The sequence below is a fragment of the Desulfomonilaceae bacterium genome, assembly GCA_041662605.1.
GTDB lineage: Bacteria > Desulfobacterota > Desulfomonilia > Desulfomonilales > Desulfomonilaceae > CAJBEZ01.
The window spans coordinates 1-43,524 of sequence record JBAZSD010000031.1; the positions used below are offsets into that span (position 1 = coordinate 1).

Consider the following 43,524-nt stretch of genomic DNA (forward strand, 5'->3'; position numbering starts at 1 on the left):
GACCCGTTATCCGGGTCGAGGACACTGTCTGGTGGGTAGTTTGACTGGGGCGGTCGCCTCCTAAAGAGTAACGGAGGCGCGCGAAGGTTCCCTCAGGCTGATTGGAAACCAGCCGACGAGTGCAAAGGCATAAGGGAGCTTGACTGCGAGAGAGACATCTCAAGCAGGTGGGAAACCAGGTCTTAGTGATCCGGTGGTTCCGTGTGGAAGGGCCATCGCTCAACGGATAAAAGGTACCCCGGGGATAACAGGCTGATCTCCCCCAAGAGTTCACATCGACGGGGAGGTTTGGCACCTCGATGTCGGCCCATCGCATCCTGGGGCTGTAGTCGGTCCCAAGGGTTTGGCTGTTCGCCAATTAAAGCGGTACGCGAGCTGGGTTTAGAACGTCGTGAGACAGTTCGGTCCCTATCTTCCACGGGCGTAGGATATTTGAGAGGTTCTGTCCCTAGTACGAGAGGACCGGGATGGACGAACCCCTGGTGTTCCGGTTGTCGCGCCAGCGGCATAGCCGGGTAGCTACGTTCGGATCGGATAACCGCTGAAAGCATCTAAGCGGGAAGTCGACCTCAAGATTAAATATCCCGGGCTTCGGCCCCTAAAGACCCCTCGAAGATTACGAGGTTGATAGGCTGGGTGTGGAAGTGTGGTAACACATGGAGCTTACCAGTACTAATAGGTCGTGAGGCTTGATGCCTCAAAAAAATATGATGTATCCTCGATCACCTATTTGGTTGATATATACGCCGGCATTTTATGCCGGCGACGCTATCATTCTATGTATAGTTAAACCTTCCCGGTGACTTTGGCGGAGGGGCCACACCTGTTCCCATTTCGAACACAGAAGTTAAGCCCTCCAGCGCTGATGGTACTGCGTTGGGCGACCACGTGGGAGAGTAAGTCGTTGCCGGGATTACCATAACCCCCGTTCAGATAACCCCCTGAATGGGGGTTTTATAATTTGGGTCTCAAAATTCTTCCAGGGAGGTTTTTGTTATGTCCTTGGTCCCAGTTGGTCCTGGCGATGACATCGACGCCTGGTGCGGCAAGTGTACAATGTTGATGAATCATAGGGTTATTGCCGTAGTGAGCGGCCGAGTAAAAAAAGTTGAATGTCTCACCTGCCACGCTATTCATGCTTACAAGGCGTCGCCGACCGAAAAAGTTTCGGGAAAGACGCTGAAAAAAGCTGCTTCCGTTGGCGCTAAAACCGCCAGAGGTCCTGCGGCGAAGGCCGCTAAAGCTGAAAATGAGTGGAAAGTTTTTCTCACTGAATTGCCTGCTGATAGTTCACCTAGGCCTTACCAATCTACTGACTCCTACGCTGCTAATGAATACATTGACCACCTCTCTTTCGGGATTGGAAGAGTTCTCGAGATTACGGGAGCCGAAAGGATGCTGGTTATCTTTAAGGACGGTCGAAAAACACTCCTATGCAATCGCTCGAGTTCTCCATCGTGATTCCCGCTTCAGGCTTCAACCGGTTCAGGTCCCCTTAGAGGTGGTTATTCTGCATCATTCGCGCTCGGATCCGCAATAGGCTCTCAGATCTGGCCCCTGTATCGATTGAAGTCGCTTTCCTACCCCTCTATTGACGCAATACATCACTTCCCTTGTGGCTGTAAATGTTTTGACTTTGAATTGATCGACGGATATGTTTTTTTGAACGTAGCGTATTTTGCTGACGCGGCGACTGATGAGCCGCGGAATTTTAGGCGCTTGCTTAGGGGTATCGGCTGGTGATGTATTATCTCCGCTTATTGCTATTGGGTGCGATCATCTTGGCCGTCGGGGTTATCGTCGGGTCGTGTTCCGAGAAGTTGAAGAAGCCTCCGGTGTTGCCTCTGAATGTAGGCGTGAGAACGGTTGAAAAAGGCGATATCGTTAAACGTCTCTATGTTTCAGGGTCTCTTGTCTATGATGTGAATACTATCGTCTCGGCCGAGGTTTCCGCACAGGTCAAGGCGATACTGGTTAAAGACGGGGGGGCGGTGAAGAAAGATGAGATTCTGCTGACTTTCGATGACGTTAAAATCAAGACCCTAGCGGATCAGGCGCAGGCCAATCTCCAGCGTGATGAGGCTACTCTTGAATTTAATAGAACAGAGTGGGGGAAGAACCTGGAGCTATTAAAATCGGCTGCTGTAAGCCAAATGACTTACGATCAAAAGTTTTCGATTTATCGTCATTCTTTACAGCAAGTCGACGCCGACAAAGCATTGGTCACCAGGACACTCGAAGACTTGAAGCGAACGAAGGTACGTGCTCCCATCCGGGGATTGTTGACAGAGCGTTTTGTTGAGGAAGGGGATTGGGTTGGAGAAGGCGGAAAGCTTTTCAGAATAAGCGATTATCGGAAAATAAGACTTGAGCCCTTTCTGACAGATCTTGAGGTTGGAAAACTTGACATGAAGAAGGTCGAAACTGAGGGAATTAGGGCTGAAATTACCGTAGACGCATATCCCGGGAAAGTTTTCCAGGGCAAGCTCACATATATTCAAGGTGTCGCAGGGCCTAACCGTTTGTTTCAGTCACGATTCTATCTTGATAATCCCGACATGCTGTTGTTGCAAGGGATGTACGCGAGAGGCTCTACTGTGCTGGAAACAGTTCCTGATGTTTTGAAGGTACCAATCCTGGGATTGCTCGATGAGACTAGAGAAAATGAAGCCAACTCGTGTTTCACTGTCGATGCGGAGCATAAAGCGCGACTCACGAGGGTTAAAGTAGGCTCAATGGATTCGGAATTTGCGGAGATTACTGAAGGTCTTAAGATCGGAGACATAGTTGTGGTTGAAGGTAAGGAGGTAATCGTAGATGGTCAGCCACTCCATACAATGGGCGCTTCTGAATGGAACGAAAAGCGAGGCGAGATCCAAAGGAAACTTGATTGAACATATTTTGAATTGATTTTCTACGAATTACGAGATAAAATGCGACTTATTGGGAGTTTTGTCGTGAAGCGATTAATAATTCTATACTCCGTAGTCCTAGTTTTAAGCTTGAGTGTGGCTGTCTACGCTGAAAATATTCCAGTCGGGGGATCCAATACTCCCCAGACAGCGGTTTCGCAGCAGGTCGGCTCTCAACAACAATTTTACGGATATGTTCCGCCCCCTCCAATTAGACACACGTGGCCTGGTGGTTACAAAGTCATATTCCATGAGATGATGAATACTCTCATGGAACATATCATTGGTCATTACTAGAGCGTGATGCGCATTCAGAAAGACTGTCCTTCTCAAGTCGTGTTTAAGTCGATTTGAGTGTGGGACACCGTTTACTCCGGAATGCCGGTGAGCGTTCCCTCAGTATCTTTCAAGAGATCACACCATTAAATCCCACGGTTGATAAAAAAATGAGCTTCAATTCGAGATGTTTGCAGCCTTAATGATCATGAATCATTTTCCAGTGTTCAGTATCTAAAATAGTAAACATCACAGGAGGTGTTCATCATGATATCAACTGTTTCAGACACAACATCCAATTGCGGATGCGGCCCTGCTCCTAGTTATCCTGGTGAAGAATGTTGTGACTGTCGTCCTAAGGTGGCGTTAACACCAGAAGAAGAGGCAATTCTTAAGAAACTTAGATCTCTAAAAACGGAGGCAAGGTACCTGATATCAAGATTGAAGGATATTGAGAACCACCGTTTTGATAAAATGGATAGCGCCTCTGTTTCTATGGAAGGTGAATGGTTGAGGATTTCAAATGAGATCGATAGCCTCCGGACTATGTGGAGAGAATGGGAAAAGAGACTGGATGACGCAAAAGAGCAGAAATGGATAATGTTAGGGCATAGGGAACCAAAAATCTGAGGAGTTCCGAAGTCGGGCAGCAGATATTCGACATTGACAATGTCTTAATTGGAAAGAGCATGTATCAATGGCCGAAAATATTCTAGCGGTACTGAATGTAAACGCTGATTGTCGACTGCTCGCGGCGGTTGAAAGCTTCGTAGCTGGTATAGCGGAGTCACAGGGGCTTTCATCGTCTGAGTCCTCCGAGTTAGGCAAACTGGCAAAAGATGCTCTGGACTATGTGATTGGAATAAACCTTGTCCAATCGGAGACGAGCACGGTAGCCATAACATTGAGTACCAGAATGGACCAGTTCGTCGTTGCGGTCGAACATCAAGGGCTACCCATCGATTTAGGAAGCGATATCCCCCTGAGATCATCGCCATTTTCTCTGTCGATAAAGTCCCCCGTGGTTGATGAGGTAAGCCTCGTCAATCTCGGCAAGATCGGACAAAGATTCGAGTTCGTAAAATATGTCGATTATCCAAGCCCTTACGAGCCCGGTACGTGCTCTACGGTTCTTGCAAAAGACAGCGAGATTTCCGTAATTACGGATCATGACCACATTGAGGTTCGGGAGGTCCTCCCTGATGAGGGGCTGAAGGTCGCAAGATGTTTCCACAGGGTTTACGGATATACTTATGGTCCGAGCTATGTCTATTTTCCGGATCGCCTAAAAGCAATGATTGAGGCTGGAAATCTTGTTTCTATAGGAGCCTTTGATCTTTCCGGGGAGTTGGTCGCTCACGGAGCGATGCGACTTGACCCACCGGATGCCACCGTTGGTGAGTTGATATCTTTGGCCGTTGATCCACGGTACCGAGGAGTTGGGTTGGCGTCAAGAATTCACTTGAGCCTTATGGACTTTGCTCGTAAGAAAAAAATGAAGTGTTTGATAGGGGAAGCAGTAACTCTGCACCCCTACTCGCAAAAACTTTGCCTGGCTGTTGGGGGAAGAGAGTCGGCTATTATGGTAGGATATATTCCTCCATCTGATTACAAACTAATTTCGGCCGGAGACGTTAAACGACGTCAATTGGCTGTAGTATACTTCTTTGGGCTCTCTGATTCCTCCGAGTCGTATAAAATATTTGCGCCTCAGAACTATCGAGACATAATTGAAAAGATATATGCTCATCTGGGATTAAAAAGAGAGTTACTCTCAGAATCGGCTGTTCCGTGGGGTACACAGTGTGGTGAAACGGCTTTCAACGTAAGGGTCTATAACGAAGTTAGAATGGCGTCTATTTCAATAGAAATCTATTGTCCCGACACATCGGAAATTGTCGGTGTCAAGCTGAGGGAACTTCTGGAACAGGGGATCGAATACATTTACCTTGATCTGCCTCTATCTGATCCGCTTACACCTCATTTTGCGCAGGAGTTTGAGTCGTCAGGTTTCTTTTTCTGCGGAGTTGTTCCCTATCTTCTACAGTCTGACGCGTTACGGTTGCAGTTTATCAACACCAGAGAAGTCAATTTTGGAGAGGCTGTAATAGTCTCTGAGTTTGGTAAAGAACTGGCGAGGTATGTCATGTCGAAAAAGCAGTCAATCCCTTTTATGCAGTAAAAGGCTCCTCTTGAATAGTATTAGCGGCAGTTCGCCGTGGCCTGAAGCATTGTTCCAAGAAGGACGATCACATGAATGATCATACGATACATGTGCTGCTGGTAGAAGGTGATCGGGCATATGTCGAATATATAAAAGATCTTATTACCGAAGTCATCCGCGAGATAAAAATATTAGTTGATCACGCTCCGTCTCTTGCCGAGGCTATAGACCTGCTTGATAAGAAAGATTTTGACGTTGTTCTAATGGATCTGACGCTGCCGGACAGTATGGGACTCGAAACTTTTCAGCAATTCAATCAACGCGCCCCGAATATGCCGGTGGTTTTATTGTCGAGCTTGGATGATTCGCAAGTTGCGACTCAGGCGGTTTCGGAGGGCGCTCAAGATTATTTACCCAAGAGGGGATTGAGTTCAAGGCTACTCCTGCGATCCATCAGATATGCTATAGAGCGCCACAAACTTGTGTTGAACCTGCAACAGGCGCTGAACGAAGTCAGGACACTGCGTGGATTTCTGCCGATCTGCTCGAATTGTAAGAAAATCAGAAATGACAAGGGCTATTGGCAGGCCGTTGAAGTCTATGTCCAGGAGCATTCGGACGCGCAATTCAGTCACGGAATTTGCCCGGAATGTCTCAAAAAACTTTATCCTGAGTTTGCCACTGAAATTGTTTAGGAACACACTCCACAACTAACTAAATTTTGCTGTCTGTGTCATAATTGTTTGCGATAGGCTCTATTGCTCTGTTAAGAATAGAGTAATAATACCCGGACTATTGAAAATTGTTGATTTAATGATGCTGACTATTTGAGTTGGGTCTAAGGTTATGGAACGGTCTTTGCCATTTAACCTGGAAAGGGGACCGGATTTGCCTAGAATATTAGTTGTAGACGATGAACCTCCCATTAGGGGGTTATTGCGTCAGGCTTTTGAGATGAATGGTTATGATGTTCTTGAGGCTTCCAACGGCGTAGAGGCTGTGAAAATGTTCCGTGAGAACGACATTGATCTGGTTGTTACCGATATCATAATGCCTGACAAAGAAGGTCTTGAATCCATCATGGACTTGAAAGAGATCGACCCGGACGTAAAGATCATAGCGATGTCTGGCGGAGGACGGCTGGAACCGCATTCGTATCTTCAGATGGCGTCTAAATTTGGGGCCAAGAGGGTCTTTCAAAAACCTCTTTCAATAGCTCTTCTCGTTTCCGCTGTAAAGGAACTCATTGGACCTGAAAGCTAGAGCCGGCCAGGGGAAAGTTATGTCAGCTTACGTGCTCTCGAGAAGAAAACAATTGTGTGACATATCCGTCGAAAAAACCTATCCCCATACTCTTAAATTCTGGATTCAGAATGTTTTTCCTGTGCCCCGGGCTGTTCATCCACGCGCTCACAATCTTGTGAGCGTATTCATCGCGACCTGACAAAGTTGCTGGAAAGCCCCGACTCGTCCAAAATATATTCTCACCGAATATTACCGGTTTTTGAAACTTCAACGTTTTCATTCGTTCGTCAAAAGTTTGCCGGCCCTTTGGAAATTTATCCGAATTGTGAGCCATCAGACGCTCTCTCGCTTGGTCCTGAGAATGGGTTTGCGCAAGCCTCCCCAGAGCGATGTTTGTCCTTAACGTCGGCAACTTACGGTGGGTACGTTCCTGGTTTGTCCATTTCAGGATGAACCTCTCCAATTCTACACGTGATTGATCCGAACCGCCATTAGGATCTTTCGCGTCAACAGATATCCCAGACGATATAACATAAAGACCGGCGCAGAAAAAAAATACCAAGACGTATACTTTGGTATTAAACATATCGTGACTCAAACGGTTCTTCACTCAGCCCTCCCCGTACGCTGCAAGGAAATGTCGCATAATGAAATTAACCGTTTCCTGATTGACATGGAAATTTTCCCTACCGTTGGCAAAAACAGAATCTCCTTTCATGGGTCTGAAGATCGTCGCCATCTCGTAAGCCGGGAAATACGACACATTCGGGCATTGAGACACCAGCTCGTCTGCAACGGCGCGTAGGGTTGATTTTGAATTACAACTCGCGCTCATGACATCACAATCTTTTCTAAATGTGGCCCATAGGTGAACGGGGGAAACGGTTAATATTATGTGACATCCGGGATTATAGCGCCTTATTATGTCGTGTATTCGTCGTAAATTATTCATATTTTCATCGTAACGACTCACCCGGAATTCATAGCGGCTCATATCCCCGCCTTCATTTACAAAAGGACCGGCAGGAAGACATATCACCGATTGATCTATCTTGTCCTGCCAGATCTCTGTTAATCCAAGAGTCAATATCAGTATTTCCGCTGACTCAAGAACCTGACGGGACATTTGCACGTGGTGTTCAAAGTCGACTTGTGCTTGTTCCATTGAATCGTAAAGAATGATTCGACGGTACGGGTCCTGGACAGTCCGCGTCTCGGGAGATATCCACCAGCGGATATCCGGATCAAATTTCTCAAAAGTGTACTCAAATATCTGGCGCATGGAGAAAGTGTTATAGAGTCTCTCCCACGCAGCCGACGCATGTTTTGAAGCGGGGTGTTCCGTCTCTGTTGTTATGTAAGAGTACCCCTTACACAAAAGAACCGATTTGATCTCTCTGGCAAAACAGGATCCCATCGAGGCGATTCTGGTAGATCTGGTAATTGTTGGTCCTTTGTGAGGCGCAAGAACAAAATGCTCAGAAATGGGAGGGTTATCGTATGAACCCGGCCAAACCTGCCATGAATCAAAAACATGCGATGGGTGAACATCAGATCTAGGCATCCGACTCCTTATTTATGATTGGCCTAACGACAGTTCCTGTTTCGATGAACTCCACTTTTTCCGGAGGAACAGGTCTATTGCCCTTCACACAACCTTGCGTGGTGTCTGGGCTAAAAAGATAGGAAGTGATCAAGCGCCATATTTGACTTGTCTTTGAGCGTGAGCCGTAATCAACTTCATGAGATGCGACGCGTTGAACTGACCTAAAGTCCCTTTGAGACATTGAGACTCGCCAAAACTAGCGACGTCAGGGTTGGCCCTGGTCATTCCAGGGGCCCACAGTATGAGCGGAACTGGATGCCAACTGTGTGATTTCAAGACGGCTGGGGTTGAGTGATCTCCCGTGATCACCAGCACATCAGGGTTAAAATCCAGTATCCTGGGAATTACCGCGTCAACCTTTTCTATCTCCCTGACTTTACCATCGAAGTCCCCGTCTTCACCTCTACTGTCTGTGTATTTGTGATGAACAAAAAAGAAATCGTATGCATCCCAATTCTGTCTCAAAGACTCTAGCTGGTCGTCAAGATTCTTGAGACCGTCGATCTTGGCCATTCCCACCAGGCTCGCTAATCCTTTGTACATGGGGTAAACAGCCATGGCCGCCGCTCTCATCTTGAATACATCTTCAAATTTGGGTAACCCCGGCTCACTGGACCAACCCCTTAAAGTAACCATATTTGCCGGCCTTTGGTTCTTGATGCGCTCTGAAACTTCAACTATCCACTGGTTTACAAGATCTGCAGTGTTGCGGGCTTCCAGCGATCCATCAAGCGGTCTCAACTTCAAAGGCTTTAATCCGACTTTTTGCGGGTCTGTTTCGTTCAAAGACGAAGACAAACGAGGTCCCCTGAGAATTAAGACGAAACGATAATCCTGAACAGGTCGCACAATGACTTCTACACCTGGGAGAGTAATATCCTGAATCAGCCCAACCATTCGCGAGCATTCTTCAGTCGGAATTCTCCCGGCTCGACGATCAGTAATCAGTCCATTTTGATCGACAGTGCAGAAATTCCCACGGGCCGCGACATCTTGTTCGGTAAGGGTAAGACCAATTCCAACCGCCTCCAAAACCCCTCGTCCAATAAGATGTTTGAGCGGATCATATCCAAATAGCCCAAAATGGCCAGGGCCACTTCCAGGGGTTATCCCGATGTCCACGGTGTTAATAAGGCCCACTGAACCTTCGCGGGCAAGTTTGTCCATGTTCGGTGTGAACGCGGCTTCGAGTTCCGTGGGTCCACCTACTTCTCTGGGGAGACCGCCGAGCCCGTCCATAACAAGCAAAATAGCCTTGGTAGACGCTTGCTGGGTCAATGATTTCATAAGATCAATCGAGGCCATTAAACTCCTCCGCTCAAAATATTTTTCAAAGCGCCACTCTACATAATGTTCTAGAGATCAAATTAAGTCATCCAACCTTATCTACACAAACAAATTTATGACATTGGACTAAATCGGCCAATACTTCTGAATATATCAACGTTTACTATTAATTCCTATTGTGGTAGTAGCTCTTGAACCCGAATAAATCTCGATAACGGGTTTAAGTATAGAACAGATCAAGAAAGATTATATAAACTAAATGAATTCAATAGGTTCATTAGTAAAGTTAATGCGGCCTGGCCAGTGGGTCAAAAATGGTTTCGTGCTTATGCCGCTTGTTTTTAGTGGTCGACTCTTCTTTCCATACGAGTCGATCAAGACTTTTGGAGTATTCATATGTTTTTGTCTAGCAGCCTCAGCTACCTATATCATTAATGATTATATGGACATGGATCAAGACAGGATCCATCCGCTAAAACGAAATCGTCCTTTGGCTTCCGGCGCAGTATCTCCCATGATTGCGTTGACTTTTGCCTGCAGCCTTATCTTGCTGATGTTTCTAACCTCAGTTTTTTTTCATCTCCCCGTTTTCACAATGGGGGTTCTTGTCAGTTACGTGATTTTACATTGTCTATATTCGTGGAAACTAAAAAATCTTGTTATTATAGACGTTCTGGTAATTTCCACAGGATTCCTTTTACGCGTATTGGCCGGAAGCTCGGCCTTGAGTGTAGGGGTTTCGAGTTGGCTGGTGCTATGCACTTTTTCAGTGGCTATATTCCTGGCCCTTGGAAAAAGAAGACACGAAGTGATGTTCCTCAATGGGGAGGCTGTAAGTCACAGACCGGTGCTGGAGAGTTACAGCGTGGGTTTCCTGGATCAGTTGCTACAGGTAGTCACCACATCAACCTTCATTTTCTATTGTCTCTATTCGGTAAAAGCCAGCCCAGGAACTGACATCCAGTCTGAGAAGATGATGTTGACTATCCCTTTTGTCACGTACGGGATCTTCAGATACCTTTACCTCATATATCACAAGGAAAACGGTGGTTCACCGACCGCGTTATTGTTGACGGATCCTCCACTGCTAACATGTGTCACGCTATGGTTAGCTGCGTGCATATATGTGATATACTGGGCGCCTTAGACACCATTGATAGGGTAGAAATCTTTGCCGACATTTGAAAACTTCGAACAGGGAAACGTAGATGCGTCGCACACTTATTCTTATCTTTTATTTCGTCATTCTGGCTGGGATCGGAATTCTTCTGGGCTGCTTCATACACGCTCAGAGGGTTAATCAGACAACGGTAATGAGCGGTGTAGCGCTAGTTAGGGAACTGCCGTACGGTGAATGGTTGGTAGGAAACATAGAAACAACCGTATTCTCGTATCAAGAGAAAAAGGACCTGCAGGAATTCAAGGAAAAGTATAAAGGTCAGATTCACTTGGATCCTGAAGTGTTGAAGCGACACAAGGATTTGTATGGGGATAAATCCAGAAATGAACAGTAAAATATATCTAATAATTAGAAGATTTTGTAAACAAAGCTAAACCAATACTTGACAATACTAAAAGGGCGTGTTACGCCCATTCTCGACACCGGCGTGCCCGGTCCTGTCAGTCAGCCCACTAGACCCTTTATCAAAAAATACCGATGGAGCAGCCATGAGAGTGGACAAATCCGCCCAGGATATGGACCTGTCTTCTATTCCTGCAGAATTTCGTGAAAACTATAAATTCCTGAGTGAACTAATAGAATGTAAAGAAAAGAACAATCGCGCCGTAAAACGATTGGAATCAATGGTTGAGGAGAAATTAAGTGTCCTGAGAGGCAAACTCAACCGCAGGCAGTTGAAAATACTTACTAGTTATCTCAGTCAAATCGAGGAGGACGATGACGGTTTACTCAATCCTCCAGTGCCTGCAGAACTTGAAGCGTCCATAAAGATTCGGCACAGAACCGGCTGGTTACCATGGGAATCTGAAGCGATACGCAAGATTGAGAGGTGGAGGGCCGATGTTGACCGTATATCAAGCGTTTGGAGTTTGTACCACGATGAACCCACCCCTCTCTTAAATAGTACTGGTTCCATGATCAAGCTCAGTTTTGAAAACCGAGCTAAGCCTCATATTTAACGTATCTCCCTGAATCTTCCAAAAGTTTTCTGCATTTTGCGGTCATACTCAGAGCCTCTGAATGGCTCTTTAGTTCTTCGACCGTAAACTTCGTCTTGGTGACCCAATTCGGTCGTTCGATCGTTGTCCCTGGCAGATTTTGCTGCCGGACATCTGCGAACAGATCTTCCAGGCTAATTATCGCCAGACGACAGGGAGTCCTAAGAATGAAGCTGATAACTGCTGTATGGAGTTCGTCGGTAGGAACTACAGACTCCCACGCCCGATGCGCGACTTCGGGAGGCAGAACGCCATCCGAGACTAGTCGTTCGATTATCTTGGCTTTCTGAGCTGTTCGTTCAGCACGAGCGACTATCGCTTGATCAGGTTTGATTCTACCGATGGCGAGCCTCTCGTCTATGTCAAGTCCTTGCCAGAAACCTGAAAAAGTTGGAAGGTCGTGATTGGAAAGGGAAACCAACGCCCTGTCAGGATAGTTAAAATAAGGAGTCTGGTTAAAGTCCTCGTCTTGCTCGAAATAGAAAATCCTGTATGAGTAAATCCCTCTATCAATAAGGCGTTCACGAAAATTAAAAGGCAACGTTCCCAAATCTTCACCAACGACCATGGTTTGGTTCATTACACTTTCCATCGCCAGGACATTTAACAGGTCTTCTTCAAAGTCCTTGACGTAGACACCGTCGCTAGCGGACTGCCCTCTAGGTATCCAGAACAATTGATGAATTTGCATCACATGATCGATCCGCAGCGCGCCTCCATATTTGCAACCAACTCGGAGGCTACTTCTGAAGGGAGAGAAACCGGACATCCGGGCCTGATGGGAATTCGGAGGTTGAAATCCCCAATCCTGTCCCTCAGGAGCAAAAGCGTCGGGTGGAGCCCCTACACTGAAGTCCCGAACAAAATATTTCTGTGTCGACCAGCTATCGGCTCCATCCGGGTCAACAGCGAGGGCCAAATCATGATACAACCCTACCAGCATCCCCTTTTGCAAAGCGTATCGCTGGGCGCCGGCCAATTGTAATTCACATATCCACTGTATGAACTCATGAAAAAGGATTTCCACTGTGTTTCTCTCTCGGAATTTCTGAACTTCCTCAGAACGAGGATGTTGAAAGCCTTCGGGCCAGGTCATCCAACTTCTCAGATCAGGTGACTTTGCTAAGAAGAAATCTCTTAGAACGCAAAAGGTTGCGAATCTATTCAAACTTTCTCCTCCCAGCTCTATATATCGTTCAAATTCTGAGTAAACGGCTTTGACTTCGGGAGAACTCGAGAACTCCCTGAAATGATCAAAAAGTGCCCGGAGAGCCCTTAGTTTCAACGAAGAAACCCCGTCATAATCAACCAACTCAGATTCTCTGAGTTTTTTCGACGTCTCCTGGATCGCAGGATCACTCAAGATCTCGTGAGCCACCTTTTCAGAAATGTGGTGGGCGGCTTTAGCTACATCAATGTAGATAAAGTTACAAAACATGCGGCTCGAGGGCATATAAGGACTGCAATTAAAGGGACTCGCGTTGAAAAGGGCATGAAGAGGGTTTAGCCCGATAAAATGAGCCCCCAGATCATCAAAAGCCCAATCAATGATCCGTTCCAGATCCGTAAAATCGCCGACCCCCCAATTAGTTTCTGATCGAACTCCATAGAGGGAAACAGCAATTCCGGCAATTTTTTGACCGTCTTCTATCAGGCGAGGGGTATATGCTTTGGGAGGTCCGACAATAATTACTAACTTAACAGAATATTTTGATGTCCCACTCTGGACCGTTACCAGAAAATTGTGATCACCAATTGCCAGATTTTCCGGAAACGGAACCAGGACAACAGCTAAGCCTGTCTCTTTATCAAAATCCTCAAGCAAGCTTGAATTATTGATCGGCTGAGATACGAGGGCCATTCCGGATTCCGGTTCGGTCACCGTAATGACTCCATCTTCCCTCAATAGGTCGAGGAGAAATCGCGTCAGGTCCATACGTATGGGGACTTCACGCGGGATTGAACCTGCGATTAGAGTCACGACTTGATGGGCCGTCGAAAGCAGGCTGGGGTCTAGCCGGACACCCTTGGTTTCAAGAATGTTTCTTATGACGGATGGGGGTGTTTTGAAAACACGTCCCCAGTTGTCCGTGTATTCCGGTTCGATACCGAAAACCCCGGCTAGAGCCTGGATTGCTTCATATGGTGAATTCATTGAAATCTTCCTAAATGTCGGCCAATCTGATTTTCATTGACTCGGCCGTGTTACAGTAGGTAATAATTAGAAAAATCTTTAGTCCATTCCATTCAAGACTTATAAAATCTCGATCATGCCGTCTACCGCCTCGGATATCCAATAGAGGCGCCGTAACAAAGTGTTAACGCGGAGGCCAAAACAGGTCGTCTAAAGATATCTTCAGATTGCAAAAATCACAATCCGGTTATTCATGTGAGGCGCACTTAACCCACACAATTCTTTTGGGAGATTTCTCATGGATTTTAAGCTCAACGACGAACAGCGGCTCATACGCAAAGCCGCCAGGGATTTTTCCGCCAAGGAGTTGGCCCCAAACGCTAGAGAATGGGAAGAGACACACACTTTTTCCAGGGCGGCTTTCGACAAGATGGGCCAACTTGACTTTACTGGCTTGTATGTTCCAGAGGAGTACGGAGGAACCGGTGTAGGCAGATTAACAGCCGCTCTCATTTTTGAAGAGCTCGCAAAGGGTTGTTTCGCTACCGCGGTTTATATGAGCGTTCATAACATGGTGGTAAATTTAATTTACCAGTATGGAAACGAAGATCAGCGTGAACGTTTCGTAAAGCCTTTGGCTCTGGGCGAAAAGATGGGCGCCTATTCATTGACCGAGGCGGACGCTGGATCAGACGCCGCAAACCTTAACTGCGCAGCGGCAAAAGTTGATGGCGGTTACTTGATTAACGGCACGAAACTTTACGTCACTAATGGAGGTGTGGCAGACCTTTACGCTGTTATGGTCAGAACCGATGAAAGCCAAAAACAGAGAGGAATCAGCGCAATAGTAGTGGAGAAGGGAAGGCCCGGTTTTTCGTTTGGGCCTTACGAGCCTAAGATGGGCCTGAACGCATCACCAACTACGGAGCTTCACTTCCAGGACTGCTTCATTCCGGACAGTAATAGAGTTGGAGAAGAAGGTAAAGGATTCAACATGGCCCTTGGCGCATTAAACGGAGGACGTGTAGGTATAGGCGCCTGCGCTGTGGGTCTTGCTCAACAGGCGTTCGATTATGCCCTCAATTACGCGCAAAAGCGAGTTCAGTTTGGTCGTCCAATTGTGTCATTCCAAGGGCTACAGTTCCTCGTGGCTGATCTCGCGGCCGAGATAGAAGCGGCTCGATTAATGATTTATAGAGCGGCGTCACTGATGGATCTTGGAGAACAATGCGCTCTGGAAGCGGCCATGGGCAAAAGATTCGCCACGGATATGGCCATGCGGGTAACCACAGAAGCCGTCCAAATTCTTGGTGGCTATGGATACATGAGGTCCTATCCGGTTGAGATGTACATGAGATCCGCAAAAATAGCTCAAATTTTTGAAGGAACCAATCAGGTGCAGCGGATTGTAATCGCCAGGGAACTGACCAAGGTCAAAGGAGGCAAGAGACCTGACCTTTATTGATTCGCTCACGTTTAACTATACTTGAGTTCACAATTTTACTTTCAAGGGAGATCGCTCATGGCAAAGAAGCCTGTCAAATCCATCACTGTAGGCGACAAGATTCGACAGATGCGTGAAAAGCTGAAACTGGATTTTGGACAACTATCCCAAAAAACAGGATTCGAAATTGAATATCTAAAAGATTTGGAAGACGGGAAGATTGCCCCCCCAGTAGGGACATTAATCCAGATCTCGCGGGCGCTCGCAGTCGATTCCGCATCATTGCTTTCCGAAGACCGCAAAGTAGAACGTAGGAAGAGCTACCTGAAAAGGACTAAGGCGTATTCATACAAGAGTCTGACACCCGACGCGCAAGACAAGCATCTGTGGGCTTATTTAGTGACACTGGATCCAAAGAAAGAGCATGAGATGGTTGCTTACAAGCATGAAGGTGAAGAATTCATGTATGTAATAGAAGGTCGGGTTGAGGTCAAAGTCGGAGATGATATCAGTGAACTGAGGAAAGGGGCCACCCTGCATTTTGACTCGGGGGCGGCTCACCACTTACGGAACCTCAGTCAAAAGGCGTCAAAACTCATTGTGGTAGTTTATACCCCATGATCGATTTGGTGATAGCTGGAACTTGGGCGCAACTTTTTTAGGGCTAAAATAAAACTTTGGAACTTTTGTTGCATGCCAATGTCTGTTAATGCAAGGGTTATTGAGAAGCGACACCTTGCCGTCAAAAAGAAGTCCGCATATTATACAGCCCGTGCGGAGATGAGCTGGGACGCAAAACGACACGATAACCCATATCCATACCTCCTTTCACGCCCTGAGCACGTCTCAGGGCTTTTTTTTTGGTCTCCTCTCTGTTAAATGTTTCAATAGATCAACAGTCTTAAATCATGTCGCATACTTTCCAGGAGGTAGTATGAAACTTGCGGGCAGAGCGGCGGTTGTCACAGGCAGCAGCAGAGGCGTTGGAAGAAATGTGGCTTTGGCTTTCGCCAAAGAAGGGGCGGATGTTCTGATAAATTACACATCCAGTGAGGGACCAGCGACTGAACTGGTTGAAGAAATTAAAAGGCTGGGACGTAGGTCTGTCGCCGTAAAGGCGGATGTGGCGACTAAAACTGAAGTGGAAAATATGATGAGTGTAGCCAAACAGGAGTTCGGCCGATTGGATATATTGGTAAATAATGCAGGATTTACGAGACCGGCTATGCTGACAAAGATGACCGAAGAGCAATGGGACGCCGTCGTGGACGCGCATTTGAAAGGTCCGTTCCTGTGTGTTCAAGCGGCTTCTAAGTATTTTCAGGAACAGCAATACGGCAAGGTGATAAATGTCAGTTCAGTCGCCGGATTAGTCGGAACGGTAGGGCAAGTGAATTACTCGGCTGCCAAGGGAGGAATTTTAAGCCTTACAAAGAGTGTCGCGAGGGAGTTGGCGCGTTACAACGTTTGCGCTAACGTCATTTCATTAGGCATAGTTGAAACCGACATGACTGAAAAGATTCGGAACGACGAAAAGCTTAGAGAGATTTACATGAACCGGATATTGATGAAACGCTTTGGGACGGCGGAGAACATTAGTCCGGCGTTTGTATTTCTAGCCTCTACCGACTCCGATTACATAACAGGGCAGGTATTGTGTGTAGACGGCGGTTATGGGATGATTTAGGCTCGAAATCAGTGATAGAGGTAAAAATCAAAATAAACCTTGACTTAGTTCACAAGCTCTGATAAAAATCGTTAGCGTCAATAAACTATATTTGTTTAACAAGTTTTTCAAGAGGGCGACCGGATGTTGAGTTATCATTCGGGCGTCAGCCGGTAAAGGTTCATGGTTTGAGGACTTATGAAGTATGTAACCGGCATGCAGTCTAGAGAGGCGTCAGGCAAAAAATAGCTTGACATTTGCTGTGCGATTTGATACCAAAAATACATTCCGGAATATATCGGATATTTATCCGGGAATGTTTTTTACGGGTCTCCCGAGCGGTTTTTTGGGAGGAACTGTTGAAAGGAGGATTGAGGGTATGGTTAAACGTTTGTTTCTTTTGAGCCTACTGGTTCTTGCGCTGTGCGGCGCTAGCACGATGTCCTTTGCCGGCGGCCCCGGTGGAGGGAGCGCTTATATGCCGCCACCCCCGGGACTACCCCCAGTGTGTGGTCCTGCGGCTACTAATTATTCCCAGATAACGGAAGTAATTACCCCTGTTCCAGCTCAGCTGAGAAAAGTTCGGGTAGTCGCTCCTTATCTAGCAGGCGTTGCGTGGCCGCGCACCCCGCTTGCATTCTATGGCAACCCCCAGACATATCCGAATCCTGTCGCTCCTGGTCGTTATGAGTGGCTGGTGCCGGTTACAGACATCAAGGTCGAACACTTTGACAGAGAGTATGATTGGCCGAGGGGCACGGATCGGTGCTGTTTTGAAAAGAAGGTTCCGCGTTGCGTATACGTGAAGGCTAACTACATCAAAATGAAACCGGTTTGTGGTGTTCCGATGGCGCCTCCGCCTCCGATGCCCTGCAAGGTGAAGAAGTAGGCCTTAACTGGCCCCAAAGATGACATTAGAGTTACAAAGATATAATCAGTGTTTCGAAAGGAGGATTAAGGGTATGGTCAAAAAGTTAGCGATTCTCGGTTTCATTCTGGTCGCCGTTGTTTCGACGAGCGCAGTGTGGGCCGGGACATTTGCGGGCGCAGTCGCAGCGCCAGAACCAATGGTTATGCCGGCTTCGGCGCCAGCTTGCGGCATAGGTGGATGTCCACCTCCTCCGGCCCCAAAAGTTATGAAGGCCGTGAAACCGGCGAAGCTGACGACTTCCATTCAGGTAAAAATGCAGTATCCGGCCCCTCAAATGCCGGCATGCGCTCCAGTAAGCTGTGGGCCGCCCCCAATCCCTGTGGCCGTCCCCATGTGGAAGTTCATCGTTCCTTGGCCGCCGTTTGTATATTACCTGCCGGTTGAATAAGATCAATCAGCTATAAAATCTACACCAAAAGCCCCCTGTTCAAGGGGGCTTTTTATTTTAGGCGCTTTCCAGCATGATAATTATCCCCGCAATAGACCTTAAAGATGGAAAATGTGTTCGTCTCAAACAGGGACGAATGGAATCTTCTACAATATTCAACGAAAACCCGGTGGATCAAGCCTTTATGTGGGAAAAAATGGGGGCCCAAAAAATTCACCTTGTGGATCTTGACGGTTCCATCGATGGGCGCCCCGTAAATCTCCAGGTCATAAAAGATATAATCCGAAATGTTAATGTTCGAACGGAACTCGGTGGTGGCATAAGAGACGTCGAAACTGTGAAGATGTACCTCGATATAGGGATTAATACGATCATTGTCGGTACGATCGCTGCCACCAATCCGGAACTTACCCTTGAACTACTGAGGAAATTTCCAGGTCGAGTAGCTATTGGAATCGACGCCAAGGCCGGCAGGGTGGCTGTGCAAGGTTGGACCCAGTCTACGGACCAGGATGCCAGGGAATTGGCCGGAATCTTCGATGCCGAGGCGCCCGCTGCTTTTATCTACACTGACATCGAACGAGATGGCATGATGAAGGGACCTAATTTCGCGTCAACCTCCGATTTCTCTCGGGCCGTGAGAACGCCCGTCATATTGTCGGGAGGAGTAACCACGCTGAAGGACGTGAAAAAGGCGCTGTCGCTTGAAAAAGATGGCGTCGAGGGTGTTATCATCGGCAGGGCTCTATATGAGGGCAAAATTGACCTTAGAGAAGCCATTGCTCTGACAGAGGATTCTAATGTTAGCTAAAAGGATAATTCCTTGTCTTGATGTGAATCAGGGGCGAGTCGTAAAAGGTGTCAACTTCGTAAACCTGCAGGACGCCGGGGACCCCGTAGAGAACGCCCGTTTCTATGATGAGGAAGGCGCTGACGAACTGGTATTTCTTGATATTACGGCGTCCCATGAAAAAAGGGATATTATACTTGATGTTGTGTCTCGCACCGCTGAGCAGGTGTTTATGCCATTGACCGTAGGTGGCGGCGTTCGTTCTACATCTGATATCAGAAGGCTCTTAAACGCAGGCGCCGATAAGGTATCGCTAAACACCGCTGCAGTCCGCAATCCCGAGATAATCCGAGAGTCGTCACTGATGTTCGGCAGTCAATGCATAGTAGTGGCAATTGATGGAAAAAAGACAGGGACCACTCCTTCCGGTTTCGAAATCTCGATACACGGTGGGAGAACGATGACCGGACTCGATCTCCTCGAATGGGCCTGCAAGGTCGAAATTCTTGGAGCCGGTGAAATATTGCTTACAAGCATGGATGCTGATGGAACCAAGGATGGTTATGATATTCCTATGACCAGAGCTGTGACAGATATCGTGGGCATCCCGGTTATTGCTTCTGGTGGAGCGGGCAAACCGGAACATCTTCGCGACGCCATCCTAAAGGGTGGGGCTGACGCTGCTCTGGCGGCTTCGATATTTCACTACAGGGAAATACCAATAAGGGATCTCAAAAAATATTTAGCCTCCGAGGGGGTTCCCGTCCGACTATAGACGTACTGCCGGAGAGCAGTGTTCTCTCCTGTCTCTTGAACAAGGGAGGAGTGGGTACACGTTAGTTTACCATCTTCTGTGGATCTTCCAGTAGCAGCCCTTCAAAACGAATTACGATTCGAGGGATAAATGCAGGATTTACTTAATGAGAGTGTCATTGCGCTTGAGTTGCCGAGTGTGTTGGATGAAGTGGCCGGGCACGCTGGTTCAATGTCAGGGAAGCTTCATGTCCTAAACAGCGTTCCAGAAACGGATGGTCCCACCATTGAAAGAAATCTGCGCCTGGCGCTAGAGATGAAGGAAGCAATCCAGCTCGACGGGGAGTTCCAATTCGCCGGCGTCGCCCCATTGGAAGGTGTCTTTCAGAAACTGACGGGATTAAGTTCAGTGCTGGATTCGGAAGAAATCCTGGCTATCCGCGAGTTACTAGACGTCACCTCGACGGTAAAGCGAAAACTTTCTGACCTTGACGATCGCTTTGTATTACTGAGGGGGTACAATGCTCTCTTGACGACGGTCTCTCCGCTGAAAACGCTTCTTAAAAGGTCTCTGGATGAAAATGGAGCAGTGAAGCCAAACGCGAGCTCTGAGCTGATTCGGATTCGGGAAGAAACGGTTGCTTTGAGGTCGAAGATCCACAAGCGTCTTGACCGGATAATCAAGGATCAGGATCTTTCGAGGATTGTTCAGGAAGATTATGTAACAGTTCGAAGTGACAGGTACGTAATTTTGCTACGCCCGGAATTCAAAGGCCTCATGAATGGAATAGTCCACGACCATTCGCGGTCAGGCGCTTCGGTGTATGTAGAACCATTTGAAGTTGTTGAACAGAACAACCTGATGGCGTCATTAGCTGACGAAGAAAGAGAGGCCATATTCAGGGTATTCAAAATCCTGACTGAGGAAATAAGGTTATCTCTGCCCGATTTGACAACCAACTTTCAAACTCTGGCTGAACTTGACGCGTATCAGGCTAGAGCTATGTACTCAATCAGGATAGGGTGTCATGCGCCTGAATTGACGGAGCATGGCTTCCACATTCCAGGGGCAAGGCATCCGTTGCTTTTGGCCTCTGGAGGCGTTGACGTCGTTCCGATGGATGTGATTCAGGACGCTGATACTCTTGTCACAATCATTAGTGGGCCCAATATGGGCGGGAAAACTGTAGCGTTGAAAATAGCAGGCCTATTTCCACTCATGACCAGGTGTGGAATACCTATTCCAGCTAGAGAGGGCGTCAAAATCCGTGTATTTCCCCGAATAATGGTTGATATCGGAGAAGAACAGGATATACGAGGGAGAGTATCTTCATTTTCAGGCCATTTAATTCGTATTAAAGCCATTCTTGAAATGGCGCAACCCGGAGATCTGGTTCTCCTGGACGAGCTAGGTGGATTCACCAATCCCGATGAAGGGGCAGCCCTTGCAATGGCCATTATTGACGATCTAAAGTCAAAGAGGACTCATGTAGTTGTCACTACACATCTAACTCAGCTCAAGGCCTATGCCCTATCGAAACCTGACACCAAAAACGTGAGCGTGGAGTTTCACCCGTCCACTATGAAGCCGACGTTTCGATTGGTATATGATCTACCAGGAGAAAGCCACGCCATCACCACCGCTGAAACTCTAGGTCTACCACAAAACGTTGTCAGCCTTGCAAGGGAGTATGCGGACCAGGCCGCAGGCGGTAGCGTAGCCTTGATCGCCAGCTTGAGAGATAAACTCGAATCCCTGGACAAATCCCGTCAAGAAATTCAGTCCCTAAAAGATGAGCTTGATCAGGAACTAAAAGAAGCGCGTGAAAAGCGCGCGGAACTTACTGAAACTTTTAGACACGAAGCGCAAGAACTCCTAAAGAGGGCAGAGAAAGATCTAGCCGGCCTGAGGCAATCCCTGAAATCAGGCCAGGTAAGATCCGGCAGAGAGATTCATGAGAAGTTTCAGGAAATAAAATCCGGGATAGTGGAAAAATTACAGACCCCTTTGGTCAAGCCCAAGAAGCAATGGGAAGTAGGGTCCATAGTTAAGATAAAATCGCTTGGGAAGCAGGGCGCTTTAAGGTCCTCGGCTGACCGCGGAAAATTGGATGTGCTTATTGGAAACATTACCGTAAGGGTGGATCCTGAAGACTTGACACTAATTAAAAGACCTGATAGCAAAAAAAATTCTTCTAAAAAATCCGTTCTTGGGGTAGATATCCCTTTCACTAAACCCGATTGGGAGGTGAATGTCATCGGGATGCGCGTAGATGAAGCCCTCCCAGTTGTTGAAAAGGCCATCGACAATGGGATCCTCAACGGTTTGAAGTCACTGAGGATCATACACGGCAAAGGCACGGGTCGCCTAAGACAGGCGATTGCTGAGTATTTGGCCAATAATGCGCTGGTAGTGGACTCCCGGATTGGAGTTCCGCAGGAAGGTGGCGCCGGTGTGACGATGGTGGATTTGAGGCCGGAGTAAAAATATGAGGATTCCGGAATCCAAGATCGCAGAAATCGCCGTAGCGGCCGACATAGTTCAGGTCATTTCCAGCTATATAGAACTCAAGAAAGCGGGGAAAGATTACAGAGGGATTTGTCCCTTTCACGGAGACAAAGATCCATCTTTGTATGTTTCACCTCAAAAGAGTATTTTTCACTGCTTCGGTTGCGCCGTAGGAGGGAGCGTTTTCAACTTTGTAATGAGGATCGAGAATCTCTCGTTTGTTGAAGCCGCGAAATTGCTTGCCCAACGATACGGCGTCGCTATTGAAATGGAAAGAGCGCAAGAGAAGAGGGAAAACGTACGGGAAAGATTATCCAAGGTCCTCAACGTTGCGCAGTCGTACTTTGTGAAAAGTTTGAAATCTGATCACGCTGCCATGAAATACCTCCTCAACAGAGGATTGAGCCCAGAGTGGATTGAATTTCTCGGTTTGGGGTACGCTCCAGACTCATGGGATGGTTTTCAAAGCCTTGTATCTGGTTCAGGGTTGGGCATCCAGGATGCGTTAAGCGCTGGCCTTGTTCGTCAAAAGCCTAGTGGAGGCTACTACGATTACTTTCGGGGCAGGATCATGATTCCGATACGAGGGTTGAACGGCGAACTCATTGCCTTTGGTGGTCGAGCGCTCGGGGATGGCGATCCAAAGTACCTCAACTCTCCAGAATCTGACATTTTCAAGAAAAAGAATATTCTTTTTGGACTAGATTCCGCTAGAGAAGCGATAAGAAAAACAGGGTTTGTGATCTTGGTAGAAGGTTATTTCGACCAGATCTCCCTTCGCGCGCGTGGGATCGAGAACGTTGTGGCGCCACTCGGAACGTCCCTGACGACCGAACACTCCAAATTATTAAAACGTTTCACAGACAGAATCGTGACAATCTTTGATGGAGACGAGGCGGGACTACGAGCGGTTAAACGATCTCTGCCGATATTTTTGACCGAAGGCATCGAGCCGGAATGTGTCATACTCACTGAAGATAAAGACCCAGACGCCGCAATAAATCGGATCGGGACAGAGGCCTTCCTTGCTTTGGCGACGAAATCACAATCCATGATTGATTTTTTCCTTGACCAGTTGGAAATCCAGTACGACTTGAAAGGAATAACCGGAAGGAATAAAGCCCTCGAAGAATGTGTTCCTATTTTGAGAAAGATTGCCGATTCCTCAGAGCGAGATTATCTTATAGAAAGATTCTCTTCGCGAGTTCGGATAAAGGAAGAACGTTTGCGTCGGGCGATTACGACTAGCAAAGTCAATCAGTTCCCCCAGAACGGTTCTCCGAAGAAAAAGCCAGCCTCAACCCTGTTTGATTTCCCGGCTGATGAGAGAAATGTGGTCCGAGGAATGCTCACTCTGCAGGGATTTATAAACAGGGTTATTGAAGCTGCAGTCCTTAGGGAAATAGAGAATCCTTCACTGGGTCGGTTGGCGCGTGAGATCATAAGATTTTCAAATGAAAGAGGAGAATTCGATTCCAAGCTTTTTTCGTTTTCTATTGACGATTCCGAGATGGCGGGACTGGTTGCAAGCTGGTTGCAACCTAAACCTGAAGAGGATGATCTTAGACCCGAAGTAGACGGGGAGCTTGCAATTGATCAGTCCCTTGATCGACTCAGGTTGAAGCGACTCCTGAGACGCAAGTCTGAAATCCAGGAAACGATTGGAAAATGCGTTCCTGGAGATGAACAGTATAACGATTTAGCTAGAGAATTACTGGTTATCGGTCGAAGATTAAGGAGTTGAGAGCATGCCTGGTTTTCAAGGTATTAGCTGTCGACGCCTAATAGTCTCGGCCACGAATGGGGTAAAAGGAGAAAAGGTTTCATGCCTGAAACGAAGTTCAAGTCCGAATTCAAAGGTCTTTTCGATCTGGCCAAAACCAGAAAATATCTTACTTACGACGAAATAAACAAACATATTCCGCCTGAAATGGTCGGTGAAGCGCAGATCGACGAACTTCTCATGAAGATTGTGACCGAGTTCAACGTCGAACTTGTTCCTTTCGACAAGAAACTTCCTGTGACCGACGCCAAGGCTCGTGACCTCGACATAGAGAAACCGGATGATGATGACGAAGATGAAGAAGTCAAGGTGGCTGAACCCGACACTGTCGTAAGGGGTAACGATCCGGTCAAGATGTATCTCCATGAAATGGGTGGAGTTTCGCTTCTCACCAGAGAGGGAGAAGTTGAAATCGCCAAGAGAATAGAGCAGGGAGAACAACAGGTCTTCAGCGTAATTATCGGCTGTCCGGTCACAATCAAAGAAGTGCTTGCTATTGGCGACAAACTTAAGAAGGGCGCCATCCGTGTTAAGGAAATTATCCGGGGTTTTGAAGATGAAGAAATGCCGGATGGAGACGATTCAGGGATAGTGGATCGTATCCTGAACCTCATTCAGGAACTGAAGGATCTTGAGGCGAAATATCAAGGAGTTGTGCATCTAAGAAGATCCATGGCGCCTGAAAACTCTGCGGAAGAAATCGACAAGTACGATCTCGAAATTGAAAAGAGCAGGGCTGAGGTTATAACCTGCCTCAAGAACATTAATCTCAATAGCAACATGATAGATCATATTGCAGGCAAGCTGAAGTTCCTTGTCCGCAAGCTTGAGACATCCAGGGAAGAACTCAAGGCAGTCGAATACGAACTTAAAATGCCTCTTGATAAAGCCAGGGAAAGTCTGATCTTTTGGAAGACCTTTATCGACGACAGGAAAACTCTAAAAAAACATACAAACATCTCACCACAAAAGATTCTGGATCTTGACAACAAAATTGACAACGGTATCAGAAAGATCGCCAAGCTTCAAAATGAAGCGGGCATGGATGAATACCATCTCCGGGAAGCATTGGCCCGGTGCAGGGAGGGTGAGAGACTTGCCAGAAGAGCAAAAAGTGAACTGGTGCAGGCCAATCTGAGACTGGTAGTTAGCATTGCCAAAAAATACACCAACAGGGGGCTGCAGTTCCTTGACTTGATTCAAGAGGGAAATATCGGCCTCATGAAAGCCGTTGATAAGTTTGAATATCAACGCGGATACAAATTCAGCACATACGCCACATGGTGGATAAGACAGGCTATCACCAGGGCCATTGCCGATCAGGCGAGGACCATTCGTATACCTGTGCATATGATAGAAACGATAAACAAACTGATACGGACCTCGCGGTATTTGGTCCAGGAATATGGGCGAGAACCAACCCCGGAAGAAATTGCCGAGAAGATGGAATTCCCGCTTGAGAAAGTTCGGAAAGTTCTAAAAATTGCCAAGGAACCAATCTCGCTGGAGACCCCGATCGGTGAAGAAGAGGATTCGCACCTTGGTGATTTCATAGAAGACAAGAAAATACTCTCTCCTTCTGACGCGGTTGTCGGAATGAGTCTTACCGAACAAACAAGAAAGGTCCTGGCTACTTTGACGCCTCGAGAAGAAAAGGTCCTCAGGATGCGTTTTGGAATCGGGGAGCGAGCCGACCATACCCTTGAGGAGGTAGGTCAGGATTTTGACGTTACACGTGAAAGAATCAGACAGATTGAAGCAAAAGCTCTTAAAAAATTGAGGCATCCGTCGCGCAGCAAGAGGTTACGTCCGTTTCTGGAAGGCTGATTAGAAGCTCCAGTTTGCTCATAACCCGCAGCTTACATATTGACATGCGTCCCTTGGATCAGGCCACTCCTGACCAGTTCTTGACGCATGTCACATATTCAAGTCCATCCTCCATCCGGCGAGCGGATACGTTCAGAATCAAAAGCTTGTTTATGAAAATTTTCTCAACGAGACATCTCAGCTTAGGCTCTATTTTTCTGTTTGTGGTTTGTCTTGTTTTCTTTGTGTCTGGTTCGGCTCAGGCTGAGTCACAAAACCGGGCCATCGAAACGCAGGTCCTGCGTGTCTTCATAACAAAGAAGGCGCCGTATTATCACAAGCCGTGGAAGAGTCCGGATTTTTCGAACCTTAAAGCGAGCGGCTTCTTTTTCAGGGATGACAGGCTATTTCCTGGACGAAAAGGACTTATCCTAACAAACGCGCATGCTGTGTCCATGGCTGAAATCATCAAGGTCTCAAACGGTCGCGAAAAGAGACAATATGAAGTTAGAATATTGGGAATATGCAATTCAGCGGATTTTGCGGTCCTGGAAATGGCTCCCGCCGACATGAGGGTCTATGAGTCATTAAACGGCCCAATCGAACCATTGGAGCTTGGAGACAGTGACACTCTACGTGTTGGGGACAAAGTGCAGGGTTGGGGGTATCCATCTGGCGGAGAGAGAATAAGCAAGTCGGAACAGGGGGAAATAAGCCGGATAGAGGTAAAACGATATGTTTATTCACACGAATTGTGGCTCATAGCTCAGGCTTCGCTCCAACAGAATCAGGGGAATTCCGGGGGGCCGGTCCTCAAGGACGGTAAAGTGGTCGGTATGTCCTTTCAGGGGGTCAGGACAGGAGATCGGATAAATTATTTTATCCCGATAAATGTGGTCAAACATCTTGCCTCGGTCCTCGACAAACAGGAGTTGATCCCAAACTGGCGTTACGCCATTCAATTCATGTTTCCTCGATTAAGGGAATATTTCCATTTAGGGTCCGAGCAGGGGGGCGTCTTGCTAAATTATATCATCCCTGGTGGAGGACCCTACACTTTTGGACTCAAATCAGGAGACATAATTACTGAAATAGACGGTTTCAGAATAGACAATTTCGGAGAGATTTACTTCAAGCCGTTGGCGCAACGCCTCTATTTTTCCGAGATACTCAACCGCAAGCTCGTTGGCGATCCATTAAATATAAAGGTTATTAGAAACGGAAAGACACTGGACATTTTCGGCAAGGTAACTCCAGGGTTGCCACGCCTTGTACCCAAGATCTTCACGATGGCGAACTATTTCATCTTCGGCGGAATCGGTTTTGTCGAATTAACGATGAATTGCATAGAAAATCTAGGACAATCAGGCGAGACTCTCAGAGCAAGATACGCTGAATCTTTTCCGGAAATACCCTACCAGAAGATAGTTATAGTCTCCGAAATATTTCCGGAATATGGACTGGTCGATTCGACCGGTTTCTTGAACAGAGTGATCAAAATCGGAGATGTGGACGTTGTGAACATTCAGCAATTATATGACACAATTCAAGATCTGGCAGCCAAAGGGGAAAAACGGGTTCTTCTTAAAATCTGGTCTAACTCGACCTTGCCGTTGGACATCGCCAACGCCCCGGAACTTGATGGTCAAATAAAAGAAAAATACGGGATCCTTTACATGAAGACTCCTGGCGGGTTTAGCAACTAGTTTTCAGGCATAGCCTCTGTCCTGGATAAATCTGAAATACTCCGATCAATCTTTTCGAAGAGTTCCTTGAAATTCACTGGTTTGGATATATAATCATCCATCCCTGCCTCCAGACATCGTCCTCGATCCTCTTTGAGAGCATGAGCGGTCATGGCGATTATGGGCAGATGGACTCCTGTTTGCGCCTCTGACTCTCTGATCCGGCGGGTCGCCTCGAATCCGTCCATTTCCGGCATGGAAATATCCATTAAAATTAAATCAAATTGTTGTTCACCTAATAATTTAAGGACTCCAAGACCATTCTCCGCACAAACCACTTTGTATCCAGCTTTTTCCAGGAGTCTCACAGCCAGTATTCTGTTTATGGCGTTGTCTTCCGCTAGCAGAATGTTCGCCGTTTTGTGGTGAGCGTCCCTAGGAATTTCCACATCTGCAGACACCTCCTTGGGGGATTGGCGCAGCCTCCCCAAAACTCTTAGAAGGCTTGACTGAAGTTCGGATGGCTTGACAGGTTTTACCAACCATGACTTCAGGCCATATTTTTCAAGATCCTGAGAATCTCCGATCCTCGTAGCGGAAGAAAGCATCACGAGTTTAGTGTCTTTTATGTCTGGCTCGCTTCTGATCGACTCAGCCAATTGAAATCCGTCCATTTCCGGCATCATGCAGTCAATCAGCGCTATTGCAAACGGCTCGTTGGTGGACGAGGATTTTTTCATTACGTCCAGCGCATCAAACCCATTTTGAGTTGATGTGACTACCATTCCCCAATTGGATAATTGAACCTCAAGGATCTTCAGATTGGTCACATTGTCATCAACAACTAGAACTTTAACCCCTTCCAGTGATTCCGTCGGCGCAAGTTCATTCTCACGAATCTCTGTGACAGCAGGCGTCAACTGAATTGTGAAATGAAACTTGCTACCCTTGCCTAATTCGCTGTCCACCCATATTCGCCCGTTCATCATCTCAACAAGACGAGTTGATATGGACAATCCAAGCCCTGTTCCTCCATACCGCCTGGTAGTTGACGTGTCTGCCTGATCAAAAGGCTGAAATATCCTCTCTTTCTTTTCGGGAGAGATCCCTATGCCAGTATCGGCCACGCAAAAATGGATTGTGATTCGTGAGTTTTCCGTGTTCCACAAGTCCGCTGTAACCAGAATCTCGCCCTTCTCAGTGAATTTAATAGCGTTTGCCACCAGATTAACTATGATTTGACGTATGCGGACAGGGTCACCATAGAGGTCGTCAGGAACGTCCTCAGAAACCTCACACATCAGTTCCAGTCCCTTTTCTTCCGCCTGGAGAGCAAGACCGCGAATAGTATCGGACAAAGTATCTCTGAGCTTGAAATCCTCATTGTCTATCTCGAATTTTCCAGCTTCAATCTTGGAGAAATCCAGGATATCGTTGATGAGTTTGAGAAGTAGTTCCGACGAAGATTTGACCGTATTCAAATAGTCTCGTTGTTCGACGGTAAGCGCCGTTTCAAGAGCCAATTGTGTCATTCCGATAATGCCGTTCATTGGAGTGCGTATTTCATGACTCATATTAGCAAGGAATTCGCTTTTTGCCCTTGAGCCCTGTTCCGCCCGTTCCTTGGCGTCCATAAGTTCCTGTTCGAATCTTTTCCGCTCGCTCACATCCCTGATGATGCCCAAAAGCATCCTTTGATCGCCGAACCTGACCTCACTTATTGACAACTCAACCGGGAAAGTTTCGCCGTTTTTTCGTTTCGCGAGGAGTTCGGTCGTTTGGGAATATGGCTTATCTGAAGTACTGGCCATTACCTTCTTAACGAATTCATCAAATCCTGACGCAAAAGGTTCCGACATCAGGATGCTTGCGCTGTTATCGAAAACTTCCCCTTTTGAAAACCCAAAAATTGTTTCTGCCGCTGGATTAAAAGTTTCTATCTTCCCAAAGGGATTGACAGTAATGATGGCGTCCGAAGCGTTTTCAACGACGGATCTCAATCGAATTTCGCTACGTCGGAGTTCGATCTCCGTATTTTTCCGTTCCGTAACATCTTCTACAACAGTCACAACGCCGATGATCCGACCTTTTTCGAGAATTGGAGACGATGTCGATGAGATCTGAAAAACCTTGCCTGTTTGAAGTATTCGAGCGCTCTCCTCTCGTGAAACCTTGGCGTCCCTTTCTATAGCCTCCGATGCCGTGCTTGAAACGAATAGAAGTTGTCCATTCATGACTTGCTGGAACTCTACAAAGTGTTCAATCCTTTTTCCAACTATGTCGTGTGAGGACAATCCTAGCAGGCTTTCAGCAGCGGGATTGACAAACGTCACCTGGCCGTTTCTATCCAATACGTAGATCGCCTCCACCATGTTGTCCGTTATATTCTTCAGGCGATAAGTCTGTTCTTCAATTCGCCTGTTCTGATCGGCCAGTTTAACTCGACTGCGTTCTCCGACGTAAATAAACGCGAAAAAAGCTAGCAGAAAAAGCGAGAACCCTGTTGATTTTAAGATCAAATCATTCCAGCGAACCGAAAAACTGGCATCCTTTAACAACGAAAAAATGTATGCGTTTTGCCTGCCGCCAATGTTGAATACGGGTACGAATGTAGCGATGTAATCGGTATCATTGGCGGCGACTCCTATACAGAATGGTTTGCCCAGAAGGACTAGTGGACTGACCTCAGCTTTGATCTGACTGGAAATTCTAGAAATCGCTTCCCGATCGGATTCTAAGGATTGAGCGGTGGAATAAGTTTCTCTGTCAAAATCCTCGTAGACATAATCTTCACCAAACGGTGAGGGTATAAATTTGAACGTCTCATCAGAAACCGGAATTTTTTCAATCACTTCTTTTTTGATCAAGAATGAGAATTTCTCCGGTCCATACAGTTTTTCCATGGAAGTCCTTAGCGCTTCGAAAGAGACTCCCAATTCAGCGCTTCCTATATGTATTCCCTGAAAAGTAAGGGGAAAAACGTACCTGAACCCTGGTCCGCCAAGACCTTCCTCATACCCTTCAACTTTGACTTTGGCTGTATTCACAAACTTGATTGAGGGCCTGGAATCAAATAGGTTGTCCCCAAATCTCGATGGAATATGAAATCGAAGGAGACTTTCTCCATTGGCAAGGTGAAAATGAAGCTGCCTGAAGTTCCTGTCTACAAGTCTTTGGTAGGTGTCGTTTAGCCTCGCAAACAGTTCACCACGTGCAATTGCCCTGATTTTAGGATCTTTGGATTTGTATGCTTTTGCTACGATAGAAAGAATTTCCGGCTGGTCTATAACCTCTTCAAAAATGGTGTTGGTAAGAAGGCTGTATGAATTCAGAGTGGCGTTGTACTGGTTCCCAAGGTACTGAATTCTGCTACTCTTAAGGCTCGAAACCCGGCGATTGTAATCACGGTAAATAAATGAAAATCCTAAAACTTGAAGGACCATGAAAACCAGGACGAGAAATTTGGTTGAAGTTAGAGTCTTTAACATGAGTCATTTTTCCAGGAAACGGGGATCCTTGAGCTTACACCGTCCCTGCGCCGGTACATCAGGTATCCTTTTTCTATCCCGAACTGATACAAATCTCTAGTGATAACAACATCATCTCTACAGTATTTCTCCACCAGGTCAAGACGACCCTCCCGAAACCATTTTGCAGCGTCCAGTCCGCTTCCACTTTTTCGTTTTCCCAGCGTAAATTCGGCCAGATGATCCAGGCTTAAGCGATGCCCAAGGGTTTTTTGAATTTCGAGTAACATGTCCAGGTTGCGGTGGCCTCTCAGATTCTCATTCGTATATGCGCTAAGGACTTCATAGTCAAATTTAATGTGATTAAAGCCTACAACCATATCTGAGCAGGTCAGAAAACTTACAAGCTCATCCACGTTCTCTTCGGTAAACGTCTTGAACCCATGAATGGTCGAATAGGTTACCGCTATGGACATTTTCATCCGGGAGACATATTTCCAGCCGCCAACTTCGTCGGCGAGTTTTTGGGTCTCAAGATCGAAGAAAACTACATGGTCTGCTTTGTCGAGCTTTGAATTCATTTTGGGTTCCTCCGTCCTGGCAGTAGGTTCATTAATCCTGTGAGCAGCTTTTTCGTCTTTAGGGACTTGACGATGGTCTGGAGTCTTTGTTTCAGAGTTCTTGGGAATAGCTTTTTGGGGAAAGTTCAGCAGTTCGGAGTGGAGAAGACAGTCAAGAATTTTAATGCAAGCTTCCTTATCCAACGGCTTGTTGCCAGATCCGCATTTTGGGGAATGAATACAGGACGGACAGCCCGTTTCGCACTCGCATCCTTTTACAAGATTCAAGGTGGTGGATAGAAGCTCCTCAAGAACGTCGAAAACCGTGTGAGCCAATCCCACACCACCGGCATGCCCATCATAGATGAACACGGCTGCCCGGCAGACCTGTTCATGATCCGGACAACTTATTCCACCAATGTCGTCACGTTCGCACAGCGCAAACAGCGGGAACATGGAAATTGCAGCATGTTCCATGGCATGAATCCCACCCATGAAATGAAACTCCGATTTCTTTATTGCTTCCTTGATTTCATCCGGGATTTCGATCCACAAACCGACCGTTTCGAAAGTCAGAGTCGGCAAGTCAAGATCAACAACGCCAATTAACTCCTGTCCGCTTGTACGACGTTTTTCATAGCCTGTTACTTTTTCACTGACCCTTAATCTGGCCTCACGAGCAATGAAACCGGGAAACTCACGAGTACGAAGAGGAGCCCCCAGAATCTTCGTGTCCTTTTCAGAAATTGATTTTGTGTAATACCCTACTGAAGAAGGGCGCACAAATACGTTCCTTTTTTCAAGGTCTAGCCTGGTGACCACGTACTGTCTGGTTCGATGCAGGTATATCGCTCCCTCATGACACTCATGGAAAGCCCTTGAGCCCGACGATATCCCAATCGGCGTCTTGCCCCCTTCGAGGAATATAGCGTAGGACCCTCCAACATTTCGTAAGTCAACATCCCTGTGAGGTCGAGGATTGATCGAATGGATAACTCCATCCGCGGATTTGTAGATCGCTCCCTTTTCTACTAGACTCTCAACTGCCGATTGGGCCTGATTTGTACGGATCCAGTTTTCTGAAGAATGTATGGGGGTTTCAGCGGCGGCGCACGGGATATGTTTTTTCAGAACCTCTATATTTAGTGGATCAAGCGTCGCCTTTTCACATTTTCGGATGAAAAAGTCCGAGGGATTATGAACAAAATACTGGTCCAGAGCGTCATGGCCCGCGATCATGACAATAGCGCTGGGCCTGCCCTGGCGGCCAACCCGACCGCCCCGCTGCCAGGTATTGACTATTGTGCCGGGATATCCCACCAGTATGCAGAGATCAAGGCCTCCCACGTCTATTCCCATTTCCAGAGCGGACGTGGAAATCACACCGTCGAGCGCTCCTGAAAAAAGTTTTCCTTCTATTTCCCGCCGTTCTTCCGGTAAAAAGCCTGCCCTGTAGGAACTTATGCGGTTTCTCAAATGTGGGGCCTCGTTCAGCGCCCACAGAGTTATGAGTTCAGTAATTTTTCTGGCCCTTGTGAACACTATTGTTTTGAGCCCCGATTCGACAGCTTTTACAAAAAGGCTTGATGCGACCGTATATGGGCTCAGAATCGGGTTCAGGAAAACAAAATGCCTTTCAGAAGAGGGGGCGCCGGATTTGTCCACTACATGAACTTTGTCGTTGATAAGGGTAGAAACGAATTCTCCCGGATTCCCTATGGTTGCCGAACATGAAAAGAACTGGGGCTTAGCGCCGTACAGAGCGCACACCCTCTTTGTCCTCAACAATACCTGTGAAACGTGGCTTCCAAATATTCCTTTGTAAGTATGAACTTCATCGAGAACGATGATCGCCAGCTTCCTGAAAAAATTCCTCCATGACTCATGGAACGCCAGCAATCCGAGATGAAGCATGTCAGGATTGGTTATCAGGGCTCGGGGAGGCTTATTCCTGATTTTTTTTCTTTCCGACTCGGGTGTGTCTCCGTCATAGACAGCGGCGCTCACGCCAATCTTTGTGGAAAGAGCGCGAAAAGAATCCAGTTGATCCCGTTCCAGCGCCTTTAAGGGGAACAGCATGAGAGCGTGCGACTCGGGATCCCTGATGAGACGGTCTAGGGCCGGAACCTGATAGCACAAGGTTTTTCCGCTAGAAGTGCTTGTCGAAAGAGCGACATTTGCTCCCTCGGAGGCTTTTCCAATCGCTTCGGCCTGATGACGGTAGTAAGATTTAATCTCAGTCGATTTGATCAGATCTTGAACAAGGCCATGAACCCGCTCTGGCGACTTCTCAAAGATTGGGTCAATTTGGGGTAACAGTTCATGGTGAACCACATCCCAGTTTCTTCCAGAACTGGTTCGAAGCCATTCTAAAAAATCAGAAACCAAAGCGACATTCCAGGCGATCGTTTCCTGATTTCAGGAAATGATGAGAAAAAAGAAAGTTTTATAAAAATAGCTATTTTCGTTTAATTTTCGAAAGCTCTTGGTCCCAGTACACGTTTACTGCGTTTACATAAGCCGATCTCGGAACGATGGGAGCGCTCGCCTCAGTCATGATCTCGTTCGAGATCTTTCCATGGAGGCAGACCTCCTCGCCGGCTTTGCTGATAGCGTTGAGACATTTGCTTGTTTCTTCGGGAAGCATGTCAGCGAATTCCAGTATGTGAGCGTGAGGACGAAGCACGTGACCCGCGTACTGGGCGTGGAAATTCAGGCACATTCGCTCACAATGATGTTGTAATGCCTCAAAGTTGTCCATTTCGTAAAAACCGCAACCGCTTATGAGAACAAACTTCCATTCTCTGTCTATCCTTTGTGGATGACGGCAATGATCGTCCAGAATAATAAACTCCGGTTTGGCGCAAGGAATCAGTCTGTCGAGAAAAATTTTCGCCTGAGCCGTCATACCGTCAACATACAGCGGTGTCGCCAGGACGAAAATATCACACCAGTCGCATTTCTCAATCAGGTCTGCCTGATCATCCTTGAAAACGCATTTTCCAGGCGTTTTTATCCAGCAGGTGAAACAGCCCATGCATGGATTGATCTTTTTCCTGTTCAGGAATACTTCGTCAACCTCGGCTCCGGCCGCGACAGCTCCCTGGACAAAAGCCTTCTGAATAATTCCCGTAATGCCTTTTTCCCCGTGAGGACTTGCGTTTACTACAAGCATTTTTGGCATAGGCCGACATCCTTTCAAACATGAGCTTGGAGCTTAAGATGAAGTTTGCGGGATAGATCTGTTAGTGTTCGTTTTCCAGGTCCCAGTCCGGGAAGATGATCATCTGACCGATTATGGCCGCGTCATCACCCTCAAGGATATCATGAAAATTAGCTATCGCGCCAAGTTCGTTTCTCGTATATTTCTGAATCACAACGTAGGGCAAGCCACCCTGAACAGAAGTGGCAAAGACGAGCGCCTCTTCACCCATCCCAGTGCGGCAGTCAATTATGCTCGAATTTGTTATTGTTGTTACAGCGAAGGCGTGCCGTTCTATCGCCTCTTTCTTTACATATTCCACAAGCAGCTTTTTCTGTTCCTGAGTCTCATAAGGGATAATGATGGGGAAGAGGCCGGACATGGTGTGTAAAATTGCGGTAGGGATATGCGAACCTGACGCAAGAAGTGTTTTTCGCGCTATCGGGGCCATGCTTCGGACGGACTCCACGATCATGTCATGCATCGCCACTATTACGGTTGACATTGCGACCGGCTCACTGTTCATCAGCTTGTAACTCCGATTTCATGAGGCAGCCTGTCGCAGGCGCTCATAAATAACTGATTGTCCCAATTAACCATGAATAATGCGCCTGTCGGGATAAATCAAGACCCGCCTTCGTGGTCTCACGAGTTTTATGGGTTCGGCATACTGTTTTATTTGTATCAAATGTGCTGGATGATGATAGCTTGGACACGAAGCTCAGGTTGACCTCTTTTTTGTCTGAAATCCGTGAGCAGCCAGTATAAATGGAGCTGGCCCGGTAATCAGCGGACACGGACAAATATCCACCTCAATTCCGTACAGATCTAGAGCAGCGAAAGGAACTATAGTCTGAGATTCGAGCCGTCCAACTCCCTCTGGAATCTTGATTATTGCCCGGGTTCGGTTCATCCCGGATAGACGCCGTGTCATGTCCAGTGGCGCCAAATGAAACTCAGAGTTCTGTCTCGATAAATCGCAGTGGACAAACTGTGTCCAATCCGACTGGCAGACAACTTCCCGAACCAGTCGTCCGTAGAGTTGAAGAAACGGATGCGCCTTGCAACCTGCCATGCGTAGGAGCGAGGGCAGTACGATCATGAAGAAAGCCATCTCGTTGGAAGGCGGACCGCCAGGGAGACAAAAGATGGTTTTTCCGTCAATCTGCCCCATTCCAACGGCTTTTCCCGGACCCATGCGGACCCTGTGAAAAATAAGTTTCCACCCGAGGCTGTCCAGGACTTTCACAACCAGATCGCGATCCCCAGTCCAGGCTCCGCCAGAGGTGATCAAAACGTCCAGGCCGTCAATCATCGATTCAATCGAAGCTGCCAGTTTATCGAATGAATCTCCACAGACTTCGATTGAGCAAGGGATGCCTTTCGAACGTAACCACGCTTCCTGCAACGCCACGTTACTGGCATAAAGTTTTCCCTCTTTGATTGGTCTCCCAGGAAGTAAAACCTCATCTCCTGTAGCAAGGAGACCAACGCGAGGCCTACGAACAACCGGCGCCTGCGAAACTCCGCCGGCCACCAGCAGACCAATCCTGCCAGGTGTAAGCTCTACGCCGGTTCGGACCAGAACCTCTCCGGCGCTCACGTCGGCGCCTCTGCAAAGGATGTTCCTCCCGGGATAAGCGTCGGCAAAAGCAAGAACAGCGCCTGGACGCTCTTCCGTGAACTCTTCGGCAAGAACTGCGTCTGCGCCTTTGGGAATGACTGAGCCGCTAAGTATGCGGACCGCCGTTCCGGGCGCTATGCCAATCGACATTTCCGGGTCCGCCCCGGCCCCAATTACGCCGATGAGCTTCAGCTCAACCGGTCGGGAAGATGTCGCGGCGGAAATATCGCTGGAGACAACAGCATAACCGTCTTTCATCGACGAATCGACCGACGGGGAGTCAACTATGGCCGTTATGTCACGTGACGCTATTCTTCCCAGTGAATCCACCGTTGAACACCACTCTTCCGGGAGCGGGAGGACGCTATCCAGGGCAAGACTCAACGCCTCTTCAAAGCCTATGAATTTTTGTTCAAACCTGGACTGGTCCATTCTATTTCTCTACATTCGTGATTAAGGCGTCTGTTCATGAACACGCCAGTCAAAAACAAAGAATAAAGACTCGCAGCCTAAACAGGAACTCTGGTGAACGCCTGCTGGAGTTAGGATACAGAGTTCGTTGCAGTGTTCCAATAAGCCATGATATTCTTTTTCTAAGTTTCGCCGGTGGTTCCTGAGAAGAAGCGTTCCCTATGTAGAAACACTATATCACGGAACCACCCATGAAGCTCTACAGATGCTTAAACCCGAAAAAACTGTTTCATGGGGCTATCAGGATAGGTTTTCCAAACGTGGTGACTATGACGAACTGGGTAGGTGATCCCAAATAGCCAGCCAGTTTGCCGAGACATATTGACTCGGGTTTCTTTATTAATTTAACCGGGATCTGATTTCAGAATAAACGATCTCAAACATTTGCGACAGCTAATTGGAGGTTAGATCGTATGAACCAAAGGGACACGGGCGTGGCGCTAGTCTGGCACACCCTTTCAGCAGAAGAAACAGCCCGCAGCTTCGGCGCGGATCTAGACAGGGGCCTTAGTAATAAAGAAGCTGCTCGCCGCCTTGAGGGATCAGGTTACAATGAGCTTCAGGAAGCTCCGCGTCATCCCTTTTGGCGCCTGTTGTTAGCCCAATTTGAGAATTTCGTAGTCATGATGCTGATTGTAGCGAGTCTTGTCTCCTCATTTTTGGGAGAGTATCTCGAAGCTTCGGTCATAATGGCAATAGTACTACTCAACGCAATCATTGGAGTCATCCAGGAATCTAAGGCCGAGGAGGCCCTCGCTGCGCTGAAAAAAATGGCGGCGCCTAATTCTAACGTGGTCCGTGACGGTGTGAGGGTAACTATTCCGAGTCGGGAACTCGTGCCTGGCGATGTTGTGATAATGGAGGCCGGGAATTATGTGCCTGCGGATTTACGCCTCATCGAAACAGTTAATCTGCGTATCGAGGAGGCTGCTCTCACCGGTGAATCCGTACCCGTAACCAAACAAGCCGATGAAGTTCTGGAGGAAGATATCCCCTTGGGGGATCGACGAAACGCCGCTTTCATGGGAACGCTTATTTCGTACGGACGCGGCAGCGGATTAGTGGTGGCGACAGGAATGCAAACACAGATGGGAATGATCGCCGAGATGCTTAGTACGATTTCAACGGAGCCTACACCCCTGCAGCAGAGGCTTGATCAACTAGGCAAACAACTTGGATACGCCTGCATGGTGATCTGTGCGGTAGTTTTCATGGTGGCGGTTTTGAATCAGACCAATCTTTCGCTGATCACCGGTCCGGATGGAGGGTTTTTAGTTTATCTTAGCAAATACTCCAACGTTCTTTCGTCGCTTTTCATTATTGCTGTGAGCCTCGCAATCGCGGCAGTGCCGGAAGGGCTTCCCGCTGTGGTCACCATCACTCTCGCCCTCGGAATGAAAGAGATGGTCCGACGGCATGCGCTTATGCGGAGGTTGGCCGCTGTTGAAACCCTGGGATCGGTCAGCGTCATCTGCTCCGACAAAACGGGCACGCTCACCCAGAACCAGATGACCGCGGTCCGCTTGTGGACGGATGATCACATGTTTTGCATCACAGGAGAAGGGTATGAGCCAAAGGGACAATTCCACCTGGAAGACAAGCGGATAGATATAACGGAATATCCTGGGGCCATATCGACATTATTGTCAGGGACCCTTGCCTCAGACGCATATCTGGAGACTTCCGGCAAAGAACGTGACGGATCATTTCGGATGGTTGGAGATCCGACTGAAGGGGCCATTGTGGTGGCGGCAGTGAAGGCCGGAGTTCACAAGGCCGAACTCGACAGACTATATCCGAGAATATTCGAGATCCCTTTTGATTCTGCGAGAAAACGTATGTCCACCGTACACCTTGGCGCCAATCGTGAGGACATGGCATCAGGCTTCCCCTTCATTATTGACACTGTCCAGAACAAGGACATTTACATCACAGCTTGTAAGGGCGCTCCAGGGGTACTCATGGGATTTTGCACGCATTACCAGCGTATCACAGGGGAGACCGCGCTTCTGAGTGATGATCGTAGAGAGCAGATTCTGAACGCCTACAAATTGATGGCGCGTGAGGCGCTCCGCGTAATCGCTGTTTCGTATCGTGTTTCTTATTCGGCTCCTAACGTGGATGTCCCTGCCGAACTGGAGAGCAACCTGGTTTTTCTAGGGCTGGTTGGGATTATAGATCCGGCTAGACCTGAGGCGCGGTCAGCCATTGCCTCCGCGCGCCTGGCGGGGATACGAACTATCATGATAACTGGCGACTACCCGGATACTGCGGCAGCTATAGGTAGAGACATAGGTCTTATAGAAAATGAGGGCCAGGTTCTGAGAGGCCAAGCGATTGATCGTCTTGACAAACCAGGGCTTATCGAGGCGCTTGGCTCAACAAACATTTTTGCTCGTGTCAATCCTGAGCACAAAGTGCGTATCGTGGATGGACTCAAACAACGAGGTGAGATAGTCGCCATGACCGGCGACGGCGTGAACGACGCTCCGGCGCTTAAGCGCGCCGACATCGGAATCGCTATGGGTATCACCGGTTCGGACGTCGCCAAGGAAACTGCGGACATGGTCCTTACGGATGACAACTATGTGAGCATTGTGGCTGCGGTAGAACAGGGTCGTATCATCTATGCCAACATCAGGAGGTTCGTTTTTTTCCTTCTCTCGTCAAATGTGGCGGAGATTCTGATTATCTTCCTGCCTACTCTGTTTGGCTTTCCCTGTCCACTTACCGCAATTCAGCTCTTATGGCTCAACCTGGTGACTGATGGAGCCCCGGCCCTAGCTCTGGCCAAGGAAAAAGGCGACCCGGACGTGATGCTGCATCCTCCCAGGCCCAAGACCGAACCGATCATTCATGGCCCGATGCGTAAAGGCATCCTGATTCAGGCCGTCGCTCAAAGTGGTGTAACTCTAACCGCTTTTTCACTAGGCCTTTTCTGGCATTTGCAGTCTGTTGGAGCGATTCCACCAGAGGAACATCCTCTTTTCTTTCTTTTTAAATACAACTGGAGTGGCGTTGAAGTTACTACGGCCGGAACCATGGCATTTGTAACGCTTTCCATGTGTGAGTTGTTCCGTGCTTTCACAGTCCGCTCAGACAGGTTCTCTGTCTTTCAAATTGGCTTATTCTCAAATCGATTCATGGTAGGCGCCGTATTGATTTCAATGGGACTTCTAGTGGTAACGGTTATTGTGCCATTTTTGAATGCCATTTTTCAAACAAATCCGCTCAGCTTCCGGGAATGGGGCGCAGTTATTGGTTTGTCTTTAGTCCCGGCGATTACCGAAGAGATAACCAAGTGGTTTCAGCGGTCAAAGTGATCATTTCTCTCTCTGTGGGGATTTCCCTGATTATCGTCGTTTTCCTGTTCAAGAAAATCAGCTTTTTCAGGAAAAATGGAAATCGATAAAAATGTTATGCGCAGCTCTTCATCTGTTATTTTTCAGATTATGATTTTCTACTGAAAAGCAATGAAGGGAGCAACAGTGCATGGCCACGATTCAGATAGACTCGAACAGTAAGTGAGACAGTGATATTATGCAATTTTTGTGGAAAAACACTTGAAGGGCAGACACAAAGTCATAACTCTGATTCGTTCCGAAGCGTCTTCTGCACGAATATAAACTCCTGAGCGAAGTTTTCATCAAAGTCGTCGACGATTTCTTCGCAGCAACTCTGAAGCTTTTCTGGAGGTCCTACCTTGATTCGATGTTCAAAGACGGAGCACAATCCATCAAGGAGATCTGACATAATTTCCGCTTCGCTCTCGTCGAGCCCCTCAGATAAATCCTCCTTAAGCGATGGGTACAGTCCCGCAATAAAATATGAAATGTTATAGCCGACTCGGTTGTCAACTATACCAATTACGCTGATCCAGTAATGAGCTTCGTAATCTGTAATCGTTACTGTTTCGAGAGAATTCAAATATTTTTTGAGGTAACCCTCGATTTTCTTTTTAGCGGCGCTTTTCCCCGACACGGTCAATTTTATTCTAACCGGAGGCTCGAGTTCCGAAGGCTCAGTTGAAACTGGAAATAACAATAGGTTGTCCACGGACTTCCCGGATTTTACTTTGTCGCCAGGATTGCTGACAAGTCGATCACGTTTTTTCATCGCTTCCCCTCGAGCAGACAAACCTCATAACTTTCAGGTCTAAGAAAGTAATCGCATTTTGTTTTCACTTGGTTCAACTATAATCTTAATTCGCATTCCTGCGCCTCTATTTTTATGTATATCAGAAATCACATTTGGATTCCCTGCTTTCATGTAACTGAGATCATGTGTCAATTATTCTTTTTCCCATCATTCCGTCAAGAATCTGCATTAAATTGCGCTTTGCCTTATGTTTTGCCCTGATTCCAGCAATGAGGGTGGTCCACTCGTCAACACGCCCAGTCTTCTGATATACATCCCGCATTTGTCGCAAGTACATAGCCGCTACTTCATAAGCCGAGGTTTTCACAAGGTTTATCTGATTCTCTGCTAATTTCCACCATATTTTCAATGATTCATCAGGGTGTGAATTCTTGACCGCCTCGGCAACCTGGGTATCGAAGGAACTGGCAAGGTATGGGGTTTTCTTGGCTATCTCATACCATCGTAAAACCTCAGGGGTATCCTTCTCATAAATTGATATTGCGATTAAAGGGCTAACATCGGGGAACTGTTGATACCTTGAAGCCTTAATCTCTGTTGATATCTCGGGACTTGGAAGTGGCCACAAGTTTATGTTTGAGCCGACTGCTTTAGCCTTGCCGGTCTTGGCCTTAACATCAGGTCTGACGCCTTTCTGCAAGAAAGCGATAACAGCCTCTTTGACTGTCGTCCATTCGCCGACTGCCTCCGCTGCTTTCTCGAGGTCCTTGTAGGATTCCAATGATGAGTGGTTAAAGAATTCCAGTGCCCGGTAAGCTGCGACCATGGAAAGCTGCTTGTCTTCTTCCGCCATTCTCCGCAATTTGTCTTCAAGTTTCCATGCGATTCCAGGGGCTTTGTCTATAGTGAGTTGGAAGCCCTCAACCGCAGTAGCTTTAGCTTCGACCCTCATGCCCGCTTCAAGCAGACGCTCAATTAGCAAACCATAACATTGGGTTAAAGGAGCTTCACGTTTAAGTAAAGGAACTATCTCCTGTTCCCTTCCGGACAGTTCCAGCGCCATGATTGCCCAATCCACGACCTGCCTACGCTTATAGTCTTCATGAAAAGTTTCCCTATTGTCCGACAACGGTAAATTCCCGAGTCGGTTTAAAAGGGTATTGGCCACCTCGCTCCAGGCATTTTCATCATATTGATTATCATCAAAATAATCTTGCGGGTCATCCAGTATCCCAAATTCATCTTCCAGAAAAGTCTCAATCATCCACAAAATCTGGTCGGAAGAAGCTAGTGTGGATTTATCCAACGCCCGAAAAATTACTTTCATGCATTCCGCAATCTGCTCGCCGGTTTCTCCTTCATCATTCGACGATTCCACTTGTTCGTTACCCAAACTCCACAGATCTTTGCCCAAGTCGAGAACTTCATCCGCGTGACCTGAATTCAGTAGCGATTCCAATCGGGCACGTACATGCGAATAGTCCGGAATATTATTTTCTCCTGACCAGTGGTTTTCCCACGCCGGTTCAGACGCCAGGTTTTCTATTTCGGAACGGATTGATCTCACAGTCTTGCTGATTCGACCGCTCCTGACGTCTTCCTCCTCTTCAATACGGGCGCCGATCTCAGGATGCTCGTCAACGAGATTTACTACGAACTCTACCAATTGATCTTTGCTCATGCTCTCGATTTTTCGGCGCACTACGGTAGCCCTGCGCGTTTTGCCAGAACGCCTGGGAGGCTCAGGCAAATTTGAGTCATGTTCCTCTTCTGACCCGTCCAAGGTTTCCGCAAATTCTGAATCAGCGTCTTCTTCGTCTTCCTCGTCCGTGATCCAATCCGAAGTTCGTGCGCTTTTTTTCTCCTCGATCAATCGAAATCGCCGGTCATTTGCTGAAGCTTCGGGGATATCCTTTTTGCTTTTCAATGAGTCAAGCAAGGATAGAACCAGGGCTACACTGTGTTTACAGGGATTCCAATAACTTGGGCATGAACAACTGGCTGAAAGTTTTCCTGAAGAGTCGATCATCACCTTGGTAGCGTAAAGTTCCGAACCTTGAACCCAGGCGATAATCCCTCCATCCTTTGTCATATTGAGGTCCTGAACCTGGGTTTTGTAGGACTTCCCCCGAGACAGACTTGTCGACGCGGCCCAAGTAGACAAATCATCCCAAGTGAGCTGCGCAAACCCTGATTCATTCTTGCTCATGGCGCCTATTCCCCTTTACCTGATCCCAGCGGATGAGAACCGTTATACACGGAAAAAAGATCTTGGAAAATATACTATTGGACGAAAATTCAGTAAATTTAAGCACTCGAAACATCAATATCTTTTTCTTGATTTTTTTATTATGAAGCTTGTCAATCACGCATCAAAGAATTAGTTTGCGGGCGCGTGGCGCCCAAAGGTATATTTAAAGGGCGTCTCTAAAAATTGATTGATTTTTCAGTCCACAGTCTTCGCGGCTTGTTCAGTCTGTGCTATAGGGAAAGTATATCAAGCAGGGAGGACAAAGAAAATGCCAATTCGCCTTCAACCTGGTTT

At 47.3% G+C, this 43,524-nt stretch carries 33 protein-coding genes and 2 rRNA genes; 24 read left to right on the forward strand and 11 right to left on the reverse strand.

All coding sequences use genetic code 11. The annotated features are described in order from the left end of the window. The 9 genes from WC647_17620 to WC647_17660 form a co-directional block, all read left to right on the forward strand. Positions 1-697, forward strand: a 23S ribosomal RNA gene (locus WC647_17620); the annotation flags it as partial. Between the two features lie 98 nt (positions 698-795). Further along, a 5S ribosomal RNA gene (rrf, locus tag WC647_17625) occupies positions 796-913 on the forward strand. An 83-nt stretch (positions 914-996) separates the two neighbouring features. After that, on the forward strand, positions 997-1,461 hold the full coding sequence (locus tag WC647_17630) for a hypothetical protein (GenBank protein MFA6224124.1): 465 nt from the start codon (positions 997-999) through the stop codon (positions 1,459-1,461). Between the two features lie 281 nt (positions 1,462-1,742). Continuing rightward, positions 1,743-2,894: an efflux RND transporter periplasmic adaptor subunit gene (locus WC647_17635; protein ID MFA6224125.1), complete on the forward strand. Its 1,152-nt coding sequence runs from the start codon at positions 1,743-1,745 to the stop codon at positions 2,892-2,894. A gap of 63 nt (positions 2,895-2,957) precedes the next feature. Beyond that, positions 2,958-3,209 carry a hypothetical protein gene (locus WC647_17640; protein ID MFA6224126.1) on the forward strand — a complete coding sequence of 84 codons (252 nt, stop codon included), beginning with the start codon at positions 2,958-2,960 and terminating at the stop codon, positions 3,207-3,209. 246 nt (positions 3,210-3,455) lie between these two features. Further along, entirely contained in the window at positions 3,456-3,818 is a 363-nt protein-coding gene (locus tag WC647_17645; GenBank protein MFA6224127.1) for a hypothetical protein, read from the forward strand. A 67-nt stretch (positions 3,819-3,885) separates the two neighbouring features. Further along, positions 3,886-5,370 (forward strand): GNAT family N-acetyltransferase, encoded by a 1,485-nt coding sequence (locus WC647_17650; protein MFA6224128.1) that lies wholly within the window; start codon positions 3,886-3,888, stop codon positions 5,368-5,370. Between the two features lie 71 nt (positions 5,371-5,441). Next, complete coding sequence (locus tag WC647_17655) at positions 5,442-6,047, forward strand: response regulator (protein ID MFA6224129.1); 606 nt, start codon at positions 5,442-5,444, stop codon at positions 6,045-6,047. 193 nt (positions 6,048-6,240) lie between these two features. Then, positions 6,241-6,615 (forward strand): response regulator, encoded by a 375-nt coding sequence (locus WC647_17660; GenBank protein ID MFA6224130.1) that lies wholly within the window; start codon positions 6,241-6,243, stop codon positions 6,613-6,615. A 22-nt stretch (positions 6,616-6,637) separates the two neighbouring features. Here WC647_17660 and WC647_17665 read toward each other — a convergent pair whose 3' ends face one another. From WC647_17665 to WC647_17675, 3 genes are all read right to left on the reverse strand, one after another. After that, positions 6,638-7,207 carry a CAP domain-containing protein gene (locus WC647_17665; protein ID MFA6224131.1) on the reverse strand — a complete coding sequence of 190 codons (570 nt, stop codon included), beginning with the start codon at positions 7,205-7,207 and terminating at the stop codon, positions 6,638-6,640. Next, the gene (locus WC647_17670; GenBank protein MFA6224132.1) at positions 7,208-8,161 is read right to left on the reverse strand and encodes a GSCFA domain-containing protein; all 954 of its coding nucleotides are present in this window, start codon (positions 8,159-8,161) and stop codon (positions 7,208-7,210) included. 129 nt (positions 8,162-8,290) lie between these two features. Next, a complete protein-coding gene (locus WC647_17675) occupies positions 8,291-9,508 on the reverse strand; it encodes a 2,3-bisphosphoglycerate-independent phosphoglycerate mutase (GenBank protein MFA6224133.1) in 1,218 nt (405 codons plus the stop codon). A gap of 241 nt (positions 9,509-9,749) precedes the next feature. Between WC647_17675 and WC647_17680 the strand changes: the two genes are divergently transcribed. From WC647_17680 to WC647_17690, 3 genes are all read left to right on the forward strand, one after another. Then, positions 9,750-10,637 (forward strand): decaprenyl-phosphate phosphoribosyltransferase, encoded by an 888-nt coding sequence (locus WC647_17680; protein ID MFA6224134.1) that lies wholly within the window; start codon positions 9,750-9,752, stop codon positions 10,635-10,637. Between the two features lie 61 nt (positions 10,638-10,698). Beyond that, positions 10,699-11,004 (forward strand): hypothetical protein, encoded by a 306-nt coding sequence (locus WC647_17685; GenBank protein ID MFA6224135.1) that lies wholly within the window; start codon positions 10,699-10,701, stop codon positions 11,002-11,004. 154 nt (positions 11,005-11,158) lie between these two features. After that, positions 11,159-11,629 (forward strand): hypothetical protein, encoded by a 471-nt coding sequence (locus tag WC647_17690; protein MFA6224136.1) that lies wholly within the window; start codon positions 11,159-11,161, stop codon positions 11,627-11,629. Here WC647_17690 and malQ read toward each other — a convergent pair. Continuing rightward, positions 11,613-13,823: a 4-alpha-glucanotransferase gene (malQ, locus tag WC647_17695; GenBank protein MFA6224137.1), complete on the reverse strand. Its 2,211-nt coding sequence runs from the start codon at positions 13,821-13,823 to the stop codon at positions 11,613-11,615. The two genes, WC647_17690 and malQ, sit on opposite strands and share 17 nt — an antisense overlap. A gap of 277 nt (positions 13,824-14,100) precedes the next feature. Here malQ and WC647_17700 point away from each other — a divergent pair, with 277 nt between their 5' ends. The 11 genes from WC647_17700 (at position 14,101) to WC647_17750 (ending at position 27,578) form a co-directional block, all read left to right on the forward strand. Beyond that, the gene (locus WC647_17700; protein MFA6224138.1) at positions 14,101-15,267 is read left to right on the forward strand and encodes an acyl-CoA dehydrogenase family protein; all 1,167 of its coding nucleotides are present in this window, start codon (positions 14,101-14,103) and stop codon (positions 15,265-15,267) included. 57 nt (positions 15,268-15,324) lie between these two features. Next, positions 15,325-15,867 (forward strand): cupin domain-containing protein, encoded by a 543-nt coding sequence (locus WC647_17705; GenBank protein MFA6224139.1) that lies wholly within the window; start codon positions 15,325-15,327, stop codon positions 15,865-15,867. 313 nt (positions 15,868-16,180) lie between these two features. After that, positions 16,181-16,933 carry a 3-oxoacyl-ACP reductase family protein gene (locus tag WC647_17710; GenBank protein MFA6224140.1) on the forward strand — a complete coding sequence of 251 codons (753 nt, stop codon included), beginning with the start codon at positions 16,181-16,183 and terminating at the stop codon, positions 16,931-16,933. A gap of 358 nt (positions 16,934-17,291) precedes the next feature. Continuing rightward, positions 17,292-17,801 (forward strand): hypothetical protein, encoded by a 510-nt coding sequence (locus WC647_17715; GenBank protein MFA6224141.1) that lies wholly within the window; start codon positions 17,292-17,294, stop codon positions 17,799-17,801. A 73-nt stretch (positions 17,802-17,874) separates the two neighbouring features. Continuing rightward, the gene (locus WC647_17720) at positions 17,875-18,231 is read left to right on the forward strand and encodes a hypothetical protein (protein MFA6224142.1); all 357 of its coding nucleotides are present in this window, start codon (positions 17,875-17,877) and stop codon (positions 18,229-18,231) included. Positions 18,232-18,304: 73 nt separating this feature from the next. After that, a complete protein-coding gene (gene hisA, locus WC647_17725) occupies positions 18,305-19,042 on the forward strand; it encodes a 1-(5-phosphoribosyl)-5-[(5-phosphoribosylamino)methylideneamino]imidazole-4-carboxamide isomerase (protein MFA6224143.1) in 738 nt (245 codons plus the stop codon). Beyond that, positions 19,032-19,796 (forward strand): imidazole glycerol phosphate synthase subunit HisF, encoded by a 765-nt coding sequence (hisF, locus tag WC647_17730; GenBank protein MFA6224144.1) that lies wholly within the window; start codon positions 19,032-19,034, stop codon positions 19,794-19,796. The genes hisA and hisF overlap by 11 nt, the downstream gene beginning before the upstream one ends. Before the next feature lie 129 nt (positions 19,797-19,925). Continuing rightward, the gene (locus WC647_17735) at positions 19,926-22,259 is read left to right on the forward strand and encodes an endonuclease MutS2 (GenBank protein MFA6224145.1); all 2,334 of its coding nucleotides are present in this window, start codon (positions 19,926-19,928) and stop codon (positions 22,257-22,259) included. A gap of 4 nt (positions 22,260-22,263) precedes the next feature. Further along, positions 22,264-24,027, forward strand: coding sequence for a DNA primase (gene dnaG / locus WC647_17740; protein MFA6224146.1), 1,764 nt, complete (start codon positions 22,264-22,266; stop codon positions 24,025-24,027). Between the two features lie 81 nt (positions 24,028-24,108). Further along, positions 24,109-25,893 (forward strand): RNA polymerase sigma factor RpoD, encoded by a 1,785-nt coding sequence (gene rpoD / locus WC647_17745; GenBank protein MFA6224147.1) that lies wholly within the window; start codon positions 24,109-24,111, stop codon positions 25,891-25,893. A gap of 152 nt (positions 25,894-26,045) precedes the next feature. Beyond that, a complete protein-coding gene (locus tag WC647_17750; protein MFA6224148.1) occupies positions 26,046-27,578 on the forward strand; it encodes a trypsin-like peptidase domain-containing protein in 1,533 nt (510 codons plus the stop codon). On the opposite strand, the gene WC647_17755 is transcribed toward WC647_17750, so the two are convergent. The 5 genes from WC647_17755 to WC647_17775 form a co-directional block, all read right to left on the reverse strand. After that, complete coding sequence (locus WC647_17755; GenBank protein ID MFA6224149.1) at positions 27,575-31,045, reverse strand: response regulator; 3,471 nt, start codon at positions 31,043-31,045, stop codon at positions 27,575-27,577. The genes WC647_17750 and WC647_17755 overlap by 4 nt on opposite strands. Further along, on the reverse strand, positions 31,039-33,918 hold the full coding sequence (locus tag WC647_17760; protein ID MFA6224150.1) for a DEAD/DEAH box helicase: 2,880 nt from the start codon (positions 33,916-33,918) through the stop codon (positions 31,039-31,041). Before WC647_17760 ends, WC647_17755 begins: the two co-directional genes overlap by 7 nt. Positions 33,919-34,042: 124 nt before the next feature. Continuing rightward, positions 34,043-34,768, reverse strand: coding sequence for a flavodoxin family protein (locus WC647_17765; protein MFA6224151.1), 726 nt, complete (start codon positions 34,766-34,768; stop codon positions 34,043-34,045). 61 nt (positions 34,769-34,829) lie between these two features. Then, entirely contained in the window at positions 34,830-35,312 is a 483-nt protein-coding gene (locus WC647_17770) for a hypothetical protein (protein MFA6224152.1), read from the reverse strand. A gap of 195 nt (positions 35,313-35,507) precedes the next feature. Further along, on the reverse strand, positions 35,508-36,842 hold the full coding sequence (locus tag WC647_17775) for a molybdopterin molybdotransferase MoeA (GenBank protein MFA6224153.1): 1,335 nt from the start codon (positions 36,840-36,842) through the stop codon (positions 35,508-35,510). Between the two features lie 452 nt (positions 36,843-37,294). Here WC647_17775 and WC647_17780 point away from each other — a divergent pair, with 452 nt between their 5' ends. Beyond that, entirely contained in the window at positions 37,295-40,204 is a 2,910-nt protein-coding gene (locus tag WC647_17780; GenBank protein ID MFA6224154.1) for a cation-translocating P-type ATPase, read from the forward strand. Between the two features lie 259 nt (positions 40,205-40,463). Here the strand turns inward: WC647_17780 and WC647_17785 are convergent, their stop codons facing one another. Both WC647_17785 and WC647_17790 read right to left on the reverse strand, forming a co-directional pair. After that, entirely contained in the window at positions 40,464-40,997 is a 534-nt protein-coding gene (locus WC647_17785; GenBank protein ID MFA6224155.1) for a hypothetical protein, read from the reverse strand. Positions 40,998-41,160: 163 nt separating this feature from the next. Then, positions 41,161-43,188 carry an SWIM zinc finger family protein gene (locus tag WC647_17790; protein MFA6224156.1) on the reverse strand — a complete coding sequence of 676 codons (2,028 nt, stop codon included), beginning with the start codon at positions 43,186-43,188 and terminating at the stop codon, positions 41,161-41,163. Positions 43,189-43,524: the final 336 nt, after the last annotated feature.

Excerpts from the sequence above, each read along its gene's own strand:
- WC647_17715 (MFA6224141.1), top strand. The coding sequence starts at position 17,292 with ATGGTTAAACGTTTGTTTCTTTTGAGCCTACTGGTTCTTGCGCTGTGC.
- WC647_17710 (MFA6224140.1), top strand. The coding sequence starts at position 16,181 with ATGAAACTTGCGGGCAGAGCGGCGGTTGTCACAGGCAGCAGCAGAGGC.
- WC647_17720 (MFA6224142.1), top strand. The coding sequence starts at position 17,875 with ATGGTCAAAAAGTTAGCGATTCTCGGTTTCATTCTGGTCGCCGTTGTT.
- WC647_17645 (MFA6224127.1), top strand. The coding sequence starts at position 3,456 with ATGATATCAACTGTTTCAGACACAACATCCAATTGCGGATGCGGCCCT.
- dnaG (MFA6224146.1), top strand. The coding sequence starts at position 22,264 with ATGAGGATTCCGGAATCCAAGATCGCAGAAATCGCCGTAGCGGCCGAC.
- WC647_17790 (MFA6224156.1), bottom strand. The coding sequence starts at position 43,188 with ATGAGCAAGAATGAATCAGGGTTTGCGCAGCTCACTTGGGATGATTTG.
- WC647_17685 (MFA6224135.1), top strand. The coding sequence starts at position 10,699 with ATGCGTCGCACACTTATTCTTATCTTTTATTTCGTCATTCTGGCTGGG.
- hisF (MFA6224144.1), top strand. The coding sequence starts at position 19,032 with ATGTTAGCTAAAAGGATAATTCCTTGTCTTGATGTGAATCAGGGGCGA.
- WC647_17785 (MFA6224155.1), bottom strand. The coding sequence starts at position 40,997 with ATGAAAAAACGTGATCGACTTGTCAGCAATCCTGGCGACAAAGTAAAA.
- WC647_17690 (MFA6224136.1), top strand. The coding sequence starts at position 11,159 with ATGAGAGTGGACAAATCCGCCCAGGATATGGACCTGTCTTCTATTCCT.
- WC647_17655 (MFA6224129.1), top strand. The coding sequence starts at position 5,442 with ATGAATGATCATACGATACATGTGCTGCTGGTAGAAGGTGATCGGGCA.
- WC647_17675 (MFA6224133.1), bottom strand. The coding sequence starts at position 9,508 with ATGGCCTCGATTGATCTTATGAAATCATTGACCCAGCAAGCGTCTACC.
- WC647_17680 (MFA6224134.1), top strand. The coding sequence starts at position 9,750 with ATGAATTCAATAGGTTCATTAGTAAAGTTAATGCGGCCTGGCCAGTGG.
- WC647_17650 (MFA6224128.1), top strand. The coding sequence starts at position 3,886 with ATGGCCGAAAATATTCTAGCGGTACTGAATGTAAACGCTGATTGTCGA.
- WC647_17635 (MFA6224125.1), top strand. The coding sequence starts at position 1,743 with ATGTATTATCTCCGCTTATTGCTATTGGGTGCGATCATCTTGGCCGTC.
- WC647_17780 (MFA6224154.1), top strand. The coding sequence starts at position 37,295 with ATGAACCAAAGGGACACGGGCGTGGCGCTAGTCTGGCACACCCTTTCA.
- WC647_17700 (MFA6224138.1), top strand. The coding sequence starts at position 14,101 with ATGGATTTTAAGCTCAACGACGAACAGCGGCTCATACGCAAAGCCGCC.
- WC647_17775 (MFA6224153.1), bottom strand. The coding sequence starts at position 36,842 with ATGGACCAGTCCAGGTTTGAACAAAAATTCATAGGCTTTGAAGAGGCG.
- WC647_17630 (MFA6224124.1), top strand. The coding sequence starts at position 997 with ATGTCCTTGGTCCCAGTTGGTCCTGGCGATGACATCGACGCCTGGTGC.
- hisA (MFA6224143.1), top strand. The coding sequence starts at position 18,305 with ATGATAATTATCCCCGCAATAGACCTTAAAGATGGAAAATGTGTTCGT.
- rpoD (MFA6224147.1), top strand. The coding sequence starts at position 24,109 with ATGCCTGAAACGAAGTTCAAGTCCGAATTCAAAGGTCTTTTCGATCTG.
- WC647_17735 (MFA6224145.1), top strand. The coding sequence starts at position 19,926 with ATGCAGGATTTACTTAATGAGAGTGTCATTGCGCTTGAGTTGCCGAGT.
- WC647_17750 (MFA6224148.1), top strand. The coding sequence starts at position 26,046 with ATGAAAATTTTCTCAACGAGACATCTCAGCTTAGGCTCTATTTTTCTG.
- WC647_17770 (MFA6224152.1), bottom strand. The coding sequence starts at position 35,312 with ATGAACAGTGAGCCGGTCGCAATGTCAACCGTAATAGTGGCGATGCAT.
- WC647_17705 (MFA6224139.1), top strand. The coding sequence starts at position 15,325 with ATGGCAAAGAAGCCTGTCAAATCCATCACTGTAGGCGACAAGATTCGA.
- malQ (MFA6224137.1), bottom strand. The coding sequence starts at position 13,823 with ATGAATTCACCATATGAAGCAATCCAGGCTCTAGCCGGGGTTTTCGGT.
- WC647_17670 (MFA6224132.1), bottom strand. The coding sequence starts at position 8,161 with ATGCCTAGATCTGATGTTCACCCATCGCATGTTTTTGATTCATGGCAG.
- WC647_17765 (MFA6224151.1), bottom strand. The coding sequence starts at position 34,768 with ATGCCAAAAATGCTTGTAGTAAACGCAAGTCCTCACGGGGAAAAAGGC.
- WC647_17755 (MFA6224149.1), bottom strand. The coding sequence starts at position 31,045 with ATGTTAAAGACTCTAACTTCAACCAAATTTCTCGTCCTGGTTTTCATG.